Origin of the sequence: Nitrincola salilacus, from assembly GCF_046271865.1 — a bacterium.
GTDB classification, from domain to species: Bacteria; Pseudomonadota; Gammaproteobacteria; order Pseudomonadales; family Balneatricaceae; genus Nitrincola; species Nitrincola salilacus.
This window is the reverse complement of record NZ_CP176580.1, coordinates 3166784-3224454: the sequence shown is the minus strand read 5'-3', so window position 1 is coordinate 3224454 and position 57671 is coordinate 3166784. Positions and strand designations below refer to the sequence as shown.

The 57671-nt window shown below is 52.9% G+C and carries 51 protein-coding genes (2 of these 51 running past the window's edge); 31 read left to right on the top strand and 20 right to left on the bottom strand.

The features are described 5' to 3' along the window. The 6 genes in view from dnaX to ACK3CJ_RS14990 are tightly spaced (at most 17 nt apart) and all read left to right on the top strand, a layout consistent with a single transcriptional unit that may run on beyond the window. A protein-coding gene (gene dnaX / locus ACK3CJ_RS15015) for a DNA polymerase III subunit gamma/tau (protein ID WP_409523026.1) crosses the window boundary here: on the top strand, nucleotides 1-542 show its 3' portion. The gene continues 1477 nt to the left of window position 1, outside the view; the window shows 542 of its 2019 coding nt (coding positions 1478-2019); its start codon lies off the left edge, out of view; the stop codon is at nucleotides 540-542. A 17-nt stretch (nucleotides 543-559) separates the two neighbouring features. Continuing rightward, a complete protein-coding gene (locus ACK3CJ_RS15010; RefSeq protein ID WP_409523025.1) occupies nucleotides 560-892 on the top strand; it encodes a YbaB/EbfC family nucleoid-associated protein in 333 nt (110 codons plus the stop codon). Nucleotides 893-895: 3 nt separating this feature from the next. Further along, nucleotides 896-1504 (top strand): recombination mediator RecR, encoded by a 609-nt coding sequence (gene recR, locus ACK3CJ_RS15005; protein WP_409523024.1) that lies wholly within the window; start codon nucleotides 896-898, stop codon nucleotides 1502-1504. Continuing rightward, entirely contained in the window at nucleotides 1504-2700 is a 1197-nt protein-coding gene (gene rnd / locus ACK3CJ_RS15000) for a ribonuclease D (RefSeq protein ID WP_409523023.1), read from the top strand. The genes recR and rnd overlap by 1 nt, the downstream gene beginning before the upstream one ends. 5 nt (nucleotides 2701-2705) lie before the next feature. Further along, the gene (locus ACK3CJ_RS14995) at nucleotides 2706-2993 is read left to right on the top strand and encodes a YcgL domain-containing protein (protein ID WP_409523022.1); all 288 of its coding nucleotides are present in this window, start codon (nucleotides 2706-2708) and stop codon (nucleotides 2991-2993) included. Between the two features lie 2 nt (nucleotides 2994-2995). After that, the gene (locus ACK3CJ_RS14990; RefSeq protein ID WP_409523021.1) at nucleotides 2996-3454 is read left to right on the top strand and encodes a YcgN family cysteine cluster protein; all 459 of its coding nucleotides are present in this window, start codon (nucleotides 2996-2998) and stop codon (nucleotides 3452-3454) included. Nucleotides 3455-3540: 86 nt separating this feature from the next. On the opposite strand, the gene ACK3CJ_RS14985 is transcribed toward ACK3CJ_RS14990, so the two are convergent. From ACK3CJ_RS14985 to ACK3CJ_RS14975, 3 genes are all read right to left on the bottom strand, one after another. Further along, nucleotides 3541-5241: an ABC transporter permease subunit gene (locus ACK3CJ_RS14985; RefSeq protein ID WP_409523020.1), complete on the bottom strand. Its 1701-nt coding sequence runs from the start codon at nucleotides 5239-5241 to the stop codon at nucleotides 3541-3543. Next, nucleotides 5226-6230 carry an ABC transporter ATP-binding protein gene (locus ACK3CJ_RS14980; protein ID WP_409523019.1) on the bottom strand — a complete coding sequence of 335 codons (1005 nt, stop codon included), beginning with the start codon at nucleotides 6228-6230 and terminating at the stop codon, nucleotides 5226-5228. Before ACK3CJ_RS14980 ends, ACK3CJ_RS14985 begins: the two co-directional genes overlap by 16 nt. A 77-nt stretch (nucleotides 6231-6307) precedes the next feature. Next, nucleotides 6308-7330 carry an ABC transporter substrate-binding protein gene (locus tag ACK3CJ_RS14975; protein ID WP_409523018.1) on the bottom strand — a complete coding sequence of 341 codons (1023 nt, stop codon included), beginning with the start codon at nucleotides 7328-7330 and terminating at the stop codon, nucleotides 6308-6310. 180 nt (nucleotides 7331-7510) lie between these two features. On the opposite strand from ACK3CJ_RS14975, the gene hisN reads away from it, so the two are divergent. Together hisN and ACK3CJ_RS14965 are read left to right on the top strand one after the other, a co-directional pair. Next, nucleotides 7511-8323 (top strand): histidinol-phosphatase, encoded by an 813-nt coding sequence (hisN, locus tag ACK3CJ_RS14970; protein ID WP_409523017.1) that lies wholly within the window; start codon nucleotides 7511-7513, stop codon nucleotides 8321-8323. Nucleotides 8324-8400: 77 nt separating this feature from the next. Further along, a complete protein-coding gene (locus ACK3CJ_RS14965) occupies nucleotides 8401-9189 on the top strand; it encodes a DeoR/GlpR family DNA-binding transcription regulator (protein ID WP_409523016.1) in 789 nt (262 codons plus the stop codon). Between the two features lie 9 nt (nucleotides 9190-9198). On the opposite strand, the gene ACK3CJ_RS14960 is transcribed toward ACK3CJ_RS14965, so the two are convergent. The 4 genes from ACK3CJ_RS14960 to ACK3CJ_RS14945 all read right to left on the bottom strand — a co-directional run bounded on the left by ACK3CJ_RS14960 (nucleotide 9199) and on the right by ACK3CJ_RS14945 (nucleotide 15856). Beyond that, nucleotides 9199-10974 (bottom strand): ATP-binding protein, encoded by a 1776-nt coding sequence (locus tag ACK3CJ_RS14960; RefSeq protein ID WP_409523015.1) that lies wholly within the window; start codon nucleotides 10972-10974, stop codon nucleotides 9199-9201. 129 nt (nucleotides 10975-11103) lie between these two features. Then, nucleotides 11104-12789: a 30S ribosomal protein S1 gene (gene rpsA / locus ACK3CJ_RS14955; RefSeq protein ID WP_409523014.1), complete on the bottom strand. Its 1686-nt coding sequence runs from the start codon at nucleotides 12787-12789 to the stop codon at nucleotides 11104-11106. A gap of 195 nt (nucleotides 12790-12984) precedes the next feature. Continuing rightward, nucleotides 12985-13758, bottom strand: coding sequence for a hypothetical protein (locus ACK3CJ_RS14950; protein WP_409523013.1), 774 nt, complete (start codon nucleotides 13756-13758; stop codon nucleotides 12985-12987). Between the two features lies 1 nt (nucleotide 13759). After that, a complete protein-coding gene (locus ACK3CJ_RS14945; RefSeq protein ID WP_409523012.1) occupies nucleotides 13760-15856 on the bottom strand; it encodes a carboxy terminal-processing peptidase in 2097 nt (698 codons plus the stop codon). Nucleotides 15857-16050: 194 nt separating this feature from the next. Here ACK3CJ_RS14945 and ACK3CJ_RS14940 point away from each other — a divergent pair, with 194 nt between their 5' ends. The 3 genes from ACK3CJ_RS14940 to iadA all read left to right on the top strand — a co-directional run bounded on the left by ACK3CJ_RS14940 (nucleotide 16051) and on the right by iadA (nucleotide 19473). Then, entirely contained in the window at nucleotides 16051-17340 is a 1290-nt protein-coding gene (locus ACK3CJ_RS14940; RefSeq protein WP_409523011.1) for a M18 family aminopeptidase, read from the top strand. A gap of 27 nt (nucleotides 17341-17367) precedes the next feature. Next, nucleotides 17368-18264, top strand: a complete 897-nt coding sequence (locus tag ACK3CJ_RS14935; RefSeq protein WP_409523010.1) for a DMT family transporter — start codon at nucleotides 17368-17370, stop codon at nucleotides 18262-18264. A 63-nt stretch (nucleotides 18265-18327) separates the two neighbouring features. Further along, on the top strand, nucleotides 18328-19473 hold the full coding sequence (gene iadA / locus ACK3CJ_RS14930; protein ID WP_409523009.1) for a beta-aspartyl-peptidase: 1146 nt from the start codon (nucleotides 18328-18330) through the stop codon (nucleotides 19471-19473). On the opposite strand, the gene ACK3CJ_RS14925 is transcribed toward iadA, so the two are convergent. Beyond that, nucleotides 19461-20708 carry an AMP-binding protein gene (locus tag ACK3CJ_RS14925; protein WP_409523008.1) on the bottom strand — a complete coding sequence of 416 codons (1248 nt, stop codon included), beginning with the start codon at nucleotides 20706-20708 and terminating at the stop codon, nucleotides 19461-19463. The genes iadA and ACK3CJ_RS14925 overlap by 13 nt on opposite strands. Before the next feature lie 2 nt (nucleotides 20709-20710). Next, complete coding sequence (gene pyp / locus ACK3CJ_RS14920; protein WP_409523007.1) at nucleotides 20711-22264, bottom strand: photoactive yellow protein; 1554 nt, start codon at nucleotides 22262-22264, stop codon at nucleotides 20711-20713. 143 nt (nucleotides 22265-22407) lie between these two features. Between pyp and ACK3CJ_RS14915 the strand changes: the two genes are divergently transcribed. The 3 genes from ACK3CJ_RS14915 (at nucleotide 22408) to ACK3CJ_RS14905 (ending at nucleotide 24569) form a co-directional block, all read left to right on the top strand. Next, a complete protein-coding gene (locus tag ACK3CJ_RS14915; protein WP_409523006.1) occupies nucleotides 22408-23463 on the top strand; it encodes an NAD(P)H-dependent flavin oxidoreductase in 1056 nt (351 codons plus the stop codon). Between the two features lie 239 nt (nucleotides 23464-23702). Beyond that, complete coding sequence (locus ACK3CJ_RS14910) at nucleotides 23703-24167, top strand: hypothetical protein (RefSeq protein WP_409523005.1); 465 nt, start codon at nucleotides 23703-23705, stop codon at nucleotides 24165-24167. Between the two features lie 12 nt (nucleotides 24168-24179). Continuing rightward, on the top strand, nucleotides 24180-24569 hold the full coding sequence (locus tag ACK3CJ_RS14905) for a hypothetical protein (RefSeq protein ID WP_409523004.1): 390 nt from the start codon (nucleotides 24180-24182) through the stop codon (nucleotides 24567-24569). Nucleotides 24570-25015: 446 nt separating this feature from the next. Here ACK3CJ_RS14905 and ACK3CJ_RS14900 read toward each other — a convergent pair whose 3' ends face one another. Next, nucleotides 25016-25936, bottom strand: coding sequence for a LysR family transcriptional regulator (locus ACK3CJ_RS14900; protein ID WP_409523003.1), 921 nt, complete (start codon nucleotides 25934-25936; stop codon nucleotides 25016-25018). A gap of 442 nt (nucleotides 25937-26378) precedes the next feature. On the opposite strand from ACK3CJ_RS14900, the gene ACK3CJ_RS14895 reads away from it, so the two are divergent. Beyond that, nucleotides 26379-26936 carry a PRC-barrel domain-containing protein gene (locus tag ACK3CJ_RS14895; RefSeq protein ID WP_409523002.1) on the top strand — a complete coding sequence of 186 codons (558 nt, stop codon included), beginning with the start codon at nucleotides 26379-26381 and terminating at the stop codon, nucleotides 26934-26936. Between the two features lie 283 nt (nucleotides 26937-27219). Here ACK3CJ_RS14895 and ACK3CJ_RS14890 read toward each other — a convergent pair whose 3' ends face one another. The 4 genes from ACK3CJ_RS14890 to ACK3CJ_RS14875 form a co-directional block, all read right to left on the bottom strand. After that, nucleotides 27220-28200: a hypothetical protein gene (locus tag ACK3CJ_RS14890; protein ID WP_409523001.1), complete on the bottom strand. Its 981-nt coding sequence runs from the start codon at nucleotides 28198-28200 to the stop codon at nucleotides 27220-27222. Nucleotides 28201-28273: 73 nt separating this feature from the next. Continuing rightward, entirely contained in the window at nucleotides 28274-30436 is a 2163-nt protein-coding gene (locus tag ACK3CJ_RS14885) for a catalase (protein WP_409523000.1), read from the bottom strand. Between the two features lie 306 nt (nucleotides 30437-30742). Further along, a complete protein-coding gene (locus ACK3CJ_RS14880; protein ID WP_409522999.1) occupies nucleotides 30743-31291 on the bottom strand; it encodes a hypothetical protein in 549 nt (182 codons plus the stop codon). Between the two features lie 180 nt (nucleotides 31292-31471). Further along, entirely contained in the window at nucleotides 31472-40030 is an 8559-nt protein-coding gene (locus ACK3CJ_RS14875; protein ID WP_409522998.1) for a GH36-type glycosyl hydrolase domain-containing protein, read from the bottom strand. A 350-nt stretch (nucleotides 40031-40380) separates the two neighbouring features. On the opposite strand from ACK3CJ_RS14875, the gene ACK3CJ_RS14870 reads away from it, so the two are divergent. The 9 genes from ACK3CJ_RS14870 (at nucleotide 40381) to ACK3CJ_RS14830 (ending at nucleotide 46458) form a co-directional block, all read left to right on the top strand. Next, the gene (locus ACK3CJ_RS14870) at nucleotides 40381-40842 is read left to right on the top strand and encodes an MgtC/SapB family protein (protein WP_409522997.1); all 462 of its coding nucleotides are present in this window, start codon (nucleotides 40381-40383) and stop codon (nucleotides 40840-40842) included. Between the two features lie 157 nt (nucleotides 40843-40999). Beyond that, the gene (locus tag ACK3CJ_RS14865; RefSeq protein ID WP_409522996.1) at nucleotides 41000-42265 is read left to right on the top strand and encodes a phospholipase D-like domain-containing protein; all 1266 of its coding nucleotides are present in this window, start codon (nucleotides 41000-41002) and stop codon (nucleotides 42263-42265) included. Between the two features lie 189 nt (nucleotides 42266-42454). Continuing rightward, nucleotides 42455-42586, top strand: a complete 132-nt coding sequence (locus tag ACK3CJ_RS14860; RefSeq protein WP_409522995.1) for a hypothetical protein — start codon at nucleotides 42455-42457, stop codon at nucleotides 42584-42586. Then, the gene (locus ACK3CJ_RS14855; protein WP_409522994.1) at nucleotides 42583-42717 is read left to right on the top strand and encodes a hypothetical protein; all 135 of its coding nucleotides are present in this window, start codon (nucleotides 42583-42585) and stop codon (nucleotides 42715-42717) included. The genes ACK3CJ_RS14860 and ACK3CJ_RS14855 overlap by 4 nt, the downstream gene beginning before the upstream one ends. Before the next feature lie 24 nt (nucleotides 42718-42741). Then, complete coding sequence (locus ACK3CJ_RS14850; RefSeq protein ID WP_409522993.1) at nucleotides 42742-42957, top strand: DUF3185 family protein; 216 nt, start codon at nucleotides 42742-42744, stop codon at nucleotides 42955-42957. Nucleotides 42958-42971: 14 nt separating this feature from the next. Further along, nucleotides 42972-44144, top strand: coding sequence for an AI-2E family transporter (locus ACK3CJ_RS14845; protein ID WP_409522992.1), 1173 nt, complete (start codon nucleotides 42972-42974; stop codon nucleotides 44142-44144). A 105-nt stretch (nucleotides 44145-44249) separates the two neighbouring features. Then, a complete protein-coding gene (locus tag ACK3CJ_RS14840; protein WP_409522991.1) occupies nucleotides 44250-44906 on the top strand; it encodes an OmpA family protein in 657 nt (218 codons plus the stop codon). A 61-nt stretch (nucleotides 44907-44967) separates the two neighbouring features. Continuing rightward, complete coding sequence (locus tag ACK3CJ_RS14835) at nucleotides 44968-45177, top strand: hypothetical protein (RefSeq protein WP_409522990.1); 210 nt, start codon at nucleotides 44968-44970, stop codon at nucleotides 45175-45177. 162 nt (nucleotides 45178-45339) lie between these two features. Next, nucleotides 45340-46458: a winged helix-turn-helix domain-containing protein gene (locus tag ACK3CJ_RS14830; RefSeq protein ID WP_409522989.1), complete on the top strand. Its 1119-nt coding sequence runs from the start codon at nucleotides 45340-45342 to the stop codon at nucleotides 46456-46458. Between the two features lie 41 nt (nucleotides 46459-46499). On the opposite strand, the gene ACK3CJ_RS14825 is transcribed toward ACK3CJ_RS14830, so the two are convergent. Together ACK3CJ_RS14825 and ACK3CJ_RS14820 are read right to left on the bottom strand one after the other, a co-directional pair. Next, the gene (locus tag ACK3CJ_RS14825) at nucleotides 46500-47294 is read right to left on the bottom strand and encodes a substrate-binding periplasmic protein (protein ID WP_409522988.1); all 795 of its coding nucleotides are present in this window, start codon (nucleotides 47292-47294) and stop codon (nucleotides 46500-46502) included. Nucleotides 47295-47391: 97 nt separating this feature from the next. After that, entirely contained in the window at nucleotides 47392-48330 is a 939-nt protein-coding gene (locus tag ACK3CJ_RS14820; protein ID WP_409522987.1) for a LysR substrate-binding domain-containing protein, read from the bottom strand. Between the two features lie 122 nt (nucleotides 48331-48452). Here ACK3CJ_RS14820 and ACK3CJ_RS14815 point away from each other — a divergent pair, with 122 nt between their 5' ends. Both ACK3CJ_RS14815 and ACK3CJ_RS14810 read left to right on the top strand, forming a co-directional pair. After that, the gene (locus tag ACK3CJ_RS14815) at nucleotides 48453-49157 is read left to right on the top strand and encodes an FMN-dependent NADH-azoreductase (RefSeq protein ID WP_409522986.1); all 705 of its coding nucleotides are present in this window, start codon (nucleotides 48453-48455) and stop codon (nucleotides 49155-49157) included. A 112-nt stretch (nucleotides 49158-49269) separates the two neighbouring features. Continuing rightward, nucleotides 49270-50220 carry an NmrA/HSCARG family protein gene (locus ACK3CJ_RS14810; protein WP_409522985.1) on the top strand — a complete coding sequence of 317 codons (951 nt, stop codon included), beginning with the start codon at nucleotides 49270-49272 and terminating at the stop codon, nucleotides 50218-50220. 23 nt (nucleotides 50221-50243) lie between these two features. Here ACK3CJ_RS14810 and ACK3CJ_RS14805 read toward each other — a convergent pair whose 3' ends face one another. After that, on the bottom strand, nucleotides 50244-50993 hold the full coding sequence (locus ACK3CJ_RS14805; protein WP_409522984.1) for a substrate-binding periplasmic protein: 750 nt from the start codon (nucleotides 50991-50993) through the stop codon (nucleotides 50244-50246). Nucleotides 50994-51088: 95 nt separating this feature from the next. Between ACK3CJ_RS14805 and ACK3CJ_RS14800 the strand changes: the two genes are divergently transcribed. Continuing rightward, complete coding sequence (locus ACK3CJ_RS14800; RefSeq protein WP_409522983.1) at nucleotides 51089-52027, top strand: DNA-3-methyladenine glycosylase family protein; 939 nt, start codon at nucleotides 51089-51091, stop codon at nucleotides 52025-52027. Between the two features lie 178 nt (nucleotides 52028-52205). Here ACK3CJ_RS14800 and ACK3CJ_RS14795 read toward each other — a convergent pair whose 3' ends face one another. Next, nucleotides 52206-53792 (bottom strand): ABC-F family ATPase, encoded by a 1587-nt coding sequence (locus ACK3CJ_RS14795; protein ID WP_409522982.1) that lies wholly within the window; start codon nucleotides 53790-53792, stop codon nucleotides 52206-52208. Between the two features lie 260 nt (nucleotides 53793-54052). On the opposite strand from ACK3CJ_RS14795, the gene ACK3CJ_RS14790 reads away from it, so the two are divergent. The 4 genes from ACK3CJ_RS14790 to ACK3CJ_RS14775 all read left to right on the top strand — a co-directional run bounded on the left by ACK3CJ_RS14790 (nucleotide 54053) and on the right by ACK3CJ_RS14775 (nucleotide 57053). Continuing rightward, nucleotides 54053-55378, top strand: coding sequence for a DEAD/DEAH box helicase (locus ACK3CJ_RS14790; protein WP_409522981.1), 1326 nt, complete (start codon nucleotides 54053-54055; stop codon nucleotides 55376-55378). Nucleotides 55379-55559: 181 nt separating this feature from the next. Then, nucleotides 55560-56009, top strand: a complete 450-nt coding sequence (locus ACK3CJ_RS14785; protein WP_409522980.1) for a YaiI/YqxD family protein — start codon at nucleotides 55560-55562, stop codon at nucleotides 56007-56009. A 30-nt stretch (nucleotides 56010-56039) separates the two neighbouring features. Next, nucleotides 56040-56570, top strand: a complete 531-nt coding sequence (locus ACK3CJ_RS14780) for an RBBP9/YdeN family alpha/beta hydrolase (RefSeq protein ID WP_409522979.1) — start codon at nucleotides 56040-56042, stop codon at nucleotides 56568-56570. A 57-nt stretch (nucleotides 56571-56627) separates the two neighbouring features. Continuing rightward, nucleotides 56628-57053, top strand: a complete 426-nt coding sequence (locus ACK3CJ_RS14775) for a DUF2784 domain-containing protein (protein ID WP_409522978.1) — start codon at nucleotides 56628-56630, stop codon at nucleotides 57051-57053. A gap of 136 nt (nucleotides 57054-57189) precedes the next feature. Here ACK3CJ_RS14775 and ACK3CJ_RS14770 read toward each other — a convergent pair whose 3' ends face one another. Both ACK3CJ_RS14770 and ACK3CJ_RS14765 read right to left on the bottom strand, forming a co-directional pair. Continuing rightward, entirely contained in the window at nucleotides 57190-57393 is a 204-nt protein-coding gene (locus ACK3CJ_RS14770) for a cold-shock protein (protein ID WP_151705510.1), read from the bottom strand. 225 nt (nucleotides 57394-57618) lie between these two features. Beyond that, nucleotides 57619-57671, bottom strand: partial view of a 2-hydroxyacid dehydrogenase gene (locus ACK3CJ_RS14765; RefSeq protein ID WP_409522977.1) — the 3' end only. Its footprint extends 877 nt past the window's final position; 53 of the gene's 930 nt are visible here — the last part of the coding sequence; the start codon falls outside the window, past its right edge; it ends in the stop codon at nucleotides 57619-57621.

Here is a 57671-nt window from a genome sequence, read left to right as displayed (position 1 = left end):
AGACTGCAAGCAGGATAGTGCAGGAACCGGTTACAGAGGAACCCAACGCACAGGCTCCGTATCAGCCAGAGCAAGCCGAAAAGTCGCCGGCCCCGGTGCCTGCCGAGCCAGAGCCGATTGCCCCGGATGAGGCCATCCCGGACATAGCAGCATTTCAGGTCCGTGACTGGGTCACGTTGGTTGATCGCACGGGACTTTCCGGCATGACGGCGAATATTGCCCGCAACCTGTCGCTGGAGCAGGTTGATGGCCATGAATTGGTGTTTCACTACACCTTGGAGCAGGAAGAGCTGATCAACGACACTCAGCGCACGCGTATCGTGGATGCACTGCAGCAGACCTTTGGGTGTGAGCTTCAGGTGGTATTCAAGCGTGAGGAACAGCGCCAGGAAACTCCCGCACGTTTTACCGCCAGGCGTCGTGCTGAGCGCCAGGCAGAGGCCGTTGTCTCGCTGAACCGTGACCCGATCGTACAGACATTGATTGAACAATTTGACGCCAGACTCGTCACAGAGTCAGTCATCCCGATAGATTCAGAGTGATTAAGAGGTAGCAGACCATGATGAAAGGTATGGGTAATATGGGCAACCTGATGAAACAGGCCCAGAAGATGCAGGAAGATATGCAGCGTGCTCAGGAAGAGATCGCCAAGACTGAGATTACCGGTGAGTCCGGTGCCGGTCTGGTGAGAGTCGTGATGAATGGTCGTCATGATGTGAAAAGCGTCGCCATCGATGACAGTCTGATGGAAGAGGATAAAGAGATTCTTGAAGACCTCCTGGCGGCCGCTGTGAATGATGCCGTACGTAAAGTCGAGCAGCATACGCAGGAGAAAATGGCGGGTCTGACCGGCGGTATGGGTCTGCCGCCTGGCTTTAAGATGCCGTTCTGATCCATGGCATTCAGTCCCTTATTACAGCAGTTGATCTCATCGTTGCGCTGTCTGCCCGGCGTTGGTCCGAAAACAGCGCAGCGTATGGCGCTGCACCTGCTGGAGCGAGATCGCGACAGTGCCCGTCAACTCGCGGCAGCGATGCTGGATGCCGTTGAGCGAGTCGGTGAGTGTTCGCGCTGCCGTACGCTGTCGGAGGAGCCTGTCTGCGAGATCTGTGCGGATGAGTCGCGTGATCACTCCATCATCTGTGTGCTGGAATCCCCGGTGGACCTGATGGTCATTGAGCAGACCGGCGGCTTTCAGGGCGTCTACTTTGTCCTTAAGGGGCACCTGTCACCGATTGATGGCGTCGGGCCGGATGATCTGGGGATCTCGCAGTTGATTGATCGGGTTGAACAAGGTGGAGTCAGTGAATTGATTCTGGCAACAAATCCGACCGTAGAGGGTGAGGCAACCGCTCACTATATAGCAGCTCAGCTTAACCACAGTGATGTCAGAATCAGCCGTATAGCCCATGGTGTTCCGGTTGGTGGTGAGTTGGAATATGTTGATGGTGGTACTCTGGCGCATGCGATGGCTGGACGACGTTCACTGAGGAGTGAGTCCTGATGCAGATGAACGATGCCGTTGATTGGCAACTGCTTGAACAAAGCGCCAGTAATCCGATCTGGATTGGTGATTCTGAAACACTGGCTCAGTATTGCAAAGAATGGTCACAATTGCCGCTGATCGCAATTGATACCGAATTCGTACGCACTGAGACCTTCTACCCGATTCCCGGTCTGATACAGGTGGGTGATGATAGCCACTGCTATCTGATTGACCCACTTAGCATCAAGGAGTTTGCCCCCTTTGTTGAGCTGCTGAAGAACCCTTCGGTGATCAAGGTGCTGCATTCCGGCAGCGAGGATCTGGAGCTGTTTCAGAACAGTTTCGGTGTTATTCCGCGGCCATTGTTTGATACCCAGATCGCCGCTGCCTTTATCGGCTGGGGCTTCAGCATGGGACTGCAGCGTCTGGTGCAGCATGCGTTGGGCATTGAGCTTGGCAAGGCGCATACCGTGTCTGACTGGTTAAAACGACCGCTGACTCAGGAACAGATCCATTATGCTGCGCTGGATGTTGCGTATCTGGCAGCCATCGCTCATCAGCAGATGCAACTGCTGCAGGAAAAGGGGCGCCTGGAGTGGTTTCGTCAGGAGTGTGAGGCACTGCGACGCAACTGTCTCGATGATGATCCACAGGGTAAGGTTTATTATCTCCGTTTCACCCAGATGAACTTGAGCGATCCTGAGCGCTTGGCAGGTTTGCGAGACCTGGCCAGTTGGCGAGAGCAGGTGTGCCGCAGCCGGAACCTGTGTCGTGCCCGTGTGCTGCGCAATGAGGTGCTGCTCGAGATCATCAATCGCTGGCCTGCTACTCTGGATGAATTGGCAGCCGTGCCGGATCTCTGGCGCCAGGCTGTGAACAGGGATGGTGCAGAGATTTTACAGGTGCTGGCCGATGCCGCTGAGTCTGCCAGACAGAACCCGCCGTTGCCGATCAGCTTGCCGGTTCATGTTTACTGGAACACCCAGTTGAAAAAGATGATGGCGATGGGGCGAAAGGTTGCAGCCGAGCAGGATATCCAGCCGGAAGTGCTGATTCGTCGTCGTGATGTCGAGAAGCTGATTAATTCGCGGGACGAGCAGGGCCGGTTTCATCTACCCGACTCTCTCGGTGGCTGGCGTAAACCGCTGGTTGGTGACCTGCTTTATGAAAAAGTCTGTGCCTTCGATGCCGAGCGCACAGGAAGTGAGAAGTAATTGCCATGCTGATATGTTCAATCTACAAAAGCTCCCGTAAAGATGAGATGTATCTCTATGTGGATAAAAACGACAAGTTAACGCGTGTTCCTGATCCACTGATGGATATGTTCGGCAAGGCGGTACATCTCATGGACATGCCGCTGACGGGCAAGCGTCAGCTGGCCCGTGTGGAGCTGGACAAGGTTGTGGAAGGGGTCCGGGAAAAGGGCTACTACCTACAGATGCCACCACCGCGTGAGGATTACATGCTGGATCTGTATCCTAACCGCCCTGAAAGCGGAGTACGTTAAGTTTGGCCTGGGAACCTTTCTGGCAGCGCAAAACTCTGGAGCAGATGACGCGTCGGGAGTGGGAGTCTCTGTGCGATGGCTGCGCGCTTTGCTGCTTGCAGAAAGTGGAGGACGAGGATGCCGAGGAGGTGTTTTACACCACGGTGGTGTGTCATTTGATGGATGGCCAGAATTGCCGTTGTACTCAGTATGAGCGCCGGACGGAACTTGTGCCCAACTGCGTGCAGTTGCGTCCTGAAGATGTATCGGAGTTTCACTGGCTACCACCAACCTGCAGTTACCGTCTGATTCATGAAGGCAAACCGCTGCCGGAATGGCATCCGCTGCTGACCGGCAAGAGCGACACGGTTATCTCCGCAGGTGCTTCCGTATTGAGCGTATATCAGGTGCGCGATAACGAGATCACAGACGATGAGCTGATAGATTACGTGATCGAAGATGCGGTGTTTTACAGAGGTTGAAGTCGTCTCTGTAAAACACGCTCTCTCCAGCAACACCTAGCTACACCTCTTACCCCCTCCAGTTTTACAAACCCCTTACCAAATGTTCAACTGACGATCGCTACTGAAGCGCGGCTGCGCGACAGTCGGAAAAGTATCAGTTTCATCAATCCCAGTGCGACCAGAACCGATATCATGATGCAGGTCGAGAAGGCGGCTGCCTGAGTGGTGAAGCCTGCCTGATCCAGTCTCAGTACCGATACAGCCCCGACACTCAGCGTTGGCGATATCAGGAAAATCACCGCAGACAACGTCACCATCGAACGCATGAACAGGAAGAAAAATACCGCCACCAGCGTCGTTGTCATGAAGGGTAGTATGGCATCACGCAGACTGTTCAGCACACCCCCGCCCATGCATGATACCGTCTCTTCAAGTGCCGGTGGTACGGCCCGGATGCCTGCCACCATGGTCAGGAAGCCTTGGGAGTGAAAGTGGTAGAAGTTACACAATGCGATCAGCAGTCCAGTACCATACAGCATGCCCAACATGGATCCTGGGGCATTGAACGACAACACATAGGAAAGCCCCAGCACCAAACCCGGGACACCGACTGGCAGAATCGCCAGCAGATAGACCGCCTTCGCATAGCGTCTGGGTAGGCGACGCTGTGCCATGACCAGTGCAAAGAGCGCAATCACCCCGATGATGGCTGCCTGGAATGAGACAATGAAAGATGTCCACAGTGGCGTAAAGCCACCCGACAGTGTGATGTTGTAGTTGGCCAATGTAAATTCCATGCGATAGGGCCACAGGCGCATGAAACTGGCATACACCACAGTCAGGACAATCATGAAGATTATCACGCCGACACTATGTACTACGGCGGCCAGTGGGATATCACGCAGAGGAACAAACTCACGGGCAACCGGAATGGCACTTTCGGAGCTGCCACCGAACTGACGTTGCGATGACACCTTCTCGATATATACCGCCACCAGTGTCGGTAGCAACAACATGATGCCGATGACCGCGCCCATGTTGAAGTTCATCTGTCCAACCACCTGGCTATAGATCTCGGTAGCCAGAACCCGATAGTTACCACCGATTACGGCAGCGTTACCAAAATCTGTGATCGTGACGGTAAACACCACAAATGCCGCACTGAGCAGGCCGAACTTGGCGTTGGGTAGCGTGATATCAATAAATTGCCGCCAGCGTGAAGCGCCCATCATCAGAGCTGCATCGTAATAACGGGAGTCTGAGTGACGCAGCGATGCCTGAATGATCATGACAGCCTGCGGCAGAGCATACATGCTGTTGGATATCAGCAGTCCCCAGAAGCCATAGATCTGAATATTCCAGCCGGTATACTGATTAATCACCCCGTTGCGCCCCAGCAGGAAAATCAAACCCAGCGCCTGTACCAGCGAGGGTGCCAGCAGGGGTAGTATCAGCGCGATGCGAATAAGGTACTGGCCGCGAATGGTTGTTCGCTGCATTGCATAGGCGATAGCAAAGCCCAGTGTCACGCAGAGCACTGTGGTGGCTGTGCTCATCACAAGGCTGTTAGTGATGACGGTCGGAATGTGCGACATACCAAGGACTTCGGTGTAATTGCTCAGTCCCAGGTTACCGTCACGTTGAATGAAGCTGCGTTTTGCGATCAGAAAAACGGGGTAGAGAAAGAACAGTATCAGACCTATCAAGGGTATGATCAGGGAGACGGAGAGTAAAAGCCTGTCTTCCCACTCCATGCGTCTGGCCGTGGCACGATCGATGGCGGCGGTTTTCAGATGCGTACCCATGAGCCGGCCTCCGGATCTACCTGCAGAGAGACGGCATCACCCTCTGCCAGCGAAGAAAAACGATGGCTCTCGGCAATCAGTTCCAGACCCTGCCAGTCAATCAGAATACGGCTGATATTCCCCAGGAAGGTGATCGCTTTGACGATCCCTTTGCCGGTTTCATCCTTCAGAATGTTCAGATCTTCCGGACGCAGTGATAACTGATATTGCACTTCATTGTCAGGTATGCCGGGAGACAGTGTTGGTAATGAGTGGCGAACCCATTCGGGATTCAGGAGATTACTGGTACCGACAAAATCTGCAACAAATCGTGTCTGGGGCCGGGTATAAAGCTCAACAGGGGTTCCTATCTGCTCTATAACGCCCTGATTCATGCAGACAATTCTGTCCGCCATGGTCAGTGCTTCCTCCTGATCATGCGTGACCATGATGGTGGGAATGCCAAGGCGGCGCTGTACATCCCTGATCTCCAGTCGCATCTCTGCCCGGACTCGCGCATCGAGTGCCGAGAGCGGCTCATCCAGCAGCAGTACTGCAGGGTCTACGGCCAGAGCGCGTGCGATTGCAACTCGTTGCTGTTGACCGCCGGATAATTGATGTGGGTAGCGATGTGCCAGTTCGGGCAGGCGAATCAGCTCCATCAGTTCGCGTACTTTGTTTTCGGTATCCTTCTGTGGCCACTTGCGTATCTTCAATCCGTAACCGATATTTTCTGCAACCGTCATGTTGGGGAACAGCGAATAGGATTGAAAAACGATGCCGAAACCGCGTTCTCTGGCCTGAACATGAGCAAGATCACGCCCGCCGAGTGACAGAGTGCCGCTGTCGAAGGGCATCAGGCCCGCAATGATGCGCAGTAAAGTGGTTTTACCGCAACCACTGGGCCCCAGCAGGCAGACAAATTCATTGCTGCCGACCTCAAGATTGATATCGTTCAATGCCAGAAAATGATCAAACGATTTTGAAAGATTCTTGATAATCAGATGCATGGCAGGAAATGCCCCTTACGGGAGGTAGAGGCCAGCACCGCAAGGGTGCTGCGATGCTGGCTGTACCTCGCTGACTTTTATCGGCCGACGGCCGCTCTCCAGGAGTTCAGAATGTCATCACGTTCCTGTCCTGATTTGGCAAAGTTTACCGGGAACAGGATATCCGACAGGTTTTCCGGAAGACCGGACATGTCTGCCAGAGTGGTTCTGGGTACACCGGGAATGGTGATGATGGACTTATACTCAGAGTAGGCTTCAGCCGCTGCGCTGGACAGGGTCCAGTCGAGGAAGCGTTTGGCATCCTCTGCATTGGCGGTGCCTTTGATCAGTCCGGACCCTTCCAGTTCATAGCCAGCCCAGTCAGCGGGGATGACCATCTCAATAGGGTAGCCCTGTTCGATACCTTTCATCGCAACAAAAGAGAGGGACGCACCAATAGCATACTCACCGGCCTGTGCCATACGACAGGGTCTGGAGCCAGAAGTGGTGTATTGCGCCATATTCTTATCCATCTCCTTGATCAGTTCCCAGCCTTTTTCATCTCCAAGACCCTGCAGTATCGCTGCTATCTGGAGATAACCGGTACCAGACGATGATGGGTCAGGCATCACGATCTCATCCTTGTAGACGGGATTGGTCAGATCCTGCCATGAGGTTGGCATGGGAAGTCCTTTGGAAGACAAGCGTGGAATATTGACGCAGAAGGCGCCCATATAACCGGTTGCTGCAAACCAGGTGTCGTCATCAGCTTTGTATTGATCGGGAAGGGCCTCTGCACCTTTGGTAGCATAGGGCTCCAGCAGCGAGTTGATACGAGGATTAAGGATGTTGGTGACCGCGAAGCCCCAGAGGACATCGGCCTGTGGGTTGTCTGCTTCGGCGATCAGTCGAGCGCCGAGGTCGCCAGTGGAGAGGCGTAGAACATTAACGTTGATGTCAGGTAAATCATTTTTCGCAGCGGCCAGATAGGCGCTGATTTCATCTTCCTCAAGTGAGGAATAGACCGTTATATCACCTGCGTATGCAGAAAGTCCGAGTGTCATGCCGAGCAGTGTTGAGACAGTTGTCAGCGACGCAGTGTTGTGTTTTAGCCGTTTCATGAGTGACGTCTCCAGCTTTGGTTGTTGTTTTCGGATTAGTCGGGGCTTTATCGGAGCTATGTATCAGAGCTATGTATCAGAGCTTATTTTTATGTGGCAATATGTGTATTTATGCAAAAATATGGTTTATTGTCCAACTTTATTACACATTTTTTTCAACGGCCGGCAGGAGTAAGAGCGATGACAACTGACAGCTCTGCGGACAAAATGGTGGATCATGAAGCGTTGCGGAGTTTTGCCGTGATGCTGGCAGAGCATGCCGGGCAGCAGGCGCTGCAATGGTTTCGCAAGCCACTGACCATAGATCTGAAAGGTGATGAAAGCCCGGTAACTATTGCTGACAGAGAGGTGGAGGCTGGATTACGTAAGGCATTGGCCGCACGTTATCCCGAACATGGAGTTCTGGGTGAAGAACATGGTGATGAGCGGCTCAATGCCGATTACGTCTGGGTGGTTGATCCGATTGATGGTACACGCAGTTTTATCACCGGCTGGCCGATCTGGGGTACGCTGCTGGCTGTGTTGCATAAAGGGCTACCCAGTCTCGGTATTATAGAGATGCCCGCGCTCAGAGAGCGCTGGGTTGGTGAGGTGAAAGGGCCGACACGATTCACCAGCCAGCAAGGTGATGTAGAAATCTGCCATGCCAGTGCCTGTCAGTCGCTGGCTGGCGCTCGCTTTTATACCACCTCGATGCTCTACTTTTCCGATGAGGATCGTAAGCGTGTCGAGCAGATTGCTGCTGAAGTGGGTATCATGCGCTTTGGCGGCGACTGCTATGGTTATGGCTTGCTGGCCTCCGGACATATCGATCTGGTGATCGAGTCTCTGCTGCAACCTTTTGACTATCTGGCCCTGATTCCGATCATAGAGGGCGCAGGAGGGGTGATTACAGACTGGCAGGGCAACGCACTGACGATGTATTCCGACGGAAGAGTTATTGCGGCTGCCACACCTGAACTGCATCGTCAGGTGCTGCTGCGGCTTGCATGAAATGAATACGCGAGCCGGGTTCAGTGAGATGCTGGCAACTTTTTACTTTTTACATTTTATAGGCTGGAGAGCGTGCAGTGTGGTTTGAAGAGCGGCGTCAGCGCATAAGAACGCAACTGGCTACCTTTGGTCGGGTGACGGTTGATCGCATTACCAGTGAGATGAATGTCTCACGTGAGACCGCACGCCGTGATCTGATGGAGATGGAGGCGGAAGGCGAGTTGCGCCGTGTGCGGGGGGGCGCGGTAGCAATTGAAGATAATCTGGAAGAGCCACCTTTCTCGGTGCGTGCCTCAGTGCGAGTCAAAGAGAAGCGGATGATTGCCAAGGCTGCAGCTCAGTTGATCAGTAGTGGCCAGATTCTGTTTCTGGATGCAGGTAGTACCACTGCGATTCTGGCAGAGGAGCTATCCAGTCTGAGCGGCTTGACCGTGATCACTAACTCGGTTGAGGTTGCGCAGAAGATCAGTGAGCGCAGCAGTGTTCAGGAGAGAGGAAATCGTGCGCTGCTGGTAGGCGGTGAAATGAGTGAGGATCCTCCCGCGACCTTTGGAGAGGTGACCGTAAATGATCTTCATCGCTATCAGGTAGATATTGCACTGCTGTCACCTTTTGGGCTGGATGTACGAAAGGGCGCCACCAGCTTCAACCCTCATGAGGCGGAAGTTGCCAGGGCCATGATTCAGAATGCCGCCAAGTTGATTCTGCTGGCCGATCATTCCAAGATCGGTACTATCAGTCGTATCAGTTATTGTGTCTGTGATCAGATAGATCACCTTGTTGTGGATGCCAGAGCGGTTAATGCGAAAGGTTGGGCTTCGCTGGCATCTGCAGTCAATCAGATCACCCTGGCCAGCCGTATTTGACTAGTGGTTTCATAAACCGTGATCTTCCTTTATGCGCGCGTCAAGCGTAGTGAATAATGTGATGCCAGTGTCAAAATCGTAGTCTTTGACAGCGTTTATTATCTTGTTCAGAAGTGAGTGATACTGACTGAGGCCGGGCTGTGTTGCCAGCCGTTCGAGTAGTTCCAGCGCATGTGTATCGTTTTCTGCCATTAAGGCAGGTAGTTGTTTTAACAAAGGCTCCACATGTGGCCAATCAATATTTTGCAACTCATCTGGAGTGTCCGGATTAGCCGGTTCAGATGTCGTTTCAAGTGGTTTCTCGTTGTCGACCAGCAGCAAGGGCGAGTGCATTGTGGGCTGATCTGCCTGTAAAAAACGGGCGGTAAAAATAAAGGTGCTGCCATTGCCGGGCTGGCTTTCCACGCTTATGTGTCCACCAAGCAGGTCAACCAACTCCTGGCAGATACTGAGGCCAAGACCGGTACCGCTGTAGCGTCGATCTGCAGAGCTGTCCAGTTGGCTGAAAGGTTGAAACAGTCTCCCGATCTGATCGCTGCTCATCCCAATACCTGAATCCTGCATCGAGAACTGAAGCAGCAGTGTGTTCTCATGCTTCTGCAGCAGGGCGACCCGGAGGAGGATGGAGCCTTTTGTGGTGAACTTCACGGCATTATTGCTCAAATTCAGGAGTACCTGGCTGAGTCTCTTTGCGTCGCCTTTCAGATGGGTGGGTAGATCAGGTTGGGTGTCGATTCGAAATCCAAGCCCTTTCTCATCTGCGAGCGGTGAAATCAAGCTGCGAAGATTGTCCAATATATCTTCCAGGCAGAAGTCACGCTCCACAAGCTTCAGGCGGCCGGAGTCGAGCCGGGAAAAATCCAGAATATCATCAATGATGGAAAGCAGTGCGTGGGCTGCGCGGTTAACCTTGCGTATATAGCTCTTCTGCGTAGGTGGCAGGTCTGCCTGAAGTGCCAGATGAGACATGCCGATAATGGCGTTCATAGGAGTGCGGATCTCATGACTGATATTGGCGACAAAGTCCGATTTGATACGGCTGGCTTCCTCAGCCTGCTCCTTTGCAAGGAGCAATTGGTGCGTGCGCTCCTCGACTTTCTGTTGCAGGTTTTCACTTTGTATTTGAAGCTCGCGGGTAATCGTACGATTGATTCTGAGCAGACTTCTTGAATTGAGCATCTCGGAAATTAACAGTGCAATCATGAGGGCCGCAGATAGCAGTACACCACCGAAAAGGTAAAGGATCTGACGAGTGAAACTGTTGATTCTACTCTGGCGCGAGGTGGAGTCCTGTGTGGCCTGGCGGGTTGCTTGAATGCCCAGTTGCCGCAGTCCTGAGGCAAGGTTCACATATTGCTCAGCGATATGTGTTGCTCCTTCAAGATCGCCTGGCTGCAGCCTGTTTAACTCAAGCTCGGTTGTTTGCAGTAACTCCAGGCTCCTGGTGCGTAGGGGGGCGAAATCTTCAAAGGCACTGAGGTTGTTGATATAACGCTCGGCGGTGAAGAGCTCAAAGCGGCTCCAGAGAATCTCAAACCTCAGTATCAGATCATCTTTCAATGCATCTGGGTTTGCTGCGTGCTGATAAAGTGCAGTGACAAATCGAGCGGTCTCGAGTTCAGCCTGAGAAATCAGCCAGAAATTGACAGTACGGAACTCGTCCTGCGCCACTCTGTTTTCGCGCAGCAGATCGCGGCCGCTCAGCAGAATCATGACGGCCATCAGTATGCTCGCAAAGATAAGTGCAACATATCGAGCGCGTTTGTAGTAGCGTTTAATTTGCATGTATACGCTTATTGCTCAGGCGGCTGAATAGCTTCAGTGTAGCCTTGTCCGTCATAACTTGCCCATAAAAAAAGGAGCACCGAAGTGCTCCTTTCTTGTCGCAGCTGAAAGTGTTCAGCCGGGCAGGGATCAGTTGTTGCGGCTGTTAGCCATCTGCTGCTTGATCAGATCACCGATAGTGGTCGGACCTGCAGTTTCAACTTCCTGGTTACGAACGGCGCTGATGGCAGCTTTCTCTTCTGCAACATCTTTAGCACGGATCGACAGGCTGATCACGCGGTTACGACGATCAATGTTGATGATCTTGGCTTCAACCTTGTCACCCTCTTTCAGAGCGGTGGTGGCATCTTCCAGACGATCAGCAGAGATCTCGGCAACTTTCAGATTCGCTTCAACACCTTCAGCCAGTTCAATGATGGCAGCTTTAGGTTCAACGCTCTTCACAGTACCGTTGACGATAGTGCCTTTCTCGTTGGCAGCCAGGAATTCAGCGAAAGGATCGCTTTCCAGCTGTTTGATGCCGAGAGAGATACGCTCTTTTTCTGCGTCGATAGACAGGATGACCGCTTCAACCTGGTCGCCTTTCTTGTACTGACGCAGTGCTGTTTCAGGATCGATTTCCCAGGAGATATCGGACATGTGAACCAGGCCGTCAAGATCGTTATCCAGACCAACGAAGATACCGAAATCGGTGATGGTCTTGATAGTACCGCTGACTTTGTCATTGGTAGCGAACTGCTCAGAGAAGCCAACCCAAGGGTTCTGGCTGCACTGTTTGATACCCAGGGAGATGCGACGACGCTCTTCATCAACATCCAGGATCATCACTTCTACCTCATCACCGATCTGAACGATCTTGGATGGGTGGATGTTTTTGTTAGTCCAGGACATTTCAGAAACGTGTACCAGGCCTTCAACGCCGTCTTCGATAGATGCGAAGCAGCCGTAATCAGTCAGGTTGGTAACACGAGCGTTGACCTTGCTGCCAGCAGGGTAACGGTTTTTGATCTCTTCCCATGGATCTTCGGACAGCTGCTTCAGGCCCAGAGAGATGCGGCCGGATTCTTTGTCGAACTTGATGATCTTGACAGAGATTTCGTCGCCAGGGTTCAGCATTTCACTTGGGTGGGAGATACGCTTCCACGCCATGTCAGTGATATGCAGCAGGCCATCAACACCACCCAGATCGATGAATGCACCGTAGTTGGTCAGGTTCTTGACGAAACCTTTAACAACCTGGCCTTCTTCCAGGGTTGCGAGCAGTTCATCGCGCTGAACGCTGTTCGCTTCCTGCATCACGGCACGGCGTGATACAACGATGTTGTTGCGCTTGGGATCCAGCTTGATCAGTTTGAATTCAAGCTCTTTACCTTCCAGGTGATCAACATCACGGACCGGACGAACATCTACCAGTGAACCTGGCAGGAAGCCCTGAATGTTGTTGATGTTGACGGTAAAGCCGCCTTTGACCTTGCCAGAAATGAAGCCTTTGACAGTCTCTTCGGCTTCAAACTTGCTCTGCAGAATTTCCCATGCTTCCGCACGCTTGGCTTTCTCGCGTGACAGCTTGGTTTCGCCGAAGCCATCTTCAACCGCTTCCAGTGCTACTTTAACACTGTCACCGATTTTGATTTCAAGCTCATTGGCGTCGTTCAGGAACTGTGCACGTGGAATAACTGCCTCTGACTTGAGGCCAGCGTTGACGGTAACCCAGTCGCTGTCGATATCGACAACTTCACCGGTTACCAGTGTGCCTGGGGTCATATCCAGAGATAGCAGGGATTCTTCAAACAGATCAGCAAAGCTTTCGCTCATGTAGTTAAGTCCTATAATTTACCGCCGAAGCGGTTTTTCAGCCTGCAGTGCCAGCCATGCAGGGTCGGTTATCGCAGGTTGCAGCCATGGTCATCGCGCTGGCGTTGTAGGATGACGGAGCTACAAAAAAGATGACAAATTATACAGAAAATACGCAAGGGATGACAGTGTTTAATCAGAAAAAGCGATGGCTGCTCAGAGCGATGCTTGCAACTGCTGTCTGACGGTCAACTGGCAAGGAGTCAGCACCGTATCCAGATCGCCTCTCAGGGCATCAGATAGTACTGCTTCTTCGGGGTGATGGAAGTACGAGAGAATTTCTCGCTCTTCCTGAATGGAGTTGGCTGCGAGTTGTATTGCATTCCCGACACAAAAAACGAATCCGGTCAGGTACTCGTGCACGATATGTTCGCGTTGCGGTCTGTCCAGTATCAGCCGGTTTGCTTCAACGAAGCGCTTATACTCCATACGTCCTGCAGCTGCCATGACCTGCTTTCTCAGGCTGCCGAACCGTTCGGCTTCTGCGCGATTGTTAAGGAACTCATTCAGAAAATTTTCGACTCTATCAAGCTCTTCACCGAAGGTTTCGGGAATGAAGTGGCTGTAGAACTCGCGATCCGCCTCTAGAGATCGGATGCGCTCTTCCAATGTTTCGATATGGCGGTGGAGTGATTGTTTCTCGGCCAGAAGGTTCTCTCGTTCCTGAACCAGGGTTCGGATAACGCGCTCACCGGGTGACAGCTTTTCTTCACCAAACGTGGGGGGGAGCTGCGTTTGCCCCATGACTCCGACAGTCACCTCATTGGGGTTCTCGTTGGCGAAGTGAATGCCGAACTGCTCAAGTCGTTCTCTGTTCACGCCCTGTTGTCCAGCCAGTAACTGTGCTACAAAAAAGCCAGCGGCACCTATCCCCAGCACCAGCAGGGGCAGGCCAATAATCAGAATAAGTTTTTTGGCACTTATCTGCATATCAGTTACCGTTGGCTGCCTTGTTCTCTGTAGCGACAGTCTGATGTGCAATCAGATCAATGTAGTCCACTAATACCTGTGCACTCTCGCTGAGAATTGACTCGAACTCAGGGTTGATGGTGCGCCCCTGACTATCTTTAGGTAACAGTTCTTCAAGTTCTGTAAGAGACTCTACTGCCTGTTCCCCTTTGCCCAGCCGGCGTCTGTTTTCTGTGTCAAGCTGCCACTGTTCAGCCTCTTCACGCTGACTTTTCAGTGCTGGCATATTCAGCGGAATATGTGTCTGATCCTTCATCTCTTTCATGCGTGCCACCTGCTCATTCATGAACAGAAAATCAGGGTCTTCTCTTGTGCGTGTTTCATGACGATTCATAAGCTCGTCAATCATCAGACTGAGGCTTGGAAAGCGCCCGTAGCGAACCGGATGGACCTGATCCCAGGGCAGGGCGCCTTCCAGTGCACTCTCACCTATCTCTTTTTCATCATAGAGGGTAGGGAAGGTGATGCTTGGCTCTATGCCTTTATGCTGAGTGCTGTCACCGGATATGCGGTAGAACTTTGCGTGGGTCAGTTTCAATTGACCATGTTCCAGTGGCAGCAGCGTTTGAACGGTTCCTTTACCGAATGTACGACTACCCAGAACCAGTCCACGATCATAATCCTGAATGGCCCCTGCAAAAATCTCGGAGGCGGACGCACTCAGACGATTGACAATAACAGCCAAGGGGCCGCTCCAGGCAATTTTGGGGTCGAAATCGCCCAGAATATCGACGCGACCACTTGCGTCTCTGATCTGCACAGTCGGGCCTCGGGAAATGAATAATCCAGTCAACTCGTTGGCTTCACGCAGTGAACCGCCACCGTTGTTGCGCAGATCCACAATCATTCCGTCAACCCCTTCCTCTTTGAGCTCCGTGATCAGTTTTTCGACATCACGGGTTGTGCTCTTATAGTTTGGATCGCCTGATTGCATCGCTGCAAAATCGATATAGAAGGCTGGAATCTCTATCACGCCAATGCGATAGGGCTGGTTGTCTCGGGTGAGTTCAAGAATTCGTTTCTGTGCTGATTGCTCTTCAAGCTTCACCTGCTCACGCACGATGGTAACCAGCCGGCGTTGGGAGCGGTCCACAGCATCAGCTGGGATGACTTCAAGACGCACTTTTGTGCCACGAGGACCGCGGATCAGTTTCACGACATCATCCAGTCGCTGGCCCACGACATCCTCAATCGGGCCCTCTTCATCCTGGCCCACACCTACTATGGTATCCGCTGCACGCAACTGACCTGTTTTGTCAGCAGGCCCCGCAGGCACCAGACGCACTATCTTCACATATTCATCTTCGCTTTGCAGGACTGCACCAATACCTTCCAGAGACAGACTCATATTGATCTGGAAGTTTTCCTGGCTGCGTGGTGACAGATACTGGCTGTGAGGATCAAAAACATGAGCGACTGCGTTAATGTAGCGCTCGAAAACATCTTCATTATTGATCTGCTCAACGCGATTTCGCTGATTTTTGTAACGCTTGATCAGCACTTCTCGGGACTCTTCAATGCTGCGATCCGCGAGTTTCAGGCTGAGTAGGGCGCTCTTGAGTCTTTTATTCCAGAGATCGTTCATCTGCTCTTCAGAGCTGATCCACGGGGCTTCGCTGCGATCTGATTCGAATACAGCCTCTTCGGTGAAATCAAAGATGTGGGTTTCATCGTTCAGTAGTGCGAGCATATAGTCCAGACGCTCAAGGTTACGCGTCTTGAAGAGGTTGTAGATGGTAAATCCTGTCGTGGAGTCGCCGCTATACAGTTCTTGTATCAGATTGGGGCGAAACGATTCGAACTCATTGATATCGTCTGCATAGAAGTAGCTGCGAGTCGGGTCCAGATCTTGTATATAGCGATCCAGAGCGTCTGAAGCCAGTGCTTCATCAAGCTGCATGCCTGTGTAGTGGCTCTGTTGCAGCGCTGCAAGAACGTTCAGGAGCGCCTGTTCATGAACGGGTTCCGGGGAGAGCTTTGCCAGAGCAGTGGTCTGTGTCAACAGCAGGCACGTGAAGACCAGGCTCAGAAATACCGATTTCATATTGTGTATTGCCATGTGAGATATATTCCTGATTCTTCCATCAAGGGCTATGACATGCAGTTATATACGCAAGTTCCGTTGCATCAGAGCTGCCAGTGTAGTTATCGGCCGCTGGGTTGTAAAATTTACCTTGGGTATCATTCATTAAAGCTATAAGCTGATAAATAAATCAAAGTACCACACAGCATTTACAGGAGGAGACTCTCCCTGTGCACAAAGATCAATTCAATCAGGCGCTGATCAGCTTCCTGAATGCATCACCGACTCCCTTTCATGCTGTTGCCACAATGAGTGAGTTGCTGCGTAACGCCGGATTTGAAGAACTGGCTGAAGATACGTTGTGGAATACCTGCCCCGGTGGCGCTTATTTCACGCTGAAAAACGGTTCATCGATTCTTGCCTGGCGTGAGCCGACAGCCGCGTTCGGGGTTGAAGCGGGCTGGCGTATGGTGGGCGCACATACAGACTCTCCCTGTCTCAAGGTCAAGCCACAGCCTGAAATCCATCGCAAAGGCTACCTGCAACTGGGTGTCGAAGTATACGGGGGAGTATTGCTCAACCCCTGGTTTGATCGTGATTTGTCTATGGCCGGGCGCGTCAGTTATCGGGCGTTGGATGGCACGCTGAAAAGTGGTCTGGTGGATTTCACTGATGCGGTGGCCTATATCCCGAGTCTGGCGATTCATCTCGATAGAGAGGCCAATAATACACGCTCGATCAATGCGCAGACCTATCTGCCCCCGATTCTGGGGCAAGCCGACAGTAAGCAGGATTTTCGTAACCTGCTTAAGGGACGCTTGTTGCATGAGGGTTATGATGATGTTGCCGATGTGTTGGATTTCGAGATCAGTCTGTATGACTGTCAGGGCGCCTCAATGATCGGTTTGAATCGGGAGTTTCTGGCTTCTGCCAGACTGGATAATCTGCTGAGCTGCTTTATTGGATTACAGGCGCTGATCGACTCTCCGGCAGGACCCGGGCAGGTGTTGATCTGCAATGATCATGAAGAGGTCGGCAGTGTCAGCGCCTGTGGTGCGCAGGGTCCGATGTTGACGCAGTGGCTGCAGCGTGTGACGCCACAGCAGGCAAATGCCTATCAGGTTCAGGCACGTTCGTTGATGATCTCTGCCGATAACGCGCATGGTATTCATCCCAACTTCGCGGATCGCCATGACGATAATCATGGTCCACTGCTCAATGGTGGTCCCGTCATCAAGATCAACGCTAACCAGCGTTATGCCAGTAACAGCGAAACCAGCGCACGCTTTCGTGATATGGCGCAGCAGGAGCAGATTCCGGTGCAGAGCTTTGTCGTGCGCACGGATATGGGCTGTGGCAGTACCATCGGGCCACTGACTGCCGCCGAAACAGGTATCAGAACCGTGGATATCGGTATCCCGCAGTTTGCGATGCACTCGATCCGTGAACTGGTGGGAGCTGATGATCCACATCGCTTATACCGGGTGCTGAAGCGCTTTAATGAGACTGAGCAGGTCTGACGAACCCCGGCATCCTGAGGACAAACCGTGAATCCCAGAATCATAGATTGGTCCCTGATCGCTTATCTGTCGCTGGGGTGGGGCTCCTCTTTTCTGCTGGTTACCCTGACCCTGGGTTCTATCCCGCCACTGACGCTGGTCACCATTCGGGTGATCATAGGCGCCATCGTGTTGCTGGGTATCATGCGTATTCAGGGGCTTTCCTTCCCTGAAGACAAACGCTGGTGGGGCTATTTCACGCTGTTGGCACTGATCGGGAATCTGATGCCCTTTACACTGATCTCCTGGGGGCAGACCCAGGTCTCCAGCAGTCTGGCCGGTATTCTGATGGCATTGATGCCGATCACGACCATGTTGCTGGCGCATTTTCTGGTGTCAGGCGAGCGCATGACACTGCATCGTGTGGTCGGATTTGTGCTGGGTTTTCTGGGGGTAGTGGTGCTGGTGGGCGGTGAGGCGCTGTCTGGGTTGGGTGGGACGACGATCATCGCCCAGATGGCGATACTGCTGGCGACCAGCTGCTATGCGATCAACAGCATCTACGCCAAGCGTTTGCCGCGTATCAACGTTGTGGTCGCTGGTGCCGGTACCCTGCTGATGGGAAGCATTATGGTGTTGCCGATTGCGCTGTTGCTGGATCGTCCCTGGGAGTTGGACGTCACACTTCAGGCGGCTCTGGCGGTTACGGCGCTGGGTGTGTTCTCGACGGGGCTTGCCACCTGGGTGTTCTTCCTGATCATTGCCCGACGCGGTCCCGGTTTTCTGGCCATTATCAACTACATCATTCCTGTGATAGCCTTTGCGGCCGGCGTTCTGTTGCTGAACGAACCGGCTGGCCTGAACAAGATTATTGCCTTGATCATGATCCTTTCGGGCATTGCGATTGCTCAGGGCATCCGGCGCACACCTGTCAGAACCCAATAGACAGTATCCAGAAATAGACAGTACCCAGAAATAGACAGTTCAAAGAATAAGAACGAGATCATCATGCTGACCCTGATAAAACATGCACGACTGTTTACGCCCGATGACCAGGGCATATGTCACCTTCTGCTGGCCGGTAATCGGATCTGGAAAATCCTGCGTGAGCAAGATGATCTGTCTGACTGGTCATCGGTACCGGTGATAGATGCATCCGGACGCTGGTTAACTCCAGGATTTGTTGATGGATTGGTGCACTTCTGCGGTGGCGGAGGCGAAGGTGGTTTTCAGAATCGTACGCTGGAGCTGGACCCACAGGAGGCTGTGTGCTCCGGTGTTACCTCCATGATCGGAGCGCTGGGGACTGACTCCATCACACGCAGCCTGGCGAACCTGTTGGGCAAAGCCCGAGAGCTGGCGAGCTACGGTCTGAACACCTGGTTTTACTCCGGCTCCTATCACTATCCGGCAACGACGCTGACCGGTTCGGTACAGACTGACCTTCTGTATATTCCCGAGATCATCGGGGTGGGTGAAGTGGCGCTGGCGGATAATCGTGGCTCCTATATCACACCGCGGCAACTGATTACTCTGGCAGCCGAAACCCGGTTAGGGGCATTGCTGGCGGGCAAAAAGGGCGTTGTGTTCTGCCATATCGGTGCCGGCAGCGATCAGTTGGATGTGATCAGGCAGGCGGTGGCGGAATCAGATTTCCATCTGAATTACTTTGTTCCGACCCATATGAATCGTAATCTTGACCTACTGCAGACGGGTTTCGCGTTTGTCCGTGATGGTGGCTATATCGACTTCACCTCCAGCTCGACTCCCGAACTGATTGCGGAAGGAGATATTCCGGCTGAACAGGCGCTGGCATTAGCGCTGGAAGCGGGTATCGCGGCTGATCGACTCACTTTCAGTTCGGATGCCAATGCCAGCCTGCCGTTGTTCAACGAACAGGGGGAGTGTATTGGAGTCACACCAGGCCGTCTGATCAGTCAGTTCAACTCTATGGTGGCTGCGATACGTGATTATCAGGTTGCACCTGAGCTGGCGTTGGGATGCATCACCCGAAACCCAGCCACAGCGTTGGGGCTAACCGGAAAGGGGGTTGTTGTTGAAGGGGGTGATGCTGATCTGGTGTTGGTTGATCCCGTTAACTGGCAGATCGATCAGGTCTGGTCGGCTGGGCAATCAATCTATCAGCGTACTTGAGGCTCTGACATATTATCGATGGGCCAGTCGGCGAGCTTGCCCATCGCATTGCGTGGCAGGTCGTCACCAAATGAAAAATGCGCGGGAATGTGACCTGCTGGCAACTGTGTGCTCAGCCAGTGCCTGAGTTGATGCTCCAGACTGGCTGGGTCAAAAATGGATAGCTCAGAGATAGAGCCCCCAGTATCTGGCCAATGCTTATCAGGCACGATAAACACCTTGAGGCGCTGCCCATGCAGCCGAACAGCCGCTTGCGCCACCGCTTCGTGAGTGCAGATCAGAGCGGCGATCTTATCTGGATAGACATTAACGCCCGCTAACTGAACCGCTTTATCCTTTCTGCCTGCAACCATAAAGTGCTCACGGTCCGACCACTCCAGCCGGTCAGGTAACTCCGCACTGAGAAAAGTCGACTGCGCCTTGTCACCGTTAATTGTCCAGTGAGGCATTAATGTCAAAGACGTATCAGGTGAATGCCGATAGCCAAGCCCTGCGGTTTCTGACGAACCATAGATCTCGAGAAGCGTCGCCCCCTGGCTGATCAATTGCCTGAGGGTCTCATTGTTGCTGGGGCCAGCGGCAGTGACTACCTTGCAGCCAGGTGGTAGTCGCATACCGGTACTGACCCAGCGCTGCCAGAACTCGGGCACGGCCACCAGAATATCACCTGGCTGCAGGCTGCGCTCAATTGATGTCAGCAGTCTGGCTCGCGCATCGATCACCTCGGTATCTGGTCCGAGCCGCTCTGGCAACAATACCGTGAAGATAAAACCATAGATGTGATGGGCGGGCACCAGGCTCCAGATCCGGGCAGGCTGGCCAAGGGCTGATTGACTCTGCAGGAGCTCCTTGAGAAAGTCTGCCTCGTTTATCAGATGCTGGATGGGTTGCTTATGCTGCGCTGGCTCCCCCGTGCTGCCCGAGCTGAAAAAGCTGACATGGTCATGATATTGCTCAAGGCTGTCGCTGGCGATCTCCACCCATCCATTCAGTGACGGCTGAGCCAGCAGCAGATCCTCAAGCCCAGTCTCGGTGATGTACAGAGCCTGAGCAAAAAACGTGGCAGACTCGACCAGCTCAAGAGAGTCCAGATTCAGCGGTGAATCACTCCACTTCTGTGCCAGGGCGGCAGAGGAGGGGGAGGGAAGTCTGGCGCCAGGTTTTTGTATGGCCAGTCGGTGCAACACCAGATCCAGCGCGAAGCGGCGCAGTTGTCTTTTATCCCTCCACCACATATTCAGGCGACTCGCTTGACCAGTATCCAGTATGAATCGCCACCGAGTGCTTTTTTCATCTGTACTTTCACTTTGGTGGGCTTCATCTTGTAGTCGAAGATGTATTCAAAACTGGTATTGAGGTTGCCACCGCGCACACCCTTGTCAAAAGCACCCTTGAATTCTGGTGTGTTGGTGCAGGGGGCAACATCCTTGAAAAAATCCTTGCCGATCACTTCTCGAGGATTGCGCCCGGTGATGGCGCCCTCGGCAGAGTTATAGCGGCGTATTTTACCGTTGCGATCCAGCTCAATCGCCCCATAAGCCAGTTTGTCCAGCTCACCCGCTGACAGGCTTTCGATATCCTGCTTGCCGAACTCCAGCGCTGAAGCACGATTTGTCATGCCGGTACGGAAACGGGATATCAACTGCTCCAACTGCTTGGCTCGCTGTGATAATGCAGTGCTGACTTCCTGATTCAGGCTCATCGCCTGAGTATTTTCCTCAGCCATCGCGTTGATGCGCGTCATGCTGCGGCTGACCTCTTCGGTCACCTGGCTTTGCTCTCTTGCGGCGGTTGCGATCTGTTCGCCCATATCATTGACCGACACAACGCTGTGACTGATTTTCTGCAGTGCTTCACCGGCAATGTTGGACTGTTCGACACAGCTCAGGGCTTGTGCGCTACCCTGCTCAATCTCGGTCGTTACCGTACGTGATGATGCCTGTAGTTCAGAGATAATGCGATGTATCTCCTGTGTGGCCTGTTGCGTGTTGGATGCCAACTGGCGTACTTCATCAGCGACAACCGCAAAGCCTCGGCCATGCTCACCGGCACGCGCTGCTTCAATCGCAGCATTCAGTGCAAGCAGATTGGTCTGGTCGGCAATCCCGGCAATGGTATCGATCACCTTGCCGATATTCTGACTGCCATCATCAAGACGTTTGACACTGGATTGCAGCCCTTCCATCCGCTTGGCCAGGCCGCTGATGGAGGTGATAGTCTGAGTAACCACTTTCAGGCCGGTATCTGTCTGTTGACTCGCTTCGGCAGCAGCCTCGAGGGTGGATTGTGCGTGCCCTGCCATCTCATTGGAGGAGGCAGCCATCTCTGCGCTGGCTGAGGCCACCGTATCGGTTTCAGACTGCTGTGAACGAGCCAGATCCGTGCTCTGGCTGCCGTTACTGATCAGTTGCTCCACGGCTACGCTCAGATCATCCGATGTGGTGATCACCTCCTGAATGATTTGCTGCAGGGTGTCGGCATGCCGATTCACAGCTTTGAACAGCGCGCCCAGCTCATCGTCCCGATCATGTTCAAGGCGCAGGTTCAGATGCTGTTCCATCTTTCCCAGTTGTGAAATGTTGCGTTGAATCGGTTGATTCAAGTGATTGCTGATCAGGGTTGCCATGACAATGCTATTCACAACCAGCAGGGAGATCATGGCTATGCCCAGGAACATGCCTGACTGCTCATCACCTTGCCAGAATATATATCCGAGGCTGATCACGAGCACAGCCAGGCCGAAGAGGTTGGTCAGTAACAGCATTCTGACCTTGAAGCTTAAGTGTTTCACGGTATCAACCCTTCTTGAGTGGCGTGTCAGTCATATGAATTTATTTTTAATAACAGTCCTATACGTAACATATATAAGTTAAGGATCATGCGTGTAGAATAAAAAATCATAGAACGGCGATATGAGTAACTTAGGAGAGAGATATGACATCCGTGCAGAAAATGTTGAATCTGGCGTATCCGATTATTCAGGCGCCAATGGCTGGTGTTCAGGACAGTGCGCTGGCCATTGCTGTCTCCAATGCCGGAGCGCTGGGCTCTCTGCCTTGTGCGATGTTGTCATCCGAGGCTCTGCACATAGAGTTGAGCAAGCTGCGTTCGGCTACTGACAAGCCCTTTAATGTTAACTTTTTTTGTCATCAATCCCCGGTGCCGGACCCTGCGGTAGAAGCGCAATGGCGAAAACTGTTGCTGCCCTATTATCAGGAGTTGGGGCTGGATGCCGACGCAATCCCCGCCGGGCCGGGTAGAACGCCTTTCAGTGATGAGGCGGTCGATTCGTTGGCTGCATTTCGTCCGGCTGTGGTCAGTTTTCACTTTGGCTTACCTTCAGCAGATCTTCTGGCGCGCGTGCGCAGTTGGGGCAGTCGGATTTTTTCCAGCGCGACGACGCTGGAAGAAGCGCTGTGGCTGGAGGAGCAGGGAGTGGATGCCGTCATCGCACAAGGGGTGGAGGCGGGCGGGCATCGTGGCATGTTTCTGACCGATGATTTGACAACACAAGTGGGTACTTTTGCGCTGCTGCCACAACTTAAACAGGCACTGCGTGTGCCGGTGATTGCTGCTGGTGGTATTGCCACCCCTGAAGGGGTTAAGGCCGCTCTGGCTTTGGGCGCCGATGCCGTACAGGTAGGCACGGCCTATCTGCTCTGTCACGAAGCCACCACATCAGCGGTGCATCGTGCTGCGTTGAAAAGTGAGCAGGCACGACACACGGCGATCACGAATCTGTTCACCGGGCGACCTGCGCGAGGCATCGTCAATCGAATCATTCAGGAGTTGGGGCCGATCAGTGATCAGGCACCAGCTTTCCCGCTTGCTACCTCAGCCATAGGTCCACTGAGAGCCAAAGCTGAAAGCCAGAGCAATGGAGACTTTTCACCATTGTGGGCAGGGCAGAATACACAGGGATGCAAAGAGATTGATGCTGCTGATATGACGCGCTGGTTGGCGGGGTGTTTAAATCGAGGTCAAGGGTAAATAGGCAGGATAGTGCCGGAGAGTTGATGGAACTCTCCGGAGATGGACTCTCATGTTCCTCAATCTTCATTAGGACGGATTGACTGTTCAGAATAGGCAGTTTATGCTCCCCCCCGCATCTTGAAAACGGAACGCCTTAGCTTATATCAGCCGACTGGCATATTAAATTGTGCTGATTGAGTTAATTAAGGGATATGTTTTTAATATTTTACGGATAAAATATTTACAGGAGTAATCAAATGGAAATGCGAATAACTATTTCTGGACTCGGGTTGGCGTTGGGTAAGACGGGTTTTGGAGCCAATCTGGTTAGCGGAGCATATTTACAAACACGGTCAGCCAAATGCGGTACCGTGAACACATTCGGCCTGACAAAAGGGCTTTCCCTAGGATCCAGTTCTGGAACAGTTGTGTTTGGTCACGTACAAACTGAATGGTTCCGAATTGATGAGAATAGCGCTGAATTTTTCGATAACGACTCGAGCGTTGGTAAAGTTGCTGACGTAAATATTAGCGGAGCAATAGTTGCCGGCGGACGGGTTGACGTTAATGTAGATTTGATTGATGAAAACGGTAGTATTGAAACGCTGGTTACCAAAGCTAATATAAGTTCTAGTGGGATTCAGATTTCATCCACAAAAGTCCGTGGTATTCTCAAAAAGATGCCAAGAGCTCAGTGCGTAACTGCATTGCCCTCTAATTAGGGGGGGGATACGATGATTATCACTTACATTTATCGACATGGTTGGCGTTATACCTTCTTGGCTATTTCTAATTTCCTACTGTGGTTTTTCGTACTTCTTCAGTTGGGTGGGCTTATTTTATTGGGATCATCACGTTCTGTTTACAGTCAGCTCAGTACTGAAATGGGGTTCGATGAAGGTACTCTAATGGGTTCGGTGCTCCTGGATAAAATTCTAGGGGATATAGGTTTCTGGATTTTTGCTTTGATCGCACTTGTCGTGCTGGCAAAAGAATTCGTTGGATTAGCTTTGTCGAATAGGCTAAAGATTAACGGGGTTCTTTTTGTTATTTGTTTTGGACTAGTGGCTTACGCAATTAGTATGATTTATTACTTCCCAATTCAACAATATTCTCAATCCTGATTTTATATGGATTTGAGAGTTATACGACAATCATCATCTGGATATTCAGAGCACTATCAAATTGTTGCCTAATAGCAAAAAGCCTTGAAGCATTTGGCGTATTTGTAGCCACTTGTGGGCTGGATGGAGATCGGATTGACTGTTGCGGTGTCGATTATGACGCCTGACTGGCCGGTATTTGAGTTGTTATCAGGGCTTGGGGAGCTAAAAAAAATACCGGAAAGCTGATAGTGCTTTCCGGCAAAGGGCTATCAGCAAAGGGTGCAGACAAAAAGTCACGCTGATAAAGGAGATATTTGCCCCTTAAACGGCATATTAAGTGCCATATTAAGGGCTGTAACAGAAGAACAAGCTGTTAAAACCATATTGCCGCAGCTATCAGAAAGTCACAATCGATCTGTTTCAACGCTCAGATAAAGCGCCATCAAACTTATCTACAGTGCTGTTCACTGCTGTGTGCCAAAGCGTTGTTGTAATAGTGACAGAAACAGATCCCTTGCCTTGTTCACACGCGAACTCGACTTGGTGATGGCCGACAGACCAAGAGTGAACTGCTTGCGTGTGGGCACCAGTGCCCGGATCTCACCGGATTCAACATAGGGTGCCGCATAGCACTCAGGCAGAAAGCCCAGATACTGGCCGGATAGTATCAGCGATAAGCGAGCCTCATAGTGATAGGCGGTAGCACGTATGTTCATACCCGCGATCTGATCGGCCGCTTTCTCGTGTTGTTTGACCCCACCCTGAACCAGATCATATTGCCAAAGGCGCTCATCCGTTATTGATGTGTCGGGTTCATTGAACAATGGGTGGCTGCTATGGCAATACAGTTGGCAGTTATCGGTATAGAGGGGGTGGTACTCCAGACCTTCCATTTCTCGGTGAGAAGGGATAAACCCTACCTCGGCCTCTTCGTTGAATACCAGCCGTTCAATTTCCGACATCGACGCCACATTGGCCACCACATACACATCCGGTGCCAGACTGTGCAGTTCACGAATCAGACCAGGCAGGTCCAGGCGACTGTCCATGCTGACGGTGTCGGAAAACACCAGGCGCAGATCACCCGACAAGCGGGCATTCAGATTGTTGACGGTGGCCCTGAAAACCTCAAGATTATCAAACATCTGCTGCAGCGATTGATAGATGGTTGCACCTTCTTCCGTCAGTGAAAAACCGCTGCGTCCGCGCAGACAGAGCTTGAGGTTGAGTCGAGCTTCCAGATTGGCGATATGCACGCTGATCGTAGATCGGCTGATATTCAGCTCACTTTCGGCAGCTGAAAAACCACCACATTCAACCACTGTGGCAAAAATCCTGAGTAGCTTGATCTCATAATCGCCCATCTGTCCCAGTCTGTATTTCATTGTCGGTTGCTGCCTGTCTCTTATTATGTTGTGTGTCATTGATTAGCTTCTGATGCTTAAGTGCTTACCCTTAACGCTTGGTTGTGTCGCGTTTGGTGCTATGTCAGCATAAGCGAATCCTGCCCCAGTGTCAGTGCCATCAGTCTGCTTTATGCACAGCCTTGACTGCATTTTAGTTGTTGCCAGTCGTAGTGTGTTCCGCCTGGAGGTCGTGTAGGTTGGATAACCAGTGCTCGCATCCTTGTAATTAAATGAATGTCGATCTGTGCGTTAGCACACCGACTGGCTGGATCCCTTAGCGTACTTTAGAGACTCATCCTGAACTTCAGATGTCCTGATGATTCAGTCCTCCTCCCGATAATGATGTCAGGAAGGAAAGCTGTGATGAGGCAGTTAAGCAGGCTCGTTGTCTGACTAACATACCGGTAAGAAGGATTTTCATATGAAAAAGCTACATTCATTTGTATTTTATGCACTGGTTTCACCTGCTATAACGCTGGGTGCAGGTTCTGCGCTGGCTCAGTCTACAGCTCAGGGTACTCAGAGTGCTACGCAGTCTAATCTCGATACCACACCGACTGACAAAAATGCACAGGGCGCTGCGCAGTCTGATCTGAATAAGGATACAGATAACCGTAACGCTGCAGGCACTCAGTCAAACATGAATATGGGTAACCAGACCCGCATGGAGAACCGGGGCTATATGGATTCAGCTCCAGCTAATGGCGTACAGGCGAGTGACCTGATTGGTGCTGATGTTCGGACCAATGATGATCAAGATATAGGTTCGGTTAAAGAGTTGATTATTGATGAGGGCGGTCAGGTTGTGGCTATTGTTGTCAGCGTCGGTGGTTTCCTGGGCATGGGCGAACGTGACGTTGCCATTGGCTGGGATGACGTAACTCGTTCAGGCATTGCTGATGATTATGATCTGCGTGTCGATGTGTCAAGTGAGGCTCTGAAAACTGCACCTGAGTTTAAAGTCGTAGCTAAGCTCTAAATACAACGCTCATTTCGTTGCATGAAGAAATGGCAGAGGCGAAAGCCCCTGCCATTTCTATTTCTGTCTGATACCAACCTCAATACCCCCCAGTTTCAAAACGGATTCATAACTGGTAGTCATGGACAGTGCGAAGTACAAATATACTTAAAAGTATATTTGTACCGGCACAAGGTTAATGGTGAGTCGCGTGACCTAAAGGATCAGCGCGATCAGAATGATGATGGGGATAGGTACCCCGAGAAATAGCAGTAGTATTGAGCGCATAATAATCTCCTTCCAATTAAATGGCTGTAGTTCGGGTATCGTGAGTTCGGGTATCGTGAGTGCAGGCATCGCGCTGACGTCCACCGAATACTGCCATCAGACTTGCCGTGAAGGCGCCTATCAGCAGTGTTATAAACATCCAGAGCGCTCCGTAGGCTGACGCTTTACGTGCTTCGTCTGCCGCTTCACGTGCTGAAATTTCCAACTCTTCCAGTGTTATCTGGACTTCCGAGAAGCTTTCCGATACGTGCTGTTCAGCCTCACGCTGGTTCATATCGGTCCGTTGTGCAACAAGCTGGCCGATATAGCGTTCGTCTTGTTCTGGCAAGGTACCGGTGCGCAACGCTCTTGCGAAAATCCGCGTGACTTCGCCGACGGGCACCTCGTTAATTTCAGAGTTCTGCTGCGCCGCTGCTTCAGAAAAGCTTGTCGGTTCATCGCGGAACAAAGAGTCGACAAAGTACTCAATGGTATTACTGTCCTCCAAGGAGTTGGATCCACCAGTGCTCTGCATCGCTGCCGAGCTCGCCCCACCGACGACTTCAGCACCAGCACGGACGCCTCCACTGACAATGGAGCCAGCTAGCAATGTCAGTACTACTACCATCAATAGTGATGCAACTGCCCAGGTCAGAAAGCCATGAGCTGTATCGCGAAAGTACACCTCATCGGTGTGCACTGCCGTCCATTTCGTTCGCAGCCGTCCAGCCAGATAGCCACCCATTCCGGATGCAGCAAGCTGGGTGAAGGTTAGCCACGCGATTGCTGCAAAACCGAATGTACTGGCTCCAATACCCTCCATGCTCCACGGGGATACTACTGAGAAACCCAACCCGGTGCCGAGGATCAGCAATAAAAGCGACAAGGCGGCAGCACCTGCTGCTCCTGCAAATATTGCGGCCCAGGAGACAGCGCTGCTTAAACTCGGCATTTCGCTCATGCTTGCTACGGTGCTGTGCGTTCCTGCTGGATGCGTCCCTGTATTAAATTCCGACATAACTCACTCCATTTTTGTGATGTACGAACAAGGTAAAAAACTAGTGCCGACAATCAGTGCTTCGCTTTCAGCATCATTTGGTTGGTGGGCCGGTTAAGCGAGATAGATGACGATGAGCGGCGACTGCATCGATAAATGCAGGAGCAACCTTGGCCGCGTCGGTGCTATCTGCCAGCAGGACTCCCTCATCCTTTTCACTGACCTGACCGATGCCGGCCATTCCCAACAACTCCCGTCCTGCACCCAAAGCCAGAATCGTTTTGCAGTGCTTGAACAGATCTTGAATAAACGCCGCCGTATGCTCATTACCCGCAAGCGCCTTGACCGCCTGGCTACCATCTGGCAGTACCAGCGCGTCGAACAGAAATCCCGGAGAGTTCTCCATCGACTTGTTCGCTTCTATCCCCGCACCGGAGTCGCCTACGAACATGCCTACTCGTGGCCCAACGAAATGAACGACTGCACCGGCTTCAACCAGTGCATCATGCAGGGAGAGAAGTGAGTCAATATGGACGCCATTATCGACTAACACCGCAATCTGACGGGTACGGATGCCGCATTCGCCCGGTAACGCCAGAAGTGACAAGGCTGGAGAAACAGTTACTTTCGGAGTCTGTGGATTGGCAGTGGCTTTCGGCATGGTATCTGGTATCTCCATGCCCAGTCCTGCGGCAACTTCTGCAGCGAGCTCCTGAGAAACGTTTACCAGTGAGGACAGCATCCGCTCACGTATGGCAGGGACTCCGACTTTGCTCAGCTCGAATCGAAATGCGGCTGCAATATGTGCTTTCTCAACATCGGACTGACTGTTGAAGAATAATGTGGCTTGCGTGTAATGCTCGGCGAATTTTGCCGGCTTGCCACGAACCTTGTCTTCGGCAGTGGCCTCTGGGAAGGAGACGAAACCATTTGTTCTGGGTTGAGCTGTTCCTGCTTGAGTTGCTCCCGTCTGAAAAGGGCAGCCACCAGCTAATGAGTTCGGCTCGTATGCCACCTTTCCGCGAGGCAGCGCCTGACGATGCAGGCCATCGCGTTGGTTGTTCTGCACCGGGGCGATCGGAGAATTGATCGGGATCTCGTGGAAATTTGGACCGCCAAGTCGCGTGATTTGAGTATCCACATAGGAATGGATACGACCTGCAAGCAACGGGTCATTGGAGAAGTCGATACCCGGAATGATGTGTGCCGCGCAGAAGGCGACCTGTTCAGTTTCCGCGAAGAAGTTGTCAGGGTTGCGGTTCAGAACCATGCGGCCGACAGGTGTAACTGGGACTAGTTCTTCCGGTATCAGTTTGGTTGAGTCGAGTACATCGAAGCTGAAGCCATCGGCCTGTTCTTCGGTGAATATCTGCAGTCCCAGCTCCCATTCAGGGAACTCGCCCGACTCGATGGCTTCCCACAAATCACGTCGATGAAAGTCAGGATCTGCGCCCGAAATTTTTACTGCTTCATCCCAGACTAACGAATGGGTTCCCTGCAGCGGCTTCCAGTGGAACTTGCAGAATACGGATTCGCCCTGGTCGTTAACCAGACGAAAGGTATGCACGCCAAAGCCCTGCATCATCCGATAACTGCGCGGAATCCCTCGATCCGACATCACCCACATCAGCATGTGAGTTGATTCCGGCATCAATGAGACAAAGTCCCAGAAGGTATCATGGGCAGACGCTGCTTGAGGCATGCCATGGTGCGGTTCCGGCTTGACGGCATGTACCAGATCAGGGAACTTCATTGCATCCTGAATGAAGAACACCGGTATGTTATTGCCGACCAGATCCCAGTTACCTTCATCGGTATAGAACTTCACCGCGAAGCCGCGCGCGTCGCGCGCTGTGTCTTTCGATCCGCGCTCACCCGCCACGGTGGAAAATCGCGTAAATACAGGCGTGATTTTTCCTTTCTCGGCGAACGGTGCAGCGCGGGTGTGTTTGGTCAGCGCGTCATAGGCTTCGAAATAGCCGTGTGCGGCTGAGCCACGGGCATGGACGACGCGCTCGGGAATGCGTTCATGATCGAAGTGGGTGATTTTCTCACGCAACACGAAATCTTCGAGCAAGGATGGACCGCGAAGTCCGGCTTTAAGAGTGTTCTGATTATCGCTGATGCGAACGCCTTGATTCGTCGTCAAAGGCTGATCGCTGGCATCGACCCGGACCCGGTCAAGCGAAGCAACGGTCGCATTCGTTCCGAGCAGCGCTGCACCACCAGTTTTGGCAGTGCCCGTTTCCTCAGTCACTGTGCTTGCAGTGAGTGCACATGAACTCGGCTCTGCAGTCGCTCCAGGTGGTGGAGCCAGGGCGTTGTCGTGTCCGTGCTCTAGCTCCTTGTTGCTGTTGTAGGGTATTGCGGCGACCAAATCGTCACTTGCCTTGGCCTGTTTTGTGATTAAGTCGTTGGTTCTGAGTACGCCGTCATGATCCTTTTTTGATACTTTGCCATTGCTTTTAACTCGTGACGTTTGAGCTTGGTTCTTTTTCGTAGCCATGGTTACCTCCATGGAGGTGTGGGGCTTTTCCACACCTCATCAGCGCTTTGAGGTGATTTAGAAGTTGAAACCCAGACCTACCGTATAAGCCCAGACTCCATCGTCCTGGAACGCATCGCTGGCATCACTGGTGTTGTTGAAGAGGAACTGATACTCAACGCGGGAAAGAATGTACGTATTCTTCTGTACGTAATATTTCAGGCCTGCTTCAACCCCTGCGAAGGCACTATCCTTGACTCCGTCGCCATAAATGCCACCAAGACTGGCTCCGATGAACGGCCGTGCACGATCATCAAGAAAGTGGTAGTTGACGTAACCACGGGTTGAGCCATTCCATAAATCGTCCTTGAGGCTTTCTCCTTTGATACTGGCGTAATTGATGCTTTGGCGGATACCGACGACCAGGTCAGTACCCATGTACCAGCCCATGTCGCCGGTCACACCGAAGGTGCCACTATTGAAGCTCTGGTCGCTGCTGCCGGTTCCGGAGATGGACAGTTCCCGGTCACCGTCGCGTGGGAGTAAATCCGAAGGTTGTGCAGCTGCTGTAATAGGTAATGCGCTGAGAAGACAGAGAGTGATTGCTGCAGTGTTAACTCTGGTCATGAGAAAATCCTTGCTTGTGTTTTTCAGTTTTAAGTTCCGAATTACGCTGGCAGTTAGCTTGCGCGGTTCGTGTTGAAGCGAATGCCAAAGCAGTCAGCTATAGCATTCGCATACCTTCATGATCGGTGTCTGAGCACTGGGTTGTCTGTTCGTAAGCGCACCCAGTCCCAGAAAATGGTTTTAGATGTCCACTTCGACAAAGTGCTCACGACGGTCGTCTAGCAGCGGAATGCGCATGTCATGACACTCTGTGCCGTCCAACATCACACGGGTTACCTGTCCTGATGTTGTGCCGACGCGCTTGATATGGATGTGGTAGAGGGTGTCGTGGAAGCGGTAGTGGATTTTGTAGCTATCCCAATCAGCCGGAATACAGGGCACTATGCGCAGGTGATCTGCTTCCAGCTGCAGTCCGAGCAAGGTTTCGACTGTCAACCGATACATCCAGCCTGCCGCCCCTGTGTACCAGGTCCAGCCACCACGACCGGAGTGTGGTGATACCCCATAGATATCCGCACACATGACGTAGGGCTCGACTTTGTAGCGCTCAATTGCTTCTGGCGTGCTGCCATGGTTAATCGGATTGAGCATGGCAAAGTATTCCCACGCACGTTCGTTATTTCCCTGCATGGCAAATGCCATCGTGGCCCAGATCGCGGCATGGGTGTATTGCCCGCCGTTCTCACGCACACCGGGGATATAGCCCTTGATATAGCCGGGCTCAAGGTCTGATTTATCAAAAGGTGGGTCGAGCAGCTGGATAATCTGCTGATCACGCTGCACCAGGCGCTGATCCACTGCCATCATCGCCTGACGGGCTCGCTCTGTATCACCGCCTTTCGAGATGACTGCCCAACTCTGGCTGATCGAATCGATCTGACATTCGTCGTTACTGCTTGATCCCAGCGGTGTGCCGTCATCAAAATAGGCGCGTCGATACCAGGCGCCATCCCAGGCCTGTGCCTCGATGTTGTCGCGCAACTGTGTTGCCTGAGTGTTGCACAGCTCAGCAAATTCCTGGTCTTTGCGCTCGCCAGCGATGCCGGCAAACAGTTCGAGATTCTCGACCAGAAACCAGGCCAACCAGACGCTTTCGCCCTTGCCGTCCTTGCCAACCAGATTCATGCCATCGTTCCAGTCGCCACAACCCATCAACGGCAATTGATGAGCCCCGAAACGCAGGCCGTGCTTGAGTGCACGCACGCAGTGCTCGTACAGACTGGCCATTTCAGGTGAGCGCTGCGGCTGATCGTAGTAGGCTTCCTCTTCCGCTGACAACTCACGTCCTTCCAGAAAGTGGATAGGCTCATCAAGCACACTGGTATCGCCTGTGGTCAGCACATAACGACAGGTGGCATAGGGCAACCACAGATAGTCGTCGGAAAAGTGCGTACGTACACCCTGACCGTTAGGTGGGTGCCACCAGTGTTGCACATCACCCTTGATAAACTGGCGACCGGCGTGCAGGAGCAGTTGCTCTCGGGCGAGCCATGGTGTTGTGTGAATCAGTGCCATGGTGTCCTGCAGCTGGTCACGAAAACCGTAGGCGCCACCAGACTGGTAGTAGCCGCTGCGCGCCCACAGCCTGCACGACAGGGTTTGATAAACCAGCCAGCCGTTTGCCATCAGGTTAAGTGCCAGATCTGGTGTGTCTACTTTGACCGCGCCCAGGGTGTGGCTCCAGTAGTCCGCTACTGCTTCCAATGCCAGTGCTGCGCCTGCCTGCCCGCCGAATTGTTGGATATAACGTCGTGCCTCGTCGGCGTTCCCAGCCGCACCGAAGGTGAACACAATCTCACACTCCTGGCCGGGAGCGAGGTCAATCTTGGTCTGGAGTGCAGCGCAGGGGTCGAGGCCTGCCCCGATTCTGCCTGACAAACGTTTACGGCGCATTGCTGCTGGGCTGGCAAGTGCGCCGTTGCGGCCGATGAACTCGGTTCGGTTGCCGCTTACCGACCGTTCACGCTCGCTGACCTGTGCAAACACCACTCGGTTGGCACAACCTCGGCCGTAGGCATTACGGGCGAGCAGCGCACCAGTGTGCAGATCGATTTCGGTGACGATGTGCATCAGGTTGGCATGTCGCCACTCGCCCATTACCAGCTCCCAGTACCCGGTGAGCGACAGGTTGCGGGCACGATCCGACTGATTGAGCAGCTTGACCACCAGAAACTTCACTGGTGCATCCATGGCAACATAGGTTGAGAGTTCTGAGGCAATGCCCGCCTCGCAGTGCTCGAACACGCTGTAACCGAAGCCGTGTCGGCAGACATAGCCAGAGCGGCCCCGGACGGGTAGAGGCGTCGGCGACCAGAATTCGCCTGTTTCTTCGTCACGGATGTAAAGCGCTTCGCCACTGCTGTCACACAGTGGATCGTTGTGCCAGGGGGTGAGGCGGAACTCGTGTGCATTTTCCACCCAGGTATAGGCACTGCCGCTCTCGCTGACGACGGTACCGATGTGCGGGCTGGCGATTACGTTAGCCCAGGGCGCTGGTGTGGTTTGTCCGGGTTCGAGCGTGACGACATATTCGTGGCCGCTGGGTGTGAAACCACCCAGGCCATTGTTGAAAACAAGTTCGCGTGGTGTCATCGGCTCAACTGGATGAATGTCTGCTTCCAGTGAAGGTTCCAGCAGATCGGATGTACGTTCAGGTGACACACGTCGATCCACCTGCTCAATCAGCGTTTCGTTCGTGTCACTGAAGACAATACGCGCAACAGTCTGCAACAGCACGCGTTCGTCCTCAGTAAGATCTTCGGCGCGTCGCACGAAGATCCCGCCCGGTTTATCAATCACCTGGGCTTCCGGGCCTGCATTGATCAGACCCATGATCATGTCCTGTAACACTGCCCGGTAGCCCGAAAAGCCCTCATTGATGATCACCAGATCGGCGGCCAGGCCTTTCATGCGCCAATAGGCATGAGCTTGCACGACCTGCTTGACCAGATCGATACGGCTCACGTCGCCGATAAACAGTAATACGATGGGCAGATCTCCCGAGATGGCAAAGCGCCACAATCCGGGTTGTCCCAATTGGTTGCGGGCAATAATGCCGGGAGCCGCGCGGCGCAAAGCATTACCGTAAATGACAGAGCTGGCCAGGCGGCCAAAAATCTGAGCATCGGCTTCGGTTGCGTTCAGGTGTCGCAGTACCTCCTGGCTCTGGAACCAGGCCAGTTCGAACGCGCGCTCAACGAAGTGGCGGTCACCATATTTCTCGATCAGAGCCAGTGCGGCCTCGCGTGTATCTGCAACGCCGGTAATGATCTGCACGCTTGTTGATTCGTCGGGCGATAAGGTCAGGGTGCTGCGGATTGCCACACAGGGGTCAAGCACTGCCCCTTGGGTGTTTGATAAAGCCGAGTGGCCTTCATCATCCAGTACCAACGGATTGGCCGCTGTACGGCCGCGCCCAATAAAGCGCGCACGATCAGTCTCGCAGGAAGGCTCGCTAGCCACAGAACCTGGTGCGGCAAGCAGATGAAACATCCAGGGAACCTGTTCACCCGGTGTGCGGGGGCGTCGGGTGCATAGAATTGCTTTTTGCTCGGGCAGGATTTCAGTCTGTACGAACAGATTACTGAATGAGCGATGTGCCAGGTCGGCGGTCAGCGGCGCAAGCACAACTTCCGTGAAGCTCGTTACTTCAATCTGACGGGTACGCGACGATTGATTGGTGAGCGTGACACGACGTATCTCGACATCGTCTTCCGGTGATACGCTGATCTCGGTATGTGCTTCAATAGCGTGGTCACGCCGCCTGTACTCTGCGCGCGCCTGTACAAAAATCGCTTCGTAATAATCGGCTTGGCACAGGGTCGGCTGGTGCGTCGTCGACCAGTATTTACCGCTGTTGCAATCGCGCAGGTAAATGAAAGTGCCCCAGCCGTCCGAGGTGGCATCTTCGCGCCAGCGGGTAACGGCGAGGTCACCCCAGCGGCTGGCTCCGCCGCCTGCATGGGTTGCCATGACATGATAGCGGCCGTTTGACAGCAGGTGAACTTCAGGTAGTCGTGTGTCGGGGTCGGTAAACACCCGCATCATCGCGCCGTCGTCTGCGTTGGGGGGGCGAGCGGCCGCGCTGACTTCTGCCGCGTGTGGGTGCAAGGTATCGCTCTTCCTCGGTACCCGCTCTTGCAGCAGTAATTCGGTCGCCCGTACCAGAGGGTCTGACATAAAGCGGCGCTGCATTGGCTGATCAAGCAAAACATGTGCAAAGGAGAGCAGGCTCATGCCTTGGTGATGGACCATAAAGTTCTGCACGATGGCATGCGTCTTACCTCTTGGCACACGAGAGGGCGTGTAGTCGATGGCTTCGTAAAACCCGTATTCGCCGAGGAATCCCTGATCGGCTAATACCTGTAGATTGCGACAGGCTTCACGCGGCATCACCATCAGCGCCAGCGCACTGGCGTAAGGGGCGATCACCAAGTCGTCTCCCAGCCCGCGTTTGAAGCCCAGGCCAGGCACGCCGAAAGCCCGGTATTGGTAGACCTGATTGAAGTCGGTGGCGTTGTAGCAGGATTCGGAAATTCCCCAAGGCACCTCACGTTGCCGACCGTATTCAATCTGGCGTGATACGGCAGCTTTGCAGGTATGTTCCAGCAGAGTATTGGCGTAGCTCGGCATGATCAACTGCGGCATCAGGTATTCGAACATCGAACCGCTCCACGAAATCAGGCTGACGTCACCACCATGACTGGTCAGCAGGCGGCCGAGCGCGAACCAATGTTTCTGCGGTACCTGCCCCTGTGCGATAAGCAGAAAACTGGCCAGGCGCGCTTCTGACGCCAATAGATCGTAGCAGGCAGGATCTCGGCGCCGTTCATTCATGTCGTATCCAATGGTCAACAGGCCGGATTCCGTATCGTAGAGAAACGTGAAATCCATCTGTGCCAGAGCGCGGCATCGATTCATCAAATCGTCGATGAGGTCGATTTGTGACTGTGCGGCTATTCCATCAGATCTGGCATTCGAGCCCGCCAACTCCATTCGGGTCGGCAGCGTACTGCCTTGCCACGATTCAGGTACCAGCCATTCGAGTTCGTCGCGAAGCGCTCGGAGCTGCAGGTCAAATGCCCGTGCCCAGTAAAACAGTTCTCCATCCCTGTCGACATCCAATGGCAGCCAGGCAAGCAGTGAGCCGCCAATGTGCTCAATCTGGTCCAGCGAACTGATGGCAGCAGCCATTGTTTGCGGCGGACCTTTCAGTGTGATGGCGTGCAGTGTTTCCTGCAGCAGGCGACAGTTTTCTACCAGTAAAGGGTCTGAAGAGGTGGGTAGCTGTTCGGTCAACACCTGTAGGGTATCCTGCAATCCTTGCAACGCGCTGAATGATAACACCGGTTGGTTTTTCATCTCAGCCAGGCCCGCCTGCAGCGTGAGCAGGCTACCCACCAGGTTACCGCTGTCCACAGAAGAGACGTATAGCGGGTGGAGCGGTAGCATCGTTCTGGTGTCGTACCAGTTAAGGAAATGGCCGCGGTAGCGTTCCAGTTTCTCCATCGCTGTGAAGGTGTTGCCGATACGCTGCAGACATTCGCCTGTAGTGAGATAACCAAAGTCGACCGCTGCCAGGTCGGCGAGCAATGACATGCCCAAATTGGTGGGCGAGGTACGTGAGGCAATGGCTGGTGCAGGGTAGGTCTGGAAGTTATCGGGGGGCAGCCAGTTTTCATCCGGACCCACGAAATCTGCAAAGTAGCGCCAGGTACGGCGGGCCACTGTACGCAGGAAGATGTTTTGTTCGCCACTCAAACCAGGAGTTAGGGCAACCAGCGGCTGACTGATCCACCAGCCGACGGCAGGCGACACCAGCCACAACAATAGCATTGGGGACGCGACGAGCCAGGTTGCTGGTGTCATTATCAGCCCCACACTCAGTTCAAAACCCAGTCCTACAACCAGTCCAACAACCAGTCCCGCTGCGAGAACCGGCGCTACCCACATCTCCGAGTAACAATCAGTCAGCGACCGGCAAGCGTTGCGTCGTGCGTAGCCGGGTAGTTGCCACAGTAGCAAACCGCGTCGGGTAAACGGCATACGCACGCCTGAGCGCCAGATAGCGCCCAGAACAATACGCGTGTCATAGGGCAAAAAGGCCAGGGTCAGCAGGGCGAGTGCGATCGGGCGGCCAGCAGATTGTCCGGTCAGGCTCAGATGCATCAGCCAGTTGCACTGTGCAGGCTTACGAATCAGTTCGATTAAGGTAGACAGCAAAATGGGCAGAAATACCACAGCCAAAACCAGCAGGGTCGACATGACTCCCTGGCCCGTAAACCATCCCACGATCAGTAGAGCAAGCAGTGCCGGCGACACCAGGCTGCGTCGCAGGTTATCGAAAATTTTCCACAGCGACAGAGCCGACAGAGGGTTTGCCAGCCGCTTCGATCTGGCACCATTCACCCCGGGTGGTCCAGGCACACGTGGCAGCAGCCAGCCAGCAAGTTGCCAATCACCGCGGATCCAGCGGTGGCGTCGACTTGACTCCATGGCGATACTGGCGGGTTGCTCCTCTATCAGCTCTACGTCGGTCACCAAAGCAGAGCGCGCGTATCCACCTTCCAGAAGGTCGTGACTGAGGATGAGATTTTCAGGAAAGCATCCGTCGACGGCCTGACGAAACGCGTCGACGTCGTAAATGCCCTTGCCGATAAACGATCCTTCCCCAAAAATATCCTGATACACATCCGACACCTCGCGCGTGTAGGGGTCGAGCCCGGAGTCGCCCGCGAATAGTTTGGTAAAGCGAGACTGATTGGCACTGATCAGGCTGATCGAGGCACGCGGTTGCAGAATCGCGTGGCCTTCTACAATGCGTCCCTTGTCGGTGTCGTAGACCGGCCTGTTGAGTGGATGCGCCAGGTTGCCTATCAGAGTGCGTGCAGCATCGCGAGGCAATTGTGTATCGGTATCCAGAGTGATGACGTACTGAATCGATGTCAGGATAGTCTGGTCGCCTACGATCTCCGAGAAGGCAGTCAGCTCTTCGCCCCGTAGCCTGGCATTGAACTGCTCAAGCTTGCCGCGCTTGCGCTCGTAACCCATCCAAACACCTTCGAACGGATTCCACAGCCGTGGTCGGTGAAAAAGATAGAAGATGCAGGGACGATCGTCGCAATAGATTGCGTTGAGTGTCTCGACTGCTGAGCGCGCGTAATCCACGAGGGCCAAATCGTCTGGGAGTGTCTGCTCAGGTGCGTCACGAAAATCCGTCAGCAAAGCAAAAAACAGGTTCAGATCTCGGTTGCCGAGATATCGTATCTCCTGGGCCTCAAGCAGGTTATCGATCTCCTGCCGACTGCTGAGCAAAGTGGGCACGATCACCATACTGCGGTGAGCGACGGGAATACCCTGTGAAAAATCCAGTCGTGGTAATGCGCGAGGAGGCACAAACAGCGTGACCATCAGGTTTACCAGCGCTGCCGCGAGTGCCGAGGTCCCAACCATACCGGCGATGGCAAAAAACAGGTAGCGCCAGTCATAGAGTGCGAACCCATCAATCGCATAAAGTACAGCTGCTGTCGTGAGCAACGTCAGTAACGCAATGGAGCCTGAATAGAGGGGTAGACAAATAGGCCGGCACAGCCTTTTTACACGGTTTTTCAATGATGGGCGACAGCCTACTGCACGCTCCAGATATGGCCGACCATTATCGACCAGGTAGTAGCCGACATGAGCGCTGCGGTCGCTGAGGCTTTGATTATCGGCAGCCGCCTGAGCGAGAACAATGGCCTCGCGCGCCACCTCCATTTCGCTGTAGGTACTGCCTCGTGCCACGTCTTCGATGACATGCCGGTAGCGGTCACGTGTAGCAAAATCCTGACTGGCGTGCATGCCCGATGGATCTTCACGTAAAGTCTTTTCGACGACACTGAGCGATTCGACAAACTCCTTCCAGTCCTTGGCACCGATGAAGCGCAGGCTGCCGATGCTATTGGCGATGGATATCTGGTTGGCCGCATCCGCACGCCCGGCAGCCTCCGACAGCTTCGTAGCCGTTACACCCTGCTCGATCAACTTCTGCTCGACCCAGGTTTGTACAAAGGCCATGGCAGGTCCCAAAGCCTGAAGCCGGTCGTAAAACTCCTCCACAAACGGTGCGGTCAGCGGTATATCAGAATGGGCGAACTCAGCCAGCAATTGGATTAAATGCTTCGGATCGTTTTCGGCTGCGGCAAACATCCTGTCCGCCCACTTGATGGCTTCATCACGCTCCTCGCGTCGTTGGGCAATGCGCACAGCAACGCGGCGCAGATTTTCCAGCAACGCCAACTGCAGCATGATCGGGAAGGCCCATAACTCGCCCAGCTTCAAGTGTTCCACTGTCTGGTAAGCGGCAATGAATTGGGAGGCGTTGTCGCTATCTACGCGCCCATCCATGTGTGAAATCAACTCCAGTGCCAAATCGTAAATACGAGGAAAACCGACCGACTGACCATCGGCCAGACGTGGCAACTGCCGACTGTATCCGCGTGGAAGATGTCTACGTGCCAGGCTGATCTGCTGCTCGATCAGATAAAAGTTGTCGAGCAACCATGATTCGGTTGGAATGACCCGTAGCCCAGGCTTTGCTGCGGCCGTGACAGCATCATAGGCCGCCAGCAGAACGCGCTCATTGTCCGCCAGCCGTGGCAGTAACCTGTCTCTCCCCGAACGTTGCTCGATTTGATGTTTTCCACCCAGGGAAACCGCATGACGTTTGAGCTGCTCAATGCTGAACAGCTCTGCGCGCAATAACTCGGTGTCCTGGTCATGGCGTAGCTCGTTCCGTGTGCGGGCCGAAAATTTGAAAGCGTTGATGGCTTTTGCTCCTTGCTGACCCTCGTCTTTAGTGTTTGATATTGGTGCTCTACTCAAACGGAGGGAGCTATATGATCGGAGTCGGACCACTCGGATGTCTGTGCGCTAGAGAACTTAGGGATAAAGATCAACGTTTTTGAGCTGGGTGCGGCAACGTACAGATGCGATGGGCCTCCAACCCTTAGGCTGGTCTCAAACCAACTGATTCGTTTCATTTGAGAATGCTCAATCAGCTTTTTACTCATACTTTCGCGATTAAACTTTCAATCCTGTAGTGAACGCACATGAACCTGATACCTGAAATTGAATGGACTATTGTCTTACTGCATCTACGCGACTTGTTGTTCGCTTTTGTCCTTGCGCTGCCGATTGGTTGGGACCGAGAACAGCATGAACGTACGGCGGGCCTGCGCACTTTCCCTTTGGTAGCTGTCGCTGCATGCGCATATATGCTGGTTGGTCTTCAGGTCCTGACCTCAACGGATGCAGAAGCACGCGTCATGGAGGGGATAATTACCGGTATAGGGTTTATTGGCGGTGGTGCCATCCTCAAAAATGTAGTGAAGGGTGAAGGCTTTGTTTCGGGTACAGCAACTGCTGCGAGCCTGTGGTTAACCGGAGCAATCGGCGTATCAGTGGCCACTGGTCGGCTAGAAATTGCACTGATTCTGAGTGCGCTGACATTCTTTACCCTGAGGATCATGACCCCGGCTAAAGTGTTTATGGGTCCCCGAGAGGATAAGTAGAACTGAAGCTCATCGTTACGCTCTGTGCGCCAGCGCACCGACAACGCTGCCAGCATTCGGCGACTCTGGTTGATGTACGCGTTATGACTGTTGCGTCAGGAGTCACCTGTGGATTTAAAAAGCGGCTGGGATGTCATTGACTGGGAAACGAAAATCTATGCTTTGGGCTATCGGTGCCACTGCGCTGTCCACCATCCTTATTCTGGTATTTTTGCAGAACTTCAAGTCATCTGAGAAGGTTTTGGAGCGCAAGGCTGAGCATCGCTATGCTATCTCCGATCCTCAATTTCGACGAGAGATGTCTGTCCTGTTGGGTCCGGCGATAGTGCAGGGCAACAAAGTGACCGCGTTGCACAACGGAGACGAGATTTTTCCAGCGATGCTACTCGCCATTCGTGAGGCACAAACATCAATCACTTTCGAGACCTTCATTTATTGGTCGGGCGAAATTGGTGAAGAGTTATCGCACGCTCTTTCCGAACGTGCCCGCGCAGGCGTACCCGTCAGCGTTACCATTGATTGGGTCGGTAGCTCCAGGATGGAGCAATCGTTGCTGGATTCCATGCAGGAGGCTGGTGTGCAGGTCCACCGATTTCGGCCTTTGCACTGGTATAACTTTGGCAGTATGAACAATCGTACCCATCGTAAGCTCCTGGTGATCGATGGACTCATCGGGTTCACCGGAGGGGTGGGTATTGCAGATCAGTGGACAGGCGATGGTGGAGATCCTGATCACTGGCGAGATACACACTACCAGATTGAAGGGCCTGTAGTGGCGCAGTTACAAGCGGCCTTCAACGACAACTGGATCAAGACCACTGGAAAAGTGCTGAACGGCCCGAACTACTTTCCTGTCCTGCAGGATGAGGGCGATATGGATGCGCACATGTTTGTTGCTTCGCCATCTGGCGGCAGCGAGAGCATGCATTTGATGTATCTGCTTGCCATTGCGGCAGCCGAGGAAACTATCGACCTGGCAGCATCCTATTTTGTGCCTGATCCTTTGCTGATCGAAGCCTTGGTTGCTGCTCGCGGACGCGACGTTCGAGTGCGCATTCTATTGCCTGGACCTCATATTGATGCGTTTACGGTCAAGATTGCCTCCAAGATAGATTGGGGTACGCTGCTGCAAGCAGGTGCCGAGATTCACGTTTATCAGCCGACCATGCTGCATACCAAGCTGCTGGTAATAGACTCCGAATTTGTTTCAGTAGGATCAACTAATTTCGATATGCGCTCAATTCGGCTCAATGACGAAGCGAGTTTGAATGTCTACAGCAGTGACTTCGCCACTAAGATGGCGGCGGTTTTTGAAGATGATCTGCTGGAGGCTGAGTCTTACTCTTATGATCGCTGGAAGAACCGGCCTTGGCGAGAAAAATTTTCTGAAACGATTTTACTGCCCATTAAATCTCAGCTTTGATGCAGAGTGGATCGATATGTGTAGGATTTTTCTGGCCTGAAATTTGTCTCAAAAATACGCTATCCAGATACGTTCGACAACGCACAGACCAGACTTTGAGCTTCAATTATCTTGGTAACTCACCCTGTGTCTACATGAGTTTATGACGGATGCAGGGCCTGAAGGAAACCAATATCTGGAGTACAGATTATGACCAAAAATCAGATCAAAGATCAGAGTAAAGATCAGGCCAAAAAAAGTGCGGGCAAGGAAAAAGAAAAGTCGAAGGATGGAGCTGTTTTAAAAGATATCAACGGAAAATCGAAAAAGGGTTCGAAATGAAGTTCTCAACAAATAAACCGAACGTCGATATGGCGCGCCTGAATAATGCACCGGGCTTCGACAAGGGGCAATGGCCGGATATGGCTGACCCTACCTGGAACTCGACAATCGAGTCCTACTACGCTCGGTGATCTGATCACCTGAAGGAGGTTGAAATGGCTAGTAATAGAGTTCTGGCTCTTGTGTTGCTTGTTGTGGGTTTGATTTTGCTTTTCTTCGCATATCAGTCATCCCAAAGCTTGGACGATCAGGTGACGGAGGCCGTTACCGGTCGCTTCACCGACTCCACTACCTGGTTCCTGATTATTGGCGCGGCTTCTACGGTGGCGGGTATTGGAATGCTGATGTTCGGTAAAACCGCAAACCAATAATGCAGGAGCGCATAATGCCCCACGACGTACATGAACCCCAGGGTGGTGGGGCAAAGGAGGCCGGTCAAAACCTGGCGGTGTTACGTCCGGATAAGCGATTGTTCAAACCTGTTGAGCTTCGCTTATTTCGCTACACGGCGGTTATGTTTTCTCTGGTTGCACTGATCGTACTGGTCGGAATCATCGTGTGGTTATTCGGCCTGATTCTGGATGTGTTCTATAACCTGCTCTTGCCGCTGTCACTTGCCGGTATCCTTGCGCTGGTGCTTCATCCGGTGGTGAAATTTCTTAAAAGACGCCTCCACGTTCCCCGCTTGCTGGCCATCATTCTTGTACTGTTGGTCTTCTGCGTGGTTATTGGTGGGCTGATTATCTTGCTTGTGCCCACATTGGTCAGCCAGGCCGTCCAGTTGATTACCGTCTTACCTGAAACGCTGGCAAGCTGGCAGGAGAGTTTCTCTTCTCGTTTTCCTGAACTGAGTGCCATGCTTTCCTCAATGATGGAGAGCAATGGAGAAGAGGGGAGTAAGTCTGTTTTGCCAGATCTGGAAGGCTCGGGGAAAACCATTATGTCCTATCTGGGACTGTTGGCGGGTCTAAGCTTTGTACCCTTGTTCCTGTTCTTCACCCTTCTCTCCGGGGATTTACTCCGGGGACCGGTATCCGAACTGTTATCCATTTTCCACAAGCCCACTCAGCAGAAAGCGCTGTATTTCATGGATGTGTTCCTGGAGTACGTTACTGCATTTTTTCAGGGACAGTTGATCATAGCCATGTGTATGGGGGCCTTGTATGCCCTGAGCTTTTCACTGATAGGCCTGGAGTTCGGTGTATTGATAGGGTTGGTATTGGGTTTGTTGAATATTATCCCCTTCCTGGGCTCCCTGATTGGCCTGCTTGTAGTTCTGCCTATGGCCTTTTTTCAGCCAGATGGTGGTGTTGAGTTATTGGTTCTGGCAGGGCTGGTGTTCGCAGCAGTCCAAGCCATTGAAAGTTTGCTGCTGACTCCCAAGATTATGGCCAACCGCTCAGGTCTGCACCCAGCACTCGTGGTTATTTCCCTGTTTTTCTGGGGAACGGCATTGGGTGGCATTATAGGTATGGTACTCGCTGTTCCACTGACCGCTTTCTTCGTTGCTATCTGGAGCGAAATAAAGGCCAGTCTGGAGCATGCACTTAACGATTGATATGTCAGAGTACGAAGCGAAGGAGTGATGTGGAACTTACAGACCGAGTCAGGCTCAAACATTCGGATATAGAACTGTCACAACACCAAATATAAAGGCATAAGCATGACTAAATGGCGTAATCTGGCATTTGCTGCAGTTGGCATTACTCTTCTGGCTGGCTGTACTACAAACCCATACACTGGCGAACGTGAAGCCGGTAAGGCTGGGGTTTATGGCGGGGTTGGTGCCGTGACAGGCGCCGTGATCGGGGCGGCCACTTCGAGTAAGAAAGACCGAGCCAAAGGCGCAGCGATCGGCGCAGCAGTGGGCGCAGCGGCTGGCGGTGGCTATGGCTACTATGTCGACACTCAGGAAGCCAAACTGCGTGAAACTCTGCAAGGCACTGGCGTTCAGGTGCAGCGTAATGGCGATGAACTGAAACTGATCATGCCGGGTAACATCACTTTTGCTACCAACTCGGCGGATATTTCCAGCGGCTTCTACTCGACGCTTAACTCTCTGGTATTGGTTTTCAAGGAGTTCGACAGGAACGGAATTGATATTGTTGGCCACACCGATAGCACCGGCTCTATGGAGCTGAACCAGAACCTGTCGAATCGCCGTGCACAAAGCGTAGCTTCCTATCTGTCCGCCAATGGCGTACAGCCAGCGAGGATCTCCACTTATGGTGCCGGGCCGAACCAGCCTATCGCGAGCAACGCCAGTGAAGCGGGCCGTGCACAGAATCGTCGAGTCGAGATAAATCTGCGCCCGATGTAATGCGAACAGCTCTTCCTGATCCTTTCTGTTCTTAATGTGAGCTATAAAAATGCAGACGAGTATGCGATTAGCTGATTTTATTCGAACAGAAATAGAGCCGATTCTTCAGGATTGGGAAGAGTTTGCCAAAACCATCTTTTATGCAAAGCATATGGGCAAGATCGGGCTGCGTGACCACGCCAGAGAGATGCTTCTGGATGTCGCGGGAAACTTTATCTACGCAAACGTGGCCACCGCTAATCGGATGTGCTTTACCAGTAACAGTCAGTAGAATGGCATGTAAGATACAGATCTTCATATGTGCCACATATTTGAACGTTGGTAAGCTTGTATGTCCATGATTGTAATCAAACGACCTCAAGAGCTAGCTCGTTTGCGTCGTCTGGCCCTGTCAGCACAGGGTTTGCTGCAGGCTCAACCCTATGGACGTGGCTTGGCGGGCGCACGTAAAGCGATCAATCATCTGGGCTATGTACAGATCGATACCATATCGGTGGTGGAGCGCGCACACCATCATGTGCTTCACTCCAGAGTGCCAGAATTCAAGCCCGTCATGACAAATCAAATGTTGCTCGATGGAGGCATATTTGAATACTGGGCGCATGCAGCATCTTTCCTACCTATTGCTGACTTTCGCTTCTCCTTACCCTATAAGCATGCCATTAAAAGTGGTCAAACCCATTGGTTCAAAACCCGTGATCAGAAACTTATGGATGAGCTGTTGGCACGCATACGATCAGACGGTCCGTTACGATCCCGCGATATAGAAACGAACACCGTAAAACGTGCAGGCTGGTGGGACTGGAAGCCAGCTAAGAAGGCGCTTGAACAGTTGTATATGGAAGGTTATCTGATGGTCAGTAATCGCGAGGGTTTCCAAAAAACCTACGACCTGACCGAGCGGGTACTGCCGTCACACGTCAACTCGCAAATGCCCAGCCTGGAAGAGTTTGCGGCGCATATGATAGACCAGCAGCTGCGCTGTCATGGCTTTACTTCACTTAAAGGGCTGACCTACCTGCGCCGCAATGCTGAGCTGCGCAGTGCAGTCAAAGCCTTGGTAAACGAACGGTTGGCACAGGGCAGTCTGGAACAGGTCCAAGTCAGCAGTGGCGAAATTTTCATACTGGAAACAGGTGCGCTCGAACGCCCACTTCCCCGGTTGAAAAACCGCATCTTGATTCTTTCGCCATTCGACAACAGTGTCATTCAGCGCGAAAGGCTCAAAGCACTGTTTCAATACGACTATCAGTTAGAATGCTATGTACCTGAAGCCAAAAGACAATATGGCTACTTTTGCCTGCCACTCCTTTATCGGGATGTTTTCATTGGGAGGATGGATTGCAAAGCTCATCGAAAAACCAGTCATTTAGAGATCAAACTGCTACACCTTGAACAGCATGATTTTGATGAAGACTCAGTCATCACTGCATTTGTTGACGCCATCAAACAGTTCTGTCATTTTCAAAAATGTGATTCAGTGTCTTTGACTGAGGCTCATCCAAAGCATCTAACCCAACATTTACGCAGTGCGTTAAAAGATGCAGGGTGACCTGTGTGCTTTTGCCGGATGGCTTGAGCTGAGAGCTGAATTTATTCGTACCGCCCGATGATCATCGAGCTGGTGCCATCGCTAAGCATGGATTCGATCGCGACATTGATCCGGCGAATAATATCGTGTGCATCCTCCCGGGAGCGGGCGACCGCGATATGGTTTGCATCGACGACCAGGTGATTTTCCTGCACCTCCAGTAGGCTGAGGTCGATACCGGCCCGTGTAGCATAATGGCGCACAGCTGGTGGTCCACCAGACAGAATTGCCACGTCGATACGGCCAGCAACCAGTTTTTGTAACCGACTGCTCGCATTTGCGTCCCATTGCACGTTGATGGTCGGCAATGCAGTCTCGAAGTCCGGGCCAAAACTTGCACCCTGTTGTACGCCAGCATGGAGCCCGGCCAGATCGCTTAAGCCATTGAGCTGGAGGCCAGCGCCCTGGCGCGTGATCATCAGAACCCGGTCTTCATATATTGGAGTCGAAAACAGATACAGTTCATTTCGTTCAGGTGTACGGGAAAAACTGGTGATCACGCCAAAACCGGCTTGTGCATAGGACACGGTGCGCGCCCAGGGGTAGGCCTGCACTTCTACCTCGTAGCCAGCGCGTTGCAAGGCCTCGACTGCCAGTTCGGTCATGTAGCCGACTGGTTTGTGGTCCTGGATAAACATTTTGGGTGCCGCCTGATCAGCGACGAACAGTTGTAGTGGTTCCGGTAAAGCGGCCTCGGAAGAAAGTACAGCTCCTGGCCATGCAGCACAGGTCAATGCCAGAATCAGTAATAGACGACGCATTACTGGAAAATCGCGCCAATGACAAAAGTTTTTCACTTTGCATGCACCTTACTGTTCGCTTCTTACTTAGAGTGTAAATCATTCTCAGCGCAAAACAAGGAAGCTGGTAGTTGATATGAACTGTTGGATTGCATCAGGCTTGTAGGGATAACCCACTGCCTGGCACTGCTTGCTGAAGTGTGCTGTATCGTTCGCGCAGTCCGATAACCCATTCATGGACGGCCATAATAGCGGGTTCATGAGCGCGCCGCTGCGGATAGATCAGATAGAAGGATTTACCGATCAGATCCGGTCCGAAAGGGCGAATCAGGCGGCCGGTTCTTAACTCATCCATCATCAGGGCGATACTCATCAATGCAACTCCCTGACCATCCAGCGCTGCCGAGATAACATGTGTTTCATCAGAAAAGGTTAACCCCGCACCGACATCCAACCCTGGCACTTGCGTCTGATGCTGCCAGTTGTACCAGTCACCCGGAGAGCGGATTGTTTTGCAGGGCTCAAAATGCAACAGCGTGTGATGGGGAAGTTGGGAAGGCTCCGTCAGCCCAAGCGAGGGGCTGCAGACGGGGGCGAAGACGTTCTCGAACAGCTTTTCAGCGACCATGCCCGGCCAGTTGCCATCACCATAGCGTATCGCCATGTCTGCAACCACGCCATCCAGTGCAGCATCTTCATGAGAGGTATGTATGCTCAGATCCAGCTTCGGATGAGCATCACGCAACAGGCACACCCAGGGCAGTAGCCAGCGCAAGGCTACTGCCGGGGTTGCCGATAGGGTGATGGACTGGCGCTCGGGTGTCTCGCGCAGCTGCGTGATGGTGTCGGCAATGGCATCGAGCGATTCACTCAACACTTGCTGCAGTTTGCGCCCCTGTGGAGTCAGTGCCAGTTGTCGGGGTTTGCGCACAAACAATGTTAATCCAAGCGATTCCTCCAGTTGCCGCACTTGATGGCTGATCGCGGTTGGCGTTACCGACAGCTCGGCCGCCGCACGTTTGGCACTGAGATGGCGGGCGGCCGCTTCAAAAGCGCGCAAGGCTGAAAGTGAAGGAAGTTTACGTGTGTTCATAGATGAATTTAATTTTGTAATAGGTGAAAGGAATCATCGTTTGTCGTGCCATGTAATATCAGGCTAAATTTCATTACCTGTCAAGTAACAGGTGAAATGAATTCAGTTAAGGAGATAGAATCATGGCCCGTTTATTATATCTGGATGCCAGTGCGCGTCCCGGCCGCGCTGGCACGCATGAGCATGGCTCACTCACTCGTCGTCTGACGCATCACTTTGTGTCTCTGTGGCAGGCAGGACGCCCCGAGGATGAAGTGATCTATCGTGATCTCGGGGAGTCACCACCCAGTGCTGTCAGCGGTGATTGGATACATGCTGCATTCACTGCCGAAGAGGCTCAAGAGGACTGGATGAGCGGGGTGCTGGCCGAAAGCGACAGGTTGATAGATGAAGTGGCCGCTGCCGATATTCTGGTGCTGGGCGTGCCGATGTACAATTTCAATGTACCTTCCTCGTTCAAAGCCTGGGTCGATAACATTGTGCGTATTGGCAGGACCTTCGATTTTGATCCCAGTAATCCTGAACATCCTTATCTGCCGCTGATGGCAGGGCGACGAGCGGTGGTACTCTCATCACGCGGAGGTATCGGGCTTGATCCTGGAGCTGAGCTGGCCCACATGAATCATCTGGAGCCGAGCATCAGAACGGCACTGGGCTTTATCGGTATTACAGAGTTGCATCAGATCGCGATCGAGGGGCAGGAGTTTGGCGGTGAGGTGCTGGCTGACTCCACACGCGCTGCCGAGGCCAGAGTGGCGTTGCTGGTTGATGAGTTGCAGGATGATCTGGCGCTCAAGCATGCCTATCTCAGGCCGGAACCGGCCTGAAACCAAATCCTGAAATAACTTCTATACTTAGGCTGATGAGTGCTACCTGATGCGGTTTTGTGTAGTGCCCAGGTTATGATCGTCTAACAGCCTGCAGATGGGAGTGCTCACCATGCCGAACAGGAAAATAATTGCGGTGGTTGGTGCCACTGGTGCGCAGGGCGGAGGGCTAGCCAGAGCCATTCTTCATGATATCGGCAGTGAGTTTAAGGTCCGTGCCCTGACTCGTGATGTGCGCTCAGGAACCGCCATTGAATTAGCCGAGATGGGCGCTGAGGTGGTTGCAGCGGATCTGGATGATCCAGTCAGTCTGCGCAAAGCGTTTCAGGGGGCCTATGGTGCCTACTGCATGACCAATTTCTGGGAGCACTTCTCACCGGATAAAGAGTTGAGTCAGGCAGCAAACATGGCGGCAGCCGCTAAAGCGGCCAATCTGCAACACGTAGTCTGGTCAACACTGGAAGATACGCGCCGCTGGGTGCCGCTGGATGACGATCGAATGCCGACCCTGATGGAGAAGTATAAGGTCCCTCATTTTGACGCCAAGGGCGAGGCCAATATTCTGTTTATTGAACAAGGGGTGCCGACCTCTTTTTTGCTGACCTCCTTCTACTGGGATAATCTGATCTACTTCGGCATGGGGCCCAAGCGTGGTGCCGATGGAGTGTTGGAGATCACCTTGCCGATGGGGGACCGCAAGCTGCCGGGTATCGCATCTGAAGATATCGGTAAATGCGCGTATGGGGTATTTCGAGAGGGTACTTCCAGCATCGGGAAAATGGTTGGTATTGCCGGCGGCCATTTGAGCGGTGTAGAGATGGCCGAGGCGCTGACTCAGGCGCTGGGTGAACTGGTCAGATACAATGATGTGCCCCCTGAAGTGTATCGCAGTTTCGGTTTCCCCGGGGCGGATGATCTGGGCAATATGTTCCAGTTCAAGCATGACTTTAACGAGCTGTTTGTGTCAGCCCGTGACATTGAACGCTCTCGGAAGTTGAATCCTGAACTACAGAGCTTTGAGCAGTGGTTGGCACACAATAAGGATCGGATCCCAATAGACTGATCGTCGGCTGTGTGAAAGTTGTTCTATTGAAAGTGATGGTTGATGATCCAATCATAGGTACCATCAGTTTTGAGCTCGACCAGCACCTCATCAAATCTGTCTCTGAAATCGGATAGATCCTGCTTTTTCGAAAAAGCGATATAGCTGGGCAGGCTTTCTACTTCAGGGGTCAGCTCGCGAACTTGGTTCAGTGCTCCCATCTTCTGCAGGATATGCAGGCCACCATATTTATTGCTGACCAGAATATCAAACCTGCCTGCGATCAGCTTTTCCATATTGATTTCGCCTGTGGCAGCCAAATCAGGCTGTTCGATGATCGCCTGCTCAACTGCTTCATCAAACACTCTACCATAGCTGACTCCTCGAACTGCACCGAAGGTGTATTGTTTCAACTCTGCCAGATCACCGTTGAAAGAGATGGGCGAGTCTTGTCTCACAAACAGGGAGATCACCTGAGGCATCAGGATCTCGTTGGAGTAGTCGGCAAACAACTCCCTCTCAGGTGTTTTATAGGCAGTGAAAATGGCATCGGCTGTGCCGTCCTCAATCATCTGAAGGGCTCTGGCCCAGGGCAGCAGAGTAATGTTAATCGGTTGGTCCATGCGTTGAAAAACGGCGTGAATGATATCCACGACAAAGCCTTGTAGCTCACCATCCTCCTCATACTCATAGGGTGGATATTGCAGAGTGACCAGCTCCAGCGTCCGAGCTGACGCGTTGGCACAGATCAGCAGCAGTGAGATAAGTGTGCAGCGTAGAATAAATCGGATCATGGCCTGAGTCTCAAAGCATGTGATGAATTCTCTGACTAGTATAGTATCGAGAGCCAGCAAGCACTGCGAAAAATGATGCCTGAAGGAGACTAGATGTGAGCGACATTGATGATCAAAAGGAAACATCTCGACCACCATCTTCTTTCACCTGTCATCTGATGCTGCCGCCGGATTATCGGCAGGCTGATATGCTGGCGTTTCATCAGCGTGATGTTCAGGCGGTGGCGGAACGGGTTGATCAAGAGACACTGCATAAAGGGATCTGCTGGGACGGTGATCCCGCTTGCCTTACGATAGCGTTTGAGCCGGGCAGGGCGGTGGCGACCTTGGAAGTTGATGGTCAGCCTAAGGTTGGTAGTCAGATCCGGCTTGAACAGATGGTACGGCGTATGCTGGGGCTGACTCAGCCTGTGGAAATATTCGAACAGGAGTATGCGGGTCATCCATTGCTCGGTCCACTGATTCGGCGCCGACCTGGTCTGCGTGTGGCGATGACAACCACCCCCTTTGAAGCGCTGACCTGGGCGATCATCGGGCAGCAGATCAGTGTCAGTGCTGCGGTGTCCATCCGTCGAAAACTGATCATAGCGGCTGATATCCCGCATCGTAGCGGGCTGTTGTGCTATCCGGATGCGGCTCGGATTATGAGTCTTGAGGATGAAGAGCTGTTGCGGGCTGGTCTGTCCCGAACCAAGGCACAAACCATCAAAACTCTCAGTGAGTCAGTGGTGAATGAGCAGTTACAGCTGGATCAGTGGGTGGAGAATCTGGATGCCGAACAGGTCAGTGAACGCCTGAATGCCGTGAAAGGGATCGGCCCCTGGACTGTCAGTTATGCCCTGATGCGTGGCTTTGGCTGGCTGGATGGTTCTTTGCATGGGGATGTGGCGGTGAGGCGCAACCTTCAGGCGCTGCTGGGTCGTGAGGAGAAAATCAGTCAGGAGGAAACCAGGCGCTGGCTTGAGGACTATTCGCCCTGGCGGGCCCTGGTCGGGGCGCATCTCTGGGCGATACAGGCAACCGATGGATACTGATAATGGGCCCCTGGATCCGTGTTTTCATGTATGAGTTATTCCGAAGGTCTTGGGTGAGACGCCGTGAATGCGTCCCTGCAGGCTTGAATGCCGCGTCCCTGCGGCAGACACTCACCCATGACCTCCAGAATATGCCGCAAAGTCACGGATTCAGATGTTTTTTAGATCAGATGTCTGATCAGACGATGCCCTGGCTGCGCAGATAATCGTCGTAGGTACCGCTGAAGTCAGTGATGCCATTGGCACTGAGTTCCACGATACGCGTGGCCAGTGAAGAAACGAATTCGCGGTCGTGGCTGACAAAGATCAGCGTGCCGGGATAGTTCTCCAGTGCCAGGTTCAGCGCCTCGATCGACTCCATATCCAAGTGGTTGGTCGGCTCATCCATCAGCATCACGTTTGGTTTGATCAGTGTCAGCTTGCCGAACAGCATGCGACCCTGCTCACCACCCGAGATCACTTTCACCGACTTGCCTATCTCATCACCGGAGAAAAGCATGCGACCCAGCGCACCACGGATCGCCTGCTCGCCGCCGCTGGTCCAGCGTGACATCCACTCAAACAGTGTGGCTTCTTCGGCAAAATCCTGAGTATGGTCCTGTGCAAAATAACCAACCTCGGCACTGTCGGTCCATTTCACCTCGCCGCTGTCGGGCGTCAGATGACCACTCATGCACTGCAGCAGGGTGGTTTTACCTATCCCGTTGGGACCGATGATCGCAACTCGCTCGCCTGCTTCCACCTGAAGGTTGAAGTTCTTGAACAGCGTGACGCCATCAAAGCTCTTGGACAGATCCTTCAAGGTAACGGCCTGCTTGTGCAGCTTTTTCTGCTGCTCAAAGCGGATAAAGGGGCTGACACGGCTTGAAGGTTTGACCTCGTCGAGCTGGATCTTGTCAATCTGGCGCGCACGCGACGTCGCCTGCTTGGCTTTAGAGGCGTTGGCCGAGAAGCGGCTGACAAAGGTCTGCAGTTCGGCTATCTGTGCTTTTTTCTTGGCGTTGTCCGACATCAGGCGCTCTCTGGCCTGAGTCGCAGCGGTCATATATTCATCATAGCTGCCCGGGAACAGGCGCAGTTCGCAATAGTCCAGATCCGCCATATGGGTGCAGACCTTGTTCAGGAAGTGGCGGTCATGCGAAATGATGATCATGGTGCTGTTGCGCGACGTCAGAATCTCTTCCAGCCAGCGGATGGTGTTGATGTCCAGATGGTTGGTCGGCTCATCCAGCAGCAGTACATCAGGATCGGAAAACAGCGCCTGAGCGAGCAGAACACGCAGTTTCCAGCCGGGCGCCAGTACACTCATCGGCTCGTTATGCTGTTCTATCGGAATTTCCAGGCCCAGCAACAGCTCACCGGCACGCGATTCAGCCGTATAGCCATCCATCTCGGAGAACTCAACTTCGAGCTCAGCCACCGCCATGCCATCCTCTTCGGTCATGTCGGGCAGCGAGTAGATACGGTCACGCTCAGCCTTGACGCGCCACAGTTCCTCATGGCCCATGATCACCGTATCGATAACGCTGACGTTCTCAAAGGCAAACTGATCCTGACGCAGCTTACCCAGGCGCGTGTGCTCATTCAGCATCACATGGCCGGAAGTTGGCTCCAGATCGCCCCCCAGAATTTTCATGAAGGTGGACTTGCCGCAGCCGTTGGCACCGATCAGACCGTATCGATTGCCGTTGCCAAACTTGACAGAGACGTTTTCAAATAGAGGCTTGGCCCCGAACTGCATGGTGATATTAGCGGTGGAAATCAAAGAAAGAACCCATAGATGGTGGTTGGCGACAGCTGTCGCGATATGCTTGATGTAAAAGGAGCAATATTATACAGGTTTGGCGAGCAGTTGTGTTACTATGTGCTCGACTTTATGTAGTACGCTTTCCATGTAGTGTAGTAACCCAATGTAGTAAGCCAAAGTAGTACCCTTGGTCGTACCCTATTGATTACCCACCCAAGTACTGTATTCAGCATTAATTCCCATCCGTCCTTTTCAGGACATTATATGTTCGGAGTCACATGCCTTTTGCTTCCCTCGGTCTGAACGAGCAGCTCGTTCAAGCTATTAACGAATGTGGTTATACAGAGCCAACCCCCATCCAGCGCCAGGCGATTCCTGTTGTGCTGAAAGGCGGAGATTTGCTCGCTGGTGCTCAGACCGGTACCGGCAAAACCGCAGGCTTTGGCCTGCCCATGTTGCAGCGTCTGGGTGAAACCGACGCAAAACCCCATACCAATGGTCGTGCACCTGTGCGCGCACTGGTGCTGACACCCACACGTGAACTGGCCGCTCAGGTTGAAGATAACCTGCGCGAATATGCCAGACACACCCCATTTCGCACCCTGGCGGTGTTTGGTGGTGTCAACATTAACCCGCAGATGAAAGCGCTGGGCCGCAAAGTCGATATCGTGGTGGCAACGCCCGGTCGATTGCTGGATCTGGTTTCGCAGCGCGCTCTGGATTTGTCACGCATCGAGATTCTGGTGCTGGACGAAGCGGATCGCATGCTGGACATGGGTTTTATCCGCGATATTCGTAAAATTCTGGCGATGTTGCCGAAAAAACGTCAGAACCTGCTCTTCTCAGCGACCTTCTCGGAAGAGATCAAGGCGCTGTCGCAGGATCTGCTGAATAACCCGGCGATGATCGAAACTGCCGTGCGCAACGCCACTGCTGATACCGTTGAGCAGGCGTTCTATGGTGTCGACAAGGGGCGTAAGCGTGATCTACTCAGTTACCTGATCGGTAACAATAACTGGCAGCAGGTGCTGGTCTTCACTCGCACCAAGCACGGCTCCAACCGTCTGGCTAAACAGCTGGAGCAGGATGGTCTGCCGGCGATGGCAATTCATGGCGATAAAAGCCAGGGCGCCAGAACCCGCGCTCTGAAACAGTTCAAAGATGGCGAACTGCGCGTGCTGGTGGCGACCGATATCGCAGCCCGCGGCATCGATATCAGCGAACTGCCACACGTGGTTAACTTCGAACTGCCCCACGTACCAGCCGACTACGTTCACCGTATCGGCCGTACCGGACGTGCAGGCAGCTCCGGTAGAGCCATATCACTGGTCTGCCATGAAGAGAAGCCGCAGTTCAAAGCGATCGAAAAACTGATCAACAAGCGCTACGAGCTTGAAGTGCAACCAGGCTTCGAGCCGGGCCCTGAAGATCGTATGATGCCAGCTGCCAAGCCTGCCGGTAATGGCAGAGGGCGTGGCGGCAATGGCAGTCCGCGGCAGGGTGCAGGACGCAATGGCGCCGGTCGAAGCAAACCGGCGGCTGCAGCGGCTCCACGCAGCAACAAGCCGAGCCGTCCTCAGCGTCATGCACGACACGATGCCTGATATGCACAGCTCCGGCTGACAATCGGGCGACCAGCTCGTAGTGAAGAATCCCCTCGTGAATCTGCCAAGACTTGCGAGGGGATTTTTTTTGTTTATGGACACAGCATCATCGCCGGGATTGCGCTTAAGGTGCATAACGGAGATCATGGATTCTGATATGGTTTCAAGAGTTGAAACAGCAATGACAATTTGGGTCGATGCCGATGCATGTCCGGTGGTAATCAAGGAGATTCTTTTCCGTGCCGCCGAGCGGACAAAAGTGGAACTGGTGCTGGTTGCCAATCAGGCGATGCGTGTGCCGCCTGCTTCCAATATTCGTTCGATTCAGGTGAGCTCCGGCTTTGATGTGGCAGATGATGAGATCGTCAAGCGGGTTCAGGTTGATGATCTGGTGATCACCAGCGATATTCCGTTAGCTGCCGAGGTGATCGAGAAGGGTGGTCATGCTCTGAGCTCTCGCGGTGAGGCGTTCAGCAAGGAAAATATCCGTGGCCGGCTGAATATCCGTGATTTTCTGGACACGCTGCGCTCCAGTGGTATCCAAAGTGGAGGCCCACCGCCTTTGAGTCAGCGTGAGCGCCAGGCGTTTGCTAACCAGTTGGATCGCTATCTGGCGCGTTTTGCGCGTTAATCTATTATTGATCTTTTCAAGGATACTGATATGACAGTTCAGGTTCTGACTCTTCCCGGTTACCTCAACTCCGACCCAGAGCACTGGCAGAGTCTGTGGGAGGAGGCTTATTCATCTTTTTCGCGGGTAATGCAGCGTGACTGGGAGTGTCCGGATTGTGATGAGTGGGTAGCAGAGCTGGAGAAGCGTGTGGCTGAGGCCGGTCCGGAAACTGTTCTGGTGGCACATAGTATGGGTTGCTTGTTAGTGGCGCATTGGGCATCACGTACTCGGTTGACAGTGAAAGGGGTGTTGCTGGTTGCGCCACCTGATCCTGATGGTATTAATTTTCCTTCGACTGCAATTGGATTCGGATCATTACCAATCGAGGCTTTCAACTTTCCCTCCATCATGGTGGTCAGCAGTAATGACCCCTATGGTGATCTGACATTTGCACAAGATTTTGCCAATCACTGGGGTAGTCGCTTCATCAATATAGGTGAGGCCGGGCATATCAATACCGAGACAGGTTTGGGTGACTGGCCGCAGGGACTCGATTTGGTGCGGCAGTTGATGGGCTGATACTCTATCCTTCAGGTAATAACCTTGATCTGCTGATGGCAAGGGGTACTTGGAGAGATGAGGGCTTATGACAGTGTGTATGACAGAATCCCTGCGCCGGGGCTTGTGGCAGATATTATTCTGATATTGCATAGCCTGATTGTGGTGTTTGTGATCTTTGGTCTGGTGCTGATATTGATAGGTGGGTGGCGTCATTGGCGCTGGGTAGGCAATCGCTGGTTTCGCGCACTTCATCTGCTGACTATTATCGTCGTTGCTGTGCAGGCATGGTTTGGTTTGATCTGTCCGTTGACGATCTGGGAGCAGGAGTTAAGACGGGTGGCGGGGCAGTTCTATTACGAGATCTCGTTTGTGGAATACTGGCTGGGGCAGTTTCTTTACTATGATCTGCCCTGGTGGGTATTTGTCGCTATCTATACGTTATTCGGAGTATTGGTGCTGTTGGCTTTGTGGCTGGTGCCGCCAAGGTGGCGTGACTCCTGAGTAATAGGGTCTTGTTCAGGGTCTTGATCAGAGGGGCAGGTATCTGGAAACTTAACCGATATGATTGCAGTGCCAAATTGCAGGCAAAAAAAAGCCCCGCTATGCGGAGCTTATCTTTCTAGGCGTCAGCCCGGATTCAGAGTACCTGAATCTGTGAAGCCTGAGGACCTTTAGCACCCTGTGCAGGGGTGAAAGATACCTGCTGGCCTTCAGCCAGAGTTTTGAAGCCATTACCAACGATTTCAGAGAAATGTGCGAACAGATCTTTGCTGCCGTCATCTGGAGTAATGAAACCAAAACCTTTAGCTTCGTTGAACCATTTAACTGTACCAGTAGCCATTTAAGTCTTACCTTATAAAAAATATTGATGAGCAATGCTCAGAAAATGCAATGAAAATCAAAGAGAGGGGACTGAAAGACTGAAGTACCGTAAGGATCCAACAAATACTAGGGTCGCGCCAACTTGAGTGATCTTGCTGAACCCATAGTATGAGATTGGTACCCTGTCGTCAAACCTTATTTGATTTATTTTCATGCGGGCACTCCTTTGCCTTATTGTTCAGACTCAGTAGCCGCGCTGACGATCAATAAGCCCACTGGGGGATTCGCCGGACTCGA

Coding starts and splice junctions, on each gene's coding strand:
- ACK3CJ_RS15010 (WP_409523025.1), top strand. CDS start 560: ATGATGAAAGGTATGGGTAATATGGGCAACCTGATGAAACAGGCCCAG.
- recR (WP_409523024.1), top strand. CDS start 896: ATGGCATTCAGTCCCTTATTACAGCAGTTGATCTCATCGTTGCGCTGT.
- rnd (WP_409523023.1), top strand. CDS start 1,504: ATGCAGATGAACGATGCCGTTGATTGGCAACTGCTTGAACAAAGCGCC.
- ACK3CJ_RS14995 (WP_409523022.1), top strand. CDS start 2,706: ATGCTGATATGTTCAATCTACAAAAGCTCCCGTAAAGATGAGATGTAT.
- ACK3CJ_RS14985 (WP_409523020.1), bottom strand. CDS start 5,241: ATGGGTACGCATCTGAAAACCGCCGCCATCGATCGTGCCACGGCCAGA.
- ACK3CJ_RS14980 (WP_409523019.1), bottom strand. CDS start 6,230: ATGCATCTGATTATCAAGAATCTTTCAAAATCGTTTGATCATTTTCTG.
- ACK3CJ_RS14975 (WP_409523018.1), bottom strand. CDS start 7,330: ATGAAACGGCTAAAACACAACACTGCGTCGCTGACAACTGTCTCAACA.
- hisN (WP_409523017.1), top strand. CDS start 7,511: ATGACAACTGACAGCTCTGCGGACAAAATGGTGGATCATGAAGCGTTG.
- ACK3CJ_RS14960 (WP_409523015.1), bottom strand. CDS start 10,974: ATGCAAATTAAACGCTACTACAAACGCGCTCGATATGTTGCACTTATC.
- rpsA (WP_409523014.1), bottom strand. CDS start 12,789: ATGAGCGAAAGCTTTGCTGATCTGTTTGAAGAATCCCTGCTATCTCTG.
- ACK3CJ_RS14950 (WP_409523013.1), bottom strand. CDS start 13,758: ATGCAGATAAGTGCCAAAAAACTTATTCTGATTATTGGCCTGCCCCTG.
- ACK3CJ_RS14945 (WP_409523012.1), bottom strand. CDS start 15,856: ATGGCAATACACAATATGAAATCGGTATTTCTGAGCCTGGTCTTCACG.
- iadA (WP_409523009.1), top strand. CDS start 18,328: ATGCTGACCCTGATAAAACATGCACGACTGTTTACGCCCGATGACCAG.
- ACK3CJ_RS14925 (WP_409523008.1), bottom strand. CDS start 20,708: ATGTGGTGGAGGGATAAAAGACAACTGCGCCGCTTCGCGCTGGATCTG.
- ACK3CJ_RS14915 (WP_409523006.1), top strand. CDS start 22,408: ATGACATCCGTGCAGAAAATGTTGAATCTGGCGTATCCGATTATTCAG.
- ACK3CJ_RS14910 (WP_409523005.1), top strand. CDS start 23,703: ATGGAAATGCGAATAACTATTTCTGGACTCGGGTTGGCGTTGGGTAAG.
- ACK3CJ_RS14905 (WP_409523004.1), top strand. CDS start 24,180: ATGATTATCACTTACATTTATCGACATGGTTGGCGTTATACCTTCTTG.
- ACK3CJ_RS14900 (WP_409523003.1), bottom strand. CDS start 25,936: ATGAAATACAGACTGGGACAGATGGGCGATTATGAGATCAAGCTACTC.
- ACK3CJ_RS14895 (WP_409523002.1), top strand. CDS start 26,379: ATGAAAAAGCTACATTCATTTGTATTTTATGCACTGGTTTCACCTGCT.
- ACK3CJ_RS14890 (WP_409523001.1), bottom strand. CDS start 28,200: ATGTCGGAATTTAATACAGGGACGCATCCAGCAGGAACGCACAGCACC.
- ACK3CJ_RS14880 (WP_409522999.1), bottom strand. CDS start 31,291: ATGACCAGAGTTAACACTGCAGCAATCACTCTCTGTCTTCTCAGCGCA.
- ACK3CJ_RS14870 (WP_409522997.1), top strand. CDS start 40,381: ATGAACCTGATACCTGAAATTGAATGGACTATTGTCTTACTGCATCTA.
- ACK3CJ_RS14865 (WP_409522996.1), top strand. CDS start 41,000: ATGCTTTGGGCTATCGGTGCCACTGCGCTGTCCACCATCCTTATTCTG.
- ACK3CJ_RS14860 (WP_409522995.1), top strand. CDS start 42,455: ATGACCAAAAATCAGATCAAAGATCAGAGTAAAGATCAGGCCAAAAAA.
- ACK3CJ_RS14855 (WP_409522994.1), top strand. CDS start 42,583: ATGAAGTTCTCAACAAATAAACCGAACGTCGATATGGCGCGCCTGAAT.
- ACK3CJ_RS14850 (WP_409522993.1), top strand. CDS start 42,742: ATGGCTAGTAATAGAGTTCTGGCTCTTGTGTTGCTTGTTGTGGGTTTG.
- ACK3CJ_RS14845 (WP_409522992.1), top strand. CDS start 42,972: ATGCCCCACGACGTACATGAACCCCAGGGTGGTGGGGCAAAGGAGGCC.
- ACK3CJ_RS14840 (WP_409522991.1), top strand. CDS start 44,250: ATGACTAAATGGCGTAATCTGGCATTTGCTGCAGTTGGCATTACTCTT.
- ACK3CJ_RS14835 (WP_409522990.1), top strand. CDS start 44,968: ATGCGATTAGCTGATTTTATTCGAACAGAAATAGAGCCGATTCTTCAG.
- ACK3CJ_RS14820 (WP_409522987.1), bottom strand. CDS start 48,330: ATGAACACACGTAAACTTCCTTCACTTTCAGCCTTGCGCGCTTTTGAA.
- ACK3CJ_RS14815 (WP_409522986.1), top strand. CDS start 48,453: ATGGCCCGTTTATTATATCTGGATGCCAGTGCGCGTCCCGGCCGCGCT.
- ACK3CJ_RS14810 (WP_409522985.1), top strand. CDS start 49,270: ATGCCGAACAGGAAAATAATTGCGGTGGTTGGTGCCACTGGTGCGCAG.
- ACK3CJ_RS14805 (WP_409522984.1), bottom strand. CDS start 50,993: ATGATCCGATTTATTCTACGCTGCACACTTATCTCACTGCTGCTGATC.
- ACK3CJ_RS14790 (WP_409522981.1), top strand. CDS start 54,053: ATGCCTTTTGCTTCCCTCGGTCTGAACGAGCAGCTCGTTCAAGCTATT.
- ACK3CJ_RS14785 (WP_409522980.1), top strand. CDS start 55,560: ATGACAATTTGGGTCGATGCCGATGCATGTCCGGTGGTAATCAAGGAG.
- ACK3CJ_RS14780 (WP_409522979.1), top strand. CDS start 56,040: ATGACAGTTCAGGTTCTGACTCTTCCCGGTTACCTCAACTCCGACCCA.
- ACK3CJ_RS14775 (WP_409522978.1), top strand. CDS start 56,628: ATGAGGGCTTATGACAGTGTGTATGACAGAATCCCTGCGCCGGGGCTT.
- ACK3CJ_RS14770 (WP_151705510.1), bottom strand. CDS start 57,393: ATGGCTACTGGTACAGTTAAATGGTTCAACGAAGCTAAAGGTTTTGGT.